At 62.0% G+C, this 53,135-nt stretch carries 43 protein-coding genes, 1 tRNA gene and 1 pseudogene; 22 read left to right on the top strand and 23 right to left on the bottom strand.

Annotated features, from left to right (window positions below; genetic code table 11):
• On the top strand, positions 1-288 hold a 288-nt coding region (locus N3C12_10270; GenBank protein MCX8072821.1), incomplete at its 5' end, for an NAD-dependent malic enzyme.
• 129 nt (positions 289-417) lie between these two features.
• Complete coding sequence (locus tag N3C12_10265; GenBank protein ID MCX8072820.1) at positions 418-1,056, top strand: hypothetical protein; 639 nt, start codon at positions 418-420, stop codon at positions 1,054-1,056.
• Here the strand turns inward: N3C12_10265 and sixA are convergent.
• From sixA to N3C12_10240, 5 genes are all read right to left on the bottom strand, one after another.
• Positions 1,006-1,512 carry a phosphohistidine phosphatase SixA gene (gene sixA, locus N3C12_10260; GenBank protein ID MCX8072819.1) on the bottom strand — a complete coding sequence of 169 codons (507 nt, stop codon included), beginning with the start codon at positions 1,510-1,512 and terminating at the stop codon, positions 1,006-1,008. The two genes, N3C12_10265 and sixA, sit on opposite strands and share 51 nt — an antisense overlap.
• A gap of 12 nt (positions 1,513-1,524) precedes the next feature.
• The gene (locus N3C12_10255) at positions 1,525-2,583 is read right to left on the bottom strand and encodes a CYTH domain-containing protein (GenBank protein MCX8072818.1); all 1,059 of its coding nucleotides are present in this window, start codon (positions 2,581-2,583) and stop codon (positions 1,525-1,527) included.
• A gap of 28 nt (positions 2,584-2,611) precedes the next feature.
• Complete coding sequence (locus tag N3C12_10250) at positions 2,612-3,490, bottom strand: hypothetical protein (GenBank protein ID MCX8072817.1); 879 nt, start codon at positions 3,488-3,490, stop codon at positions 2,612-2,614.
• 107 nt (positions 3,491-3,597) lie between these two features.
• Positions 3,598-4,473: a c-type cytochrome gene (locus tag N3C12_10245; GenBank protein MCX8072816.1), complete on the bottom strand. Its 876-nt coding sequence runs from the start codon at positions 4,471-4,473 to the stop codon at positions 3,598-3,600.
• Positions 4,474-4,644: 171 nt separating this feature from the next.
• On the bottom strand, positions 4,645-5,283 hold the full coding sequence (locus N3C12_10240) for a class I SAM-dependent methyltransferase (GenBank protein MCX8072815.1): 639 nt from the start codon (positions 5,281-5,283) through the stop codon (positions 4,645-4,647).
• A gap of 673 nt (positions 5,284-5,956) precedes the next feature.
• Here N3C12_10240 and N3C12_10235 point away from each other — a divergent pair.
• The 8 genes from N3C12_10235 (at position 5,957) to N3C12_10200 (ending at position 15,499) form a co-directional block, all read left to right on the top strand.
• Complete coding sequence (locus N3C12_10235) at positions 5,957-6,985, top strand: MerR family transcriptional regulator (GenBank protein MCX8072814.1); 1,029 nt, start codon at positions 5,957-5,959, stop codon at positions 6,983-6,985.
• 21 nt (positions 6,986-7,006) lie between these two features.
• On the top strand, positions 7,007-7,384 hold the full coding sequence (locus N3C12_10230) for a hypothetical protein (protein ID MCX8072813.1): 378 nt from the start codon (positions 7,007-7,009) through the stop codon (positions 7,382-7,384).
• A gap of 20 nt (positions 7,385-7,404) precedes the next feature.
• The gene (locus N3C12_10225; protein MCX8072812.1) at positions 7,405-8,667 is read left to right on the top strand and encodes an FAD-dependent oxidoreductase; all 1,263 of its coding nucleotides are present in this window, start codon (positions 7,405-7,407) and stop codon (positions 8,665-8,667) included.
• On the top strand, positions 8,664-9,509 hold the full coding sequence (locus N3C12_10220; protein MCX8072811.1) for a DUF1365 domain-containing protein: 846 nt from the start codon (positions 8,664-8,666) through the stop codon (positions 9,507-9,509). The genes N3C12_10225 and N3C12_10220 overlap by 4 nt, the downstream gene beginning before the upstream one ends.
• Complete coding sequence (locus N3C12_10215; protein ID MCX8072810.1) at positions 9,506-10,747, top strand: cyclopropane-fatty-acyl-phospholipid synthase family protein; 1,242 nt, start codon at positions 9,506-9,508, stop codon at positions 10,745-10,747. Before N3C12_10220 ends, N3C12_10215 begins: the two co-directional genes overlap by 4 nt.
• Positions 10,748-10,838: 91 nt before the next feature.
• The gene (locus tag N3C12_10210; GenBank protein MCX8072809.1) at positions 10,839-12,008 is read left to right on the top strand and encodes a beta-lactamase family protein; all 1,170 of its coding nucleotides are present in this window, start codon (positions 10,839-10,841) and stop codon (positions 12,006-12,008) included.
• A 157-nt stretch (positions 12,009-12,165) separates the two neighbouring features.
• Positions 12,166-13,875: an amidohydrolase family protein gene (locus N3C12_10205; GenBank protein MCX8072808.1), complete on the top strand. Its 1,710-nt coding sequence runs from the start codon at positions 12,166-12,168 to the stop codon at positions 13,873-13,875.
• Positions 13,859-15,499 (top strand): acyl--CoA ligase, encoded by a 1,641-nt coding sequence (locus N3C12_10200; protein ID MCX8072807.1) that lies wholly within the window; start codon positions 13,859-13,861, stop codon positions 15,497-15,499. The genes N3C12_10205 and N3C12_10200 overlap by 17 nt, the downstream gene beginning before the upstream one ends.
• A gap of 65 nt (positions 15,500-15,564) precedes the next feature.
• Here the strand turns inward: N3C12_10200 and N3C12_10195 are convergent, their stop codons facing one another.
• The 3 genes from N3C12_10195 to N3C12_10185 all read right to left on the bottom strand — a co-directional run bounded on the left by N3C12_10195 (position 15,565) and on the right by N3C12_10185 (position 18,160).
• Positions 15,565-16,455 carry an alpha/beta hydrolase gene (locus N3C12_10195; GenBank protein ID MCX8072806.1) on the bottom strand — a complete coding sequence of 297 codons (891 nt, stop codon included), beginning with the start codon at positions 16,453-16,455 and terminating at the stop codon, positions 15,565-15,567.
• Positions 16,456-16,613: 158 nt separating this feature from the next.
• Entirely contained in the window at positions 16,614-17,114 is a 501-nt protein-coding gene (locus N3C12_10190; protein ID MCX8072805.1) for a thermonuclease family protein, read from the bottom strand.
• 2 nt (positions 17,115-17,116) lie between these two features.
• Complete coding sequence (locus N3C12_10185) at positions 17,117-18,160, bottom strand: rod shape-determining protein (GenBank protein ID MCX8072804.1); 1,044 nt, start codon at positions 18,158-18,160, stop codon at positions 17,117-17,119.
• Positions 18,161-18,333: 173 nt separating this feature from the next.
• Between N3C12_10185 and N3C12_10180 the strand changes: the two genes are divergently transcribed.
• From N3C12_10180 to N3C12_10165, 4 genes are read left to right on the top strand one after another with little or no spacing between them, the layout of a single operon-like run.
• Positions 18,334-20,376 (top strand): VCBS repeat-containing protein, encoded by a 2,043-nt coding sequence (locus N3C12_10180; GenBank protein MCX8072803.1) that lies wholly within the window; start codon positions 18,334-18,336, stop codon positions 20,374-20,376.
• Positions 20,377-20,427: 51 nt separating this feature from the next.
• Positions 20,428-20,904, top strand: a complete 477-nt coding sequence (locus N3C12_10175) for an SRPBCC family protein (protein ID MCX8072802.1) — start codon at positions 20,428-20,430, stop codon at positions 20,902-20,904.
• The gene (locus tag N3C12_10170) at positions 20,901-21,740 is read left to right on the top strand and encodes an enoyl-CoA hydratase-related protein (GenBank protein ID MCX8072801.1); all 840 of its coding nucleotides are present in this window, start codon (positions 20,901-20,903) and stop codon (positions 21,738-21,740) included. Before N3C12_10175 ends, N3C12_10170 begins: the two co-directional genes overlap by 4 nt.
• 38 nt (positions 21,741-21,778) lie before the next feature.
• Positions 21,779-23,050, top strand: a complete 1,272-nt coding sequence (locus tag N3C12_10165; GenBank protein MCX8072800.1) for a metallophosphoesterase — start codon at positions 21,779-21,781, stop codon at positions 23,048-23,050.
• A gap of 277 nt (positions 23,051-23,327) precedes the next feature.
• On the opposite strand, the gene N3C12_10160 is transcribed toward N3C12_10165, so the two are convergent.
• The gene (locus tag N3C12_10160; GenBank protein MCX8072799.1) at positions 23,328-23,978 is read right to left on the bottom strand and encodes a hypothetical protein; all 651 of its coding nucleotides are present in this window, start codon (positions 23,976-23,978) and stop codon (positions 23,328-23,330) included.
• Between the two features lie 47 nt (positions 23,979-24,025).
• Between N3C12_10160 and N3C12_10155 the strand changes: the two genes are divergently transcribed.
• Together N3C12_10155 and N3C12_10150 are read left to right on the top strand one after the other, a co-directional pair.
• Positions 24,026-24,301 carry a hypothetical protein gene (locus tag N3C12_10155; GenBank protein ID MCX8072798.1) on the top strand — a complete coding sequence of 92 codons (276 nt, stop codon included), beginning with the start codon at positions 24,026-24,028 and terminating at the stop codon, positions 24,299-24,301.
• Positions 24,298-24,828: a hypothetical protein gene (locus N3C12_10150; GenBank protein MCX8072797.1), complete on the top strand. Its 531-nt coding sequence runs from the start codon at positions 24,298-24,300 to the stop codon at positions 24,826-24,828. Before N3C12_10155 ends, N3C12_10150 begins: the two co-directional genes overlap by 4 nt.
• On the opposite strand, the gene N3C12_10145 is transcribed toward N3C12_10150, so the two are convergent.
• Complete coding sequence (locus tag N3C12_10145) at positions 24,825-25,499, bottom strand: phosphoribosylanthranilate isomerase (protein ID MCX8072796.1); 675 nt, start codon at positions 25,497-25,499, stop codon at positions 24,825-24,827. The two genes, N3C12_10150 and N3C12_10145, sit on opposite strands and share 4 nt — an antisense overlap.
• 356 nt (positions 25,500-25,855) lie before the next feature.
• Between N3C12_10145 and N3C12_10140 the strand changes: the two genes are divergently transcribed.
• Together N3C12_10140 and N3C12_10135 are read left to right on the top strand one after the other, a co-directional pair.
• On the top strand, positions 25,856-26,476 hold the full coding sequence (locus N3C12_10140; GenBank protein MCX8072795.1) for a hypothetical protein: 621 nt from the start codon (positions 25,856-25,858) through the stop codon (positions 26,474-26,476).
• Positions 26,477-26,852: 376 nt separating this feature from the next.
• Positions 26,853-28,382 carry an HAD-IC family P-type ATPase gene (locus N3C12_10135; protein ID MCX8072794.1) on the top strand — a complete coding sequence of 510 codons (1,530 nt, stop codon included), beginning with the start codon at positions 26,853-26,855 and terminating at the stop codon, positions 28,380-28,382.
• Positions 28,383-28,643: 261 nt separating this feature from the next.
• Here N3C12_10135 and N3C12_10130 read toward each other — a convergent pair whose 3' ends face one another.
• The 3 genes from N3C12_10130 to N3C12_10120 form a co-directional block, all read right to left on the bottom strand.
• On the bottom strand, positions 28,644-30,797 hold the full coding sequence (locus N3C12_10130) for a UvrD-helicase domain-containing protein (GenBank protein ID MCX8072793.1): 2,154 nt from the start codon (positions 30,795-30,797) through the stop codon (positions 28,644-28,646).
• A 71-nt stretch (positions 30,798-30,868) separates the two neighbouring features.
• Positions 30,869-31,882: an RNA 3'-terminal phosphate cyclase gene (gene rtcA, locus N3C12_10125; protein MCX8072792.1), complete on the bottom strand. Its 1,014-nt coding sequence runs from the start codon at positions 31,880-31,882 to the stop codon at positions 30,869-30,871.
• Positions 31,883-31,984: 102 nt separating this feature from the next.
• Positions 31,985-32,497, bottom strand: a complete 513-nt coding sequence (locus N3C12_10120; GenBank protein MCX8072791.1) for a hypothetical protein — start codon at positions 32,495-32,497, stop codon at positions 31,985-31,987.
• 1,269 nt (positions 32,498-33,766) lie between these two features.
• Between N3C12_10120 and N3C12_10115 the strand changes: the two are divergent.
• Positions 33,767-34,240 (top strand): annotated as a pseudogene (locus tag N3C12_10115) (hypothetical protein).
• A 797-nt stretch (positions 34,241-35,037) separates the two neighbouring features.
• On the opposite strand, the gene N3C12_10110 reads toward N3C12_10115, so the two are convergent.
• A complete protein-coding gene (locus tag N3C12_10110; protein ID MCX8072790.1) occupies positions 35,038-35,982 on the bottom strand; it encodes a sulfotransferase domain-containing protein in 945 nt (314 codons plus the stop codon).
• 444 nt (positions 35,983-36,426) lie between these two features.
• Between N3C12_10110 and N3C12_10105 the strand changes: the two genes are divergently transcribed.
• On the top strand, positions 36,427-38,628 hold the full coding sequence (locus N3C12_10105; protein ID MCX8072789.1) for a right-handed parallel beta-helix repeat-containing protein: 2,202 nt from the start codon (positions 36,427-36,429) through the stop codon (positions 38,626-38,628).
• Positions 38,629-38,959: 331 nt separating this feature from the next.
• On the opposite strand, the gene N3C12_10100 is transcribed toward N3C12_10105, so the two are convergent.
• From N3C12_10100 to N3C12_10085, 4 genes are all read right to left on the bottom strand, one after another.
• Positions 38,960-39,637 (bottom strand): SCO family protein, encoded by a 678-nt coding sequence (locus N3C12_10100; GenBank protein MCX8072788.1) that lies wholly within the window; start codon positions 39,635-39,637, stop codon positions 38,960-38,962.
• Positions 39,638-39,702: 65 nt separating this feature from the next.
• Positions 39,703-41,388 (bottom strand): cbb3-type cytochrome c oxidase subunit I, encoded by a 1,686-nt coding sequence (locus N3C12_10095; GenBank protein MCX8072787.1) that lies wholly within the window; start codon positions 41,386-41,388, stop codon positions 39,703-39,705.
• Between the two features lie 46 nt (positions 41,389-41,434).
• Complete coding sequence (locus tag N3C12_10090; protein ID MCX8072786.1) at positions 41,435-41,911, bottom strand: cytochrome C oxidase subunit II; 477 nt, start codon at positions 41,909-41,911, stop codon at positions 41,435-41,437.
• A 26-nt stretch (positions 41,912-41,937) separates the two neighbouring features.
• The gene (locus N3C12_10085) at positions 41,938-42,078 is read right to left on the bottom strand and encodes a hypothetical protein (GenBank protein MCX8072785.1); all 141 of its coding nucleotides are present in this window, start codon (positions 42,076-42,078) and stop codon (positions 41,938-41,940) included.
• A 311-nt stretch (positions 42,079-42,389) separates the two neighbouring features.
• Here N3C12_10085 and N3C12_10080 point away from each other — a divergent pair, with 311 nt between their 5' ends.
• Complete coding sequence (locus N3C12_10080) at positions 42,390-43,475, top strand: hypothetical protein (GenBank protein MCX8072784.1); 1,086 nt, start codon at positions 42,390-42,392, stop codon at positions 43,473-43,475.
• A gap of 207 nt (positions 43,476-43,682) precedes the next feature.
• Here the strand turns inward: N3C12_10080 and N3C12_10075 are convergent, their stop codons facing one another.
• The 3 genes from N3C12_10075 to N3C12_10065 form a co-directional block, all read right to left on the bottom strand.
• Positions 43,683-45,047 (bottom strand): hypothetical protein, encoded by a 1,365-nt coding sequence (locus N3C12_10075; protein MCX8072783.1) that lies wholly within the window; start codon positions 45,045-45,047, stop codon positions 43,683-43,685.
• 528 nt (positions 45,048-45,575) lie between these two features.
• Positions 45,576-47,783 (bottom strand): hypothetical protein, encoded by a 2,208-nt coding sequence (locus N3C12_10070; GenBank protein ID MCX8072782.1) that lies wholly within the window; start codon positions 47,781-47,783, stop codon positions 45,576-45,578.
• 329 nt (positions 47,784-48,112) lie between these two features.
• The gene (locus N3C12_10065) at positions 48,113-48,889 is read right to left on the bottom strand and encodes a hypothetical protein (protein MCX8072781.1); all 777 of its coding nucleotides are present in this window, start codon (positions 48,887-48,889) and stop codon (positions 48,113-48,115) included.
• Here N3C12_10065 and N3C12_10060 point away from each other — a divergent pair.
• Positions 48,888-49,199, top strand: coding sequence for a hypothetical protein (locus tag N3C12_10060; GenBank protein MCX8072780.1), 312 nt, complete (start codon positions 48,888-48,890; stop codon positions 49,197-49,199). The genes N3C12_10065 and N3C12_10060 overlap by 2 nt on opposite strands.
• Before the next feature lie 892 nt (positions 49,200-50,091).
• On the opposite strand, the gene N3C12_10055 is transcribed toward N3C12_10060, so the two are convergent.
• On the bottom strand, positions 50,092-51,954 hold the full coding sequence (locus N3C12_10055; GenBank protein MCX8072779.1) for an acyl-CoA dehydrogenase: 1,863 nt from the start codon (positions 51,952-51,954) through the stop codon (positions 50,092-50,094).
• Positions 51,955-52,180: 226 nt separating this feature from the next.
• A tRNA-Lys gene (locus N3C12_10050) sits at positions 52,181-52,241 on the bottom strand.
• Between the last annotated feature and the right edge of the window lie 894 nt (positions 52,242-53,135).

Below are 53,135 nucleotides of genomic sequence, written 5' to 3'. Positions count from 1 at the left end.
GACCTTGCCCGCGCCGCTGGCGCCGTGGTCGTGGGGACAGGACGCAGCGACTTCCCCAACCAAATCAATAACGTGCTCGCTTTTCCTGGAGTCTTTCGCGGCGCGCTCGACGCCAAAGCCAAAGTCATCAACGAGGAAATGAAGGTCGCCGCCGCCCAGGCCCTAGCCGAAACCGTCTTGGAGCCAACTCCAGAGCGCATCTTGCCGAACCCGCTTGATAAATCGGTTGCTTACCGGGTGGGCGAGGCTGTGGCAGAGGCAGCCCGCCGCACTGGCGTGTGCCGCTGATAACAGCGCGCTTTGTCTTGACATCGCGAGTCTGAACAACAGAGCAGTACGGCTAGGTGCGCTGGTCGTCGCCCCATACTGGCTTCCCCGCTTGCCGCGCCCACCCCACCAGGGTAGGGTGTTGGGCCGATGCGTCGTACGATTGCCTGGGCAACAGTCGCAGTTCTGGCACTCGCAAGCAACGGATCCAAAGCACCGGCGCAAGTAGGCAGTGTAGGGAGCGTACGCGAAACCGGCGGGCCCCTACGAGAGCGAAGCCGGACAATCGCGGAATCCGCAGGTTCCGTACGCGAATCCACTGAACTCCCCATCTTCGACGCCGGGAGGCCTCTCAGCGGGTTACCGGTGAGTGCAGGTCGTCAGGGTGTGTACGGGAGCGGATCCGTCCGCGACGGCAGCGCCGGGTGCGTGTCGGACATGAAGTTCGTGCCCGCGTCAGGGCCGCTATTCTTCGAGGCCCCGCCGCTCGCAAGTCCACAGGAAACGCTAACCAGTCTGGAACTAAGCGTGCGGCGGCTCCAGCCCAGCGAGTCTGATGGGGATGCCGTAGCCGGGCAGGACCCCGAAGTGGACAGTCCCTCAGGAGCACCGGATGGCGCGGAGTACCAACAGGACGACACCAGCACCACCGTGCAGCCAGAATTTGCGGAACAAGAGCAAGGTTCCCAGCACGACTGGACCGAGAAGCATTCTGGACAAGCGCTGGAATCACAACAGTTAGGAGCCGATGAAGCTGAGCTGCTGCTGAGTGGCGAACCAACGGAGTAGTCCGGGACAACGGGGCGGAATCGCGCCGACTTCCACGGCTGCGACCTGCCCTGGTTTGAACGGCATTTCGATCCTCAGTGGATCGCCCACCAACAGCACCGAGGCTAACCGACCCATGTCAGGCTCGTGACCAACAAGTGCAAGCGAGGCCGCATTGCTGAATTCCGCAAGGGATAGTAGCAGCTCATCCGGCGGTGACCCGGGAGCTAACGCATCGTGCCTGACGACATCCACCTGAAGTCCTAAAGCCAACAAACGGGCAGTTTCCTGCGCCCGGCGTAGCGGACTTGTCAGCACCACATCTAATTTCACGCCCAACCGCTTGAGACCGCGCGCCGCGAGTACCGTATCTTCCCGTCCTTCTCTTGTCAGCGTGCGATCGGCATCCCCCACGCCTGCCCGAGCCCGTTCGGCTTGCGCATGGCGGATTAGGTAAAGCAGTTTTCGACCTTCCATTGCGCCTGTCCTTCACACATCGTGCTTCGGCAGCGGTATCCGATCGCCAAACGCCAGCACCTCCAGTCGCACCAGAAAATCAAAGTAATCCCGGCTTGCCAACACTTTGGAAATCAGGTTAGCCGCCGCCATCGCAAGCTTCTCCTGGAGCCTGCCTCCCGAGGCGGAGAGCCTGCCTTGCTCGATAAATTCGAGCAGTCCCTCAGCCTTCGCGAGCCGCCTCTGCAGGCCCATGACGACAGACAACACCTTAGTTTGCTCCCGTGCGCTCAACGCCAGCAATGCACTTTCGAGCGAGCGAATGTGAGAGGCGACGTTTTCCCTGCTCACCTTCGACCGCAACGCTCGATCGCGAGCGCGCAAAAGTTCGAGGGCGCTTGCCACGATTTCGTACTTCTTGCGAGGCCGAGCCGGCACTCCAAATTTGGGCACCCGAGTGTATGCCGCGCGCAACCCACGCTCGAATTTCGAAAAGCGATGCCGGCGCAAACCAAACCGCCTTTCCAGGTCCTGAGCGAGGCGCACGAGATCTTTTTTCGCACCGGATCTCAGCTCCAATTCCACCTCACGATACTGAAGTTTCAGCGCACGCGGGTCGGATCCGACAGAAACCCAATCGAGCGCGAGTTCCGCCAATTCCCGTGTGGATCGGGCACTACGGGACAAAATGCGGAAGGTCGTTCGGTCGACCTCGGTCACCAACACAGGAACGAGTGGTCGGCCTGCAACAACCGGGACTAACAGCGGTACAAGCTCGGGTGGCAGTTCGCGCAGTGGCAACCTCGGCCGCCGCGGGAGTTCAGTCGTATATTCGGACCTGCGGTGGATTCCCGCAGCAACAGCACCTGCCCATTTCGCCGTGAGTTCGCAGCCAGGCGCTCCCTCGTGCGCACGGATGCGGAGCGCGATTCCCGTTAGGAGAAGTGACCATTGAGGCGTATCCAAATAAATGGACCTGAGCCGCTCTCGCCTCTTGAGGCGCACTGCGCACCCGGCAAGCTCTCCGCCCTTTGCGAACATTTCCCACAGCTCGTCGCTTTGAGCGATGAACTTGGCCTCAACTTCTACCATGCTCGTAGGTTTGCGCGGGCGCATTCCATCATCGAGGCATTGCCGGGCGTGCACCCAAAGAGCCAGCGCTTCGATGACCAGAACGATGGAGCACCCACGCCACCATCCCCGCGTTAGGAGCGCCGCTGGCAAGGGAGGCGCCGTCGCTGCGTCGTGGTCGTTCGAACAAAGAAGCCGGTAAACCTAAGTTGAATTGGACATGCTCGATCAACTGCTCTGCAGCCAATCCGGCCACAGGGAAGCCAGCGGAATCGGCCGGATAAAACGATCGCAGCCGTTCCTGCCGGATACCGCCGAGCTGGCGATACTCCCGCCAACGGCCCAGCCAAATCGGATGTTGAAGAAACGGGGCGTCGACCTGAGCGTACACGCGATCGAGCAACCCGCTCTTCTCGCTAAAGTAGAGCACCGCCCAACGGATCGGCGAACGCAATTCCTCCGCATAGCGGACCCGCAGCTTCTCCCAGCGGTCATCTTCGTCGCCTTCTTGTCCGGCGTATTCCACGGTGATTCCCTTTGTTTCTGCCAAAACGAAGGGCAGACCAAAGGACAACGCAGAACTGATTCCATGAAACTCTGTGAACATCCGTTCCCGCGGTTCTTCCACCCATTTCCCGCCGCGCAACATCCAGGAAGAACGTCCATCGTATCCGAAGAGAATTTCGTCGCGCAAACCGATCGACTCCATGCGCAGGATCGGGCCGCGATGCAACGGCTGTTTATGCAAGAAGATCGTTTCCGAAGTTGCATCGCCCCGGGCATCAAAAATTGTGAGCGTCGACACAAAGGTTACATCCTTGAGTGCGGACCAAGCAGTCCAGCCTCCTGCAGCGGCAATGGCTCTTTCGAGAACCCTCCCAGCCTCACCGTCTGGCAAGCGCGGCTGTTGGATTGCTGCTGGGGACACCGCTCGCTCGCGTTCTGAATCCGCTCGGCACCCGGCCCAGAGCCACAGGGAGGCAAACACCGCAACCGCCGCACGTTGCCGAGAAATTTGTGCCCAGCCTCGGCATCTCACGGCAGTCCTCGCAGATACTCGACGATTGCACGGATGGTGTCGCGGTCCAGTACGGTAGCGAAGTGCGGCATCGCCGGTTCATGCTCCTGCACCATGTGCAACACGGCGGCCCGAAGTTGCGCTTGCGAGCGCGAGGCAAAATACCCGCGGTCGAAACGCACCTGTGGAAGCTTCACCACTTCGCCGCTCGTCGCCTTTACCCCACGGCCGTCGTCGCCGTGACAAACTGCGCACACCCTTTGGTATCGCTCGAACCCTGGCGACAACAAGCGCACGAATGTAAGCAGGGCGCGCGCTTCGTCGGCGCTGATTTGCGGCACGAGGGCCGGCATCCCAGCGCGACCGTGCCGGACCACAGCCAGCAGCGCGGCGTCGCTCGCGGCTTCCTGCCAAGCGCGATCCGACAAATGGCGCGGGCGCTTGACACCCTGGGGAAGGAACTCGGGAGGATTCCCGTACGGGCCATGGCAGGTGGAACAACGCACCGTATACAGCGCCCACCCGCGCTCCACCTGCGGCCAGTGAGCGCGCGAGAGGCGCCGCAAGTGCTCGATGATTTGGTCCGCCTCTGCGGTCAAGTCGGCCAGTCTTGTCGGATCCATCTGCAATGCCAGATGACGGCCGGAAAACACGCGATCGACCAACTCGTCTCCGCTATATGCGCGCAGCACGCCTTCGCGCAAATTGCGTGGCGGCCGCACGAAGCGGGAGGCGTCCGGACCATCGCCTCTTCCTTCTCCGCCATGGCAATTTGCACAGTAGCGGAGATAGGCGGCCTTCCCACCGTCAACCGTCCCACCGGCCCGGCCAACGACGAGCACCGTCGCCCACACTGCCACAACCCACTGCAATTTCGTCAGGGCACGCCGCATGGCTCTCCTCTCTAGCCCGTGCCCGCTCAGCGCTCCACGCTTGTCGAGGCGCAGATCCCGGACGCACCACCGCGGCCGGTACTGACGCCCGCTGCGCGGCCCGACCTGGCCCGCGGCCCAGCCGCTGCCTCGACGTTTGGTTTGCCACGAACACCTCGCCGCACACCGCATTTACGAGGCCGGTTTGACAGCACGGTAGAGCGCTATGGTGCCGAACACTGTGCTGAAGGTCCGCACCGTGCCCACTTGCACGAATTGAGCCTGCTCAAAAATCGACGCCAGTTTCCCACGCACGTGATCGCGAGTGTTCGCGAACCCGTCCAAAAGTTGAATCGAGAGAAACAACGCCCGCATCAAAGCGTTGGTGGGGCCACCCCAGTCTGCCACGTAGAGCTCACCGCCTTGTTTCAGCACCCGAAATGCCTCCCGTGCCGCATCCAATTTTGCCTGCCATGAGAGGTGATGAAAAAACAAGCTCGATACGACCCGATCAAACACTGCATCACGATACGGGAGGCGTTCGGCGAAGGCTTGATCGAATCGCACCGAAACGGAAGCTTGGTCGGCCTTGCGCAAAGCAAGGCGCAACACGTCACGGTCTGCATACGTGCCCGTCACCTCGGCCTCGGGACGCTGTTGCTTGACCCAAATGGCCAGCGTACCGGTGCCACACCCCAGATCCTGCACCCTTTGCTGCGGTCGATTATGAGCCTGTTCGATTCGGGCATGCTTGAACGTGCGTTCCTTCGTCGAGGCTCGCACAACCGTGTCGTATAAAGGAGTGAGCCAACGAAAACCAAGCGCCGGCACATACCCCGAACCTGCTGTTCTCTGCGTGCCGAATCTCCCACTCCCGGACCGCGGCCAGACGCGGCATTCCTCGGACCGTGTACCCGTTCGTGTCACTCCTGTTCGACCTTCACCCGTCATTGCCGACCTATTCCGGCGGTGAAGGCGACCTCGCAGCTACTCTTTCTGCGAAACGCACTCCGTCCCACGAACTCGCGATCTACACCCGCTACCCGAGCTGGCAAAGAACACCGGTTGCGCGCGCGAAGGGCGACACAAGCTGCATCCGGCTTCCACACTGATCGGCAGCAACCAATCGCAATCGCCGCAATTCTGCGGAGTGCTCGCCAATGTCCCATCTTCGCATCCCCTGGATTCGCACGGTACTACCAGGCGAACTCCACGCCAATATTGCTCAGTCCTAATGCGCGAATCGCCTGCGGGACTCGCAAAACCATAGGACCCACAGATTCACTTCCGTCATCACCGGTCGCAAAACTTGCCCCGCCTTGCTCGCGGTCGCCGTTTTCCGAAACACCCCAACGGGGCAGAGGCGTGCGCGTGCACGAGAGTCTCCTCTTCCGCCTTCACTTGCGCCTCCCTCAGCATGCCCTCCGCACTGTTGTCCGAATGTGTCTGGACATATATTGACACGCCGGTGGGCTTCGTTACACTGCGTGCAGAGGTTAGGTCCATGAGCCCAGCACATACGAGTCGGTCACGTGCTCCGGAACCCGGCCACGCGCGGTTCAACCTCGTCAACGTCGCGCGGCTGACGGGGCTGACTCCCGATCTCATTCGTGCTTGGGAGCGCCGCTACGGCGCGGTGCATCCGGTGCGCGGGCCACGCGGCGCCCGCTTATACTCTGCCGCAGATGTCGAGCGACTCCAGCTTCTCGCCGCGGTTGTCGGCTCTGGTCGCGCTATCGGCGATGTCGCTCGGCTACCTAACGAAGAGCTCGCCACGATCCTGCAGGTCGACGCCTCGCCGATCAAACCACCTGTACCCGCGGCGCTGCCTCTCGGCTCACCGCTGTCCAGCTCACCCGAGCAATCCGCCGTGCGACTAAAGCTTGCGAACGAAGTGCTCGAAGCCGTGCGCCGCTTCGACCGCGAGGCGATTGAACGTCTCCTCGGCGATGCGTTGCTCGCCTTTGGGGCATCGCCTCTCGCGGAAGAGATCCTTACTCCCCTCCTGCATGAGGTCGGGGAGCGGTGGATGCGCGGTGCCCTCACGGTCGCTCACGAGCATTTTCTCTCCGCCATTTTGCGCGACTTGCTCGCCGGAATTCTGTGGAATCGCCGTCACGCCGCGAGTGAGCCACGTATCTTGCTCGCTACCCCAGAGGGCGAACTCCACGAGTTCGGGCTGTTGCTAGCCGCGCTCGTCCTTGCCGATTCGGGTTTCAACGTGTGTTACCTCGGCGCAAGCGTACCCGCCGCAGACCTGTGTTCTGCTGCGGAGCAAGCTTCCGTGCGTGCGGTCGGGCTTAGCGTAGTGAACGCAGCGAATCGTGCCCGAGCGGTTCAAGCCATCGAAGCTTTGGCAAACCTCCGCAAGGACGCGGCAAAAATCCCGCTATGGATCGGAGGCCAGGACGGTGCCGCCACTGTTCGCAGTACCGACGATGCCGAGCACGTGGTGCTGATCCCAGATCTCCGCACATTAACCCAACGTGTCGCACAACTTCGCGCCGGGCGAAGTAAGGCGCGACGCGCGTAACGTTTCTAGAGGAGTGGTACGATGTCGGTTTTCCCCTTCGAAGCTGAATCGCAAAGCTTGAGCGTCATCGAGCACATGCTTGCCAGCGGCGAGATCCTACCCACGCAGTTGCCGAGTCGCTCGTCGTGGAGCCCCGAGAAAAAGTTGGCGGCAGCAGTGTTCGTCAGCGGCTTGGTGGAAATCCGCAACTACGCGCATGTACCCAGCCGCCGCAAGTCCGTGGAACAAGAACTCCAGTGGGTGTTTTCCGATGACGATTCCTGGCCCTACTCCTTCCTTCGCCTGTGCGAGCTTCTTCACCTCGACCCGCAGTACGTCCGGAACATGGTCAAGGGCTGGCTGGCGCGGCCCGCGTCCGAGCGCCGCCGGATCTGTTCCGCTCATCGCCACGCAGCCTAATCCTCTCCTGGTGCCTCGCTATGCGCATCGCCATCATCGGAGCCGGCGTTTCGGGGTTGGTCGCTGCCTACCACCTGCAGCGGGAACATGAGCTATTCGTCTTCGAGCGCGAGGACTGGGCGGGTGGCCACGCGTGCACCGTGGATGTAACCGACGGATCGGGCAAACCGCTGGCACTCGACGTGGGCTTCCTCGTGTACAACGAGCGCACCTACCCGAATTTCAGCCGGCTCCTCCGTGAAATCGGCGTACCCACCCAAGCTGCACCAATGTCCTTTAGCATGCGCTGCGAGCGCTGCGCGCGCGAGTATTCGAGTCATGGCTTGCGGACACTCCTCGGGCCCACGGTGCGGCACTGGCTCAACGTGCGCCACCTGCGCATGGTCCGGGAAATTTTGCGCTTTCACCAGCTTGGCCAACGTTGGCTCCGCCAGCCTTCGCCCAACGCGACGCTCGGCGCCTTCCTCACCGAGCATGCATTCTCCGAGGATCTGCGCCGACACTACGTTTTTCCCATGACAGCAGCAATTTGGTCGGCTCCCCCGCACAGCGTGCAACTATTCCCACTTGGGACCTACCTCCGCTTTATGGAGAATCACGGGCTGCTGTCGGTCTCCAACCAACCGCAGTGGCGAACAATTTCAGGTGGCAGCCGCGAGTATGTCCGGAGGCTCACCGCCGGCTTCGCGGAGCGCATTTTTTTACGCACGTCCGTGCGCCAAATCCGCCGCCATGCTCGCGGCATCGATGTGCAGCTCGACCACGAGACGGTGCATGTCGATGCCGTCGTTATCGCCACCCACTCCGACCAAGCACTGCGACTTCTCGCCGATCCGACACCCCAAGAGGCCGCTGCACTTAGTGCCATCCGCTATCAGCGAAACGAAGTGGTTCTGCATACGTACGCGGGGCTCCTTCCTCGCAAGCGACAACTATGGGCCTCGTGGAACTACCATGTAGCCGACTGCCGTCAGGAAAACGGCGCCCTCACAATGACTTACTTCATCAATCACTTGCAAAGCCTGCCGACAACGACCACCTTTTGTGTCTCCCTCAATTCCACCGCCAACATCCCTTCCGAGCATGTTCTCCGCCGCTGGTGGTTCGAGCACCCACAGTTCGATCCGAAAGTGCCGCCCGCTCAAGCCACCTTGGCTCAATGGAATGGCCATCGCGGAACGTATTTCGCTGGCGCTTACCTCGGCTACGGGTTCCACGAAGACGGTGTGCGCGCAGCGTTAGACGTTGTCGCAGCAATCGAAAATCGGAGAGCAGCGGCATGAATTCCGCATTGTACGTCGGCTTCGTCCAACACCTCCGCCACGTCCCGCAGCGGCACCTGTTCCGTTACCGAACAACGTACTGGTACCTGGATCTGGAAGAGGTACCGGTTCTCGCCGAAACACTCTTTCTCCTCGGAATTAACCGGCGTCGCTTGTTTTCCTTCAACGAACAAGACCACCTCGACGGCCACGGCCCCCTCCGTGACCGGCTGTTCGCGTTTCTCGAGCGCAACGGAATCGACCCGGCTGCGATTCCCCACTGGCGCCTCCTGACCCACGTGCGCCAGTGGAACTACGTCTTCAACCCAGTATCCTTCTTCTACGGCTTCACCGCCGGTGAGGACCTGGTGTGCGTGCTCGCGGAGGTAAACAACACGTTTGGTGAACGCTTTCATTACGTACTCCCCGTCAGCCACCCTCACACAAACGGGGGCACATCGATCGTCCACGCGCCGAAGCACATGCACGTATCCCCGTTTACCGAGCGTGACGCAGGCAGTTACGAGTTCCGCCTGCGCCCTCCAGGCGAGCGGTTGCAGATCGCCATCCGGCTTCGCGAGCGTGGGAAGGCCACGATCGACGCTGCAGTGTGGGCTTGGCGACGGCCGCTCACCGACGCCCAGTTGCTCCGCCTAGCCGTTCGGCACCCATGGCTCACCGCGAAGGTGACTGCGGCAATCCACTATGAGGCCCTTAAGCTGTACCTCAAACACTTGCGCGTCTTTCACCAACCTTCACCTAGCAGGGCTCAACAACAACAAGCCGCCTTATGGGCCGAGTTCAGCCCGCGTAGTCTCAAAACGCCGGCAGCGGGCCCAATCATGGAAAGGAAGACAGCATGAGTGACCATGCCCTCGAAATGTTCGGTCGAACCAGAACCAGCGATGGTGCCCCCTCGTGGCTAACGCGGCGCCTCGTGGACAAAGTCCTCTCCGGTTTAGCCAGTCTCGAGTCCGGCACCCTCAAGCTTCATCTACCGGATGGCACCCAGCACACCCTGGGCCGCGGAACCCCCATGCTCCAAGTGCAAATCCATCGTTGGGAAACATTTCGCCGCATCCTATGGGAGCAAGACATCGGCGCTGGCGAGAGTTACGCAGAAGGCTGGTGGGACACCAACGACCTCGCCCAGCTCTGCCGGCTGTTCGTTCGCGCTGACAGCGCGTTGTGGAACCAACGGTCGGTGGTCAAAAGCCTCTTGCGTCTCCCCCGAGCGGTCAGTTGGGCCTTGCAGCGAAACACTCGCTCGGGAAGCCGCCGCAACATCGCCCACCATTACGACCTCAGTAACGACTTCTACCGCCTGTTTCTCGACTCCAGCCTCACCTACAGCTGCGCTCTCTTTGACCCACCGTCCCTCTCTCTCGAACAAGCGCAACATGCCAAGTTGGAATTCGTGTGCCGCCAGCTCGGCATTCAACCTGGAGAGCGAGTTTTAGAAATCGGTTGTGGTTGGGGCTCATTCGCCTTACACGCGGCCAAGCACTTCGGGGCCTTTGTCCACGGCATCTCACTCTCCCAAAAGCAGTTGGAACTGGCCCGCGAGCGTTGTTCCGCAGCAGGCATAAGCGATCAGGTTCGCCTCGACTTCTTGGACTACCGCGACCTCACCGGCACTTACGACCACGTCGTTTCCATCGAAATGTTCGAAGCAGTCGGTCACGAGTACTACCCCGCGTTCTTCACGGCAGTTGACCGTTGCTTGCGACCTGGAGGCAAGTTTTTCTTGCAAACCATCACGATCCCGGACCAACGGTACGACGCGTACCGGCGCGAGTTCGACTTCATCAAAAAGCACATTTTCCCGGGAGGCTTGCTTGCCTCCCTGCACCGCATCCTGTGGGCGACCAAGCACTACACGCAACTTCGGCTGCTCTTTTTCCGCGACATCGGCCCCCACTATGCCCGCACTCTGCGCACGTGGCGGGAGCAGTTTCTGCAACACCTGCCGCAAGTGCAGGCGCTCGGCTTCGACCGCTATTTTACGCGCTTGTGGGAATTTTATTTGGCGAGTTGCGAAGCCGCCTTCGCCGCGGCTCACATCGGCGATGCACAACTGATCTTCGAACGCCGCGCTTAAACGCCCCGGCAGGGCGGCCCGAAAGGCTGCTAATCGAGTTTGCCCGCGTCCTGCCCTTGAACCGTCACCACCACTGCGATTTGTACGAAGCGTGGAGATTTACGGACATTGCGACGCCCGCTTCGCCCTCGTACGCGACACGTTCCGTCAGAATTTTGCAGCACGCGGAGAGTTAGGTGCGGCCGTGCACGTGATCGTCGAAGGCAAGGTCGTGGTCGATCTTTGGGGAGGGGTCGCCGACCATCACACCGGCGCACCGTGGCGCGAGGATACCCTGGTTCTCGTCTTTTCATCGACAAAAGGCGCCACAGCCGCCTGCGCCCATCTGCTGCACACGCGCGGGGTGCTGGACTTCGATGCCCCGGTGGCCCACTACTGGCCGGAATTCGCGCAACGCGGCAAGGCGTCGATTCCCGTTTCGTTCTTGCTCACCCATCAAGCCGGCCTTGCCGCCATCGACGAACCCCTTCCGCCCGAGGCGCTCTTCGACTGGGAACGAATGGCCCGCGCCCTCGCCTCCCAAGCACCCTTGTGGCCACCGGGAGAAGGGCATGGCTACCACGCCGTCACCTTTGGCTTCCTCGTGGGCGAGGTTGTGCGCCGGGTTACGGGCCGCAGCCTAGGAGGCTTCTTTCGCGACGAGATCGCCGAGCCGCTCGGCCTCGAATTTTGGATCGGGCTGCCGGAGGCTTACGAGCCCCGGGTGGCGCGCATCCGCATGCCCCCGTTGCGAAATCGCCCCACCCCCTTCTTTCGCGCCGTCATGCAGCGGGGCAGCCTCACCTGGAAAGCCTTTATGAACCCACCAAGCATCACCAGCGGCTCCGCCGCCAACACCCGCACTGTGCATGCCGCTGAAATCCCCGCCAGCAACGGCATCACCAATGCCCGCGGGCTTGCGGGTTTGTACGCCGGCCTGGTCGGCGCTCACGCGCAGCAACGCACTCCCTTGCTGGATTCCAGCACCCGTGCACTCGCTGAAAGGGTTGCCGTTGATGGGCCCGATCGCGTATTGCTCGCGCGCACCCGGTTTAGCCACGGATTCATGAAAAGCATTGCCGAGGACCCCGAGGACCGCGTGATTTTCGGACCCAATGCAGCCGCATTCGGACACGTGGGCGCCGGCGGCTCTTTCGGCATGGCCGACCCCGAAGCGCGCGTGGCCATCGGCTACGTGATGAACCAACTCGGCCATGGCCTCTTTCTCAACAAACGCGGACAGAGCTTGATCGACGCCGTTTACGCTTGCCTCGAACGCTAGTCGCTTTGTGCGCCGTCACTCGACACTCGAGCTGCACTCAAGCCGGTCCCGCCTAGCCCCTTAGGCCAAGTTGCCCTATCCTGCTGCCCTCTCGAAACTCGACGCTCGCATTTCCTCCCTCTTGGCCCGAGACCGCGCAGTGTTGTAGTACAGCGCCATGCTCGACCTTGTGATTCGCAACGCGGAAGTTTGCGACGGCACCGGCGCGCCACGCTTCCACGGCGACATTGCCGTTCAAGGGGACACCATCGTTGGCATTGGCAGCGTGGCCGAGCCCGCCCGGACAACAATCGACGCTGCCGGGCTGATGGCCGCCCCCGGCTTTATCGACGTGCACACACACTACGACTGCCAAGTGTCCTGGGATCCATTCCTCACACCCTCGGGGTGGCATGGCGTGACCACAGTCGTGATCGGCAATTGCGGGTTCACCATTGCCCCGTGCCATGCAAGCGACCGCGAACTCCTCATGCGCATGCTTCTTTATGTGGAGGGCATGCCCACCGAAGCCCTAGCGGCAGGAATTCGCTGGGAGTGGGAGACCTTTCCGCAATACCTCGACGCGCTGGCACGCTGGCAACCCGCCCTCAACGTCGCCGCCTTCGTTGGCCACTCGGCGATTCGTTACTTCGTGATGCGAGAGGCTGCCACCGAGCGAGCCGCCACCGACGAGGAACTTTCCAACATGTGCCGGCTGCTGGAAGATGCGGTTCGGGCGGGAGCCTGGGGCTTTTCGAGCTCGGAATCACCCACTCACTTTTTCGGCGACGGCACCCCGGTGCCGAGCCGCATTGCCCCGCGCGAGGAACTCTTAGCCTTCGCTCGTACGCTGCGGCCGCTCGAGCGCGGGGTGATGGAAATCGCGCCCCGCAATTTGCTCGGTACGGCCGACGATAAAATTCAGGACCAACACTTTTATGCCATGCTTGCCGAGGCCAGCGGCAAACTGGTCAGTTGGGCACCACTTCTTCACAATCCGTTCGAGCCGGAAGGGGCGCTGCGCGTTATCGAGGACGCGGCCCACTTGCAAGCACGTGGACTCCGCGTCGTTCCTCAGGTCGGGTGCCGCCCACTTGAGGTTCGCATTACTTTTGGAAGCAGCTCGATTGCTACGGAGAACAACCCGTTTTGGCGTCCGATTCTAGCCAAACCGAAAGAAGAACGCGCGGAACTGCTGCGCAGCGCAGCCTTCCGCAACGAACTTCGCTCAATGTCGCAAGGCGGTGGTTGGGTAGCGGCCCTCGGACCCTCTTGGCAAGCAATTTTTCTCCGCTGGTCCCCCAGCGAACAACACACCGGATGGATGGATCGCTCCGTTGCAGAAATCGCTGCCGCGCGGGGTGCGGATGAAGTCGACACCCTGCTCGATCTCTCGTTGGAAACCGATTTGGCCTGCCAGTGGGGTATTCCCATCATGAACAACGATGAGCGTATCGTGGGCCAGCTCCTGCGCCACCCAGCGGGCCTACTCGCCCTCTCGGATGCGGGAGCGCATGTCGACACGCTTGCCGATCACAGCTTCACCACCCACCTGCTCGGCCATTGGGTGCGCGAGTTGCAAGCTCTCTCCTGGGAGGAAGGGGTGCGACTGCTGACCTCTGTCCCCGCGCGCCTTTACGGCATCCACAATCGTGGCCAACTCCGTGTTGGTTCCGCCGCCGACATTGTGCTCTTCGATCCGGCAAGCGTCAGTCCGGCACGCACGGAGTTGCGCAGAGACCTTCCCGGTGGGGCCTACCGATTGGTGCAGCCCGCGCGCGGGGTGGAGTACGTGTTCGTCAACGGCCGTGCCATCGTCGCTGCTGGACGGCCAACGGAGGAGCGGCCTGGGTTGGTGCTCGGTCGCAGCAATGGCCGAAGTAATTGAACTGAGGCCCATCCCGATTTTACCCTCGTCCGCGCCGGGCACCCTAGCGACAACCTTGCCCGGTGGCCGAACCGACCCCGCCCTGCTCACTGCAACAGCGATCTACAGCTTCGCCGAACTCGAGAGCCAAAGCCGCCGCGCGGCAATTGCGCTTGCGCGCTGGGGTGTTCGCAAAGGCACCCATGTGGGCCTGCTGCTCCCCAATGGACCCGATTGGCTCGTACTGGCCTGGGCCGTGTGGCGCCTCGGCGCCGTGCTCGTACCGCTGAACACATTTTGGACCGGCAAGGAACTCGTGTACGCCTTGCAGCTTGCGGACGTGCGCATCTTGGTCGCCACGCCTCGCTTCCTCAAAAACGATTACGCCGCGGCACTCGCGGCCGCCAGTATTGCTCTCGATCGTAAGGATGCATGCGCCACGTTGCTTCCATGCTTAGCCACGATTGTTTGGTTTCCGAGTGCGCCCACTTCGACCGGCCTCAGTTGGCAGGGCTGCCAACGAGAGCCCTCGGAGCGCGAGCAAATGTGGTTGCGAGCTCTCGCCGAAAACACCTCCGCTAGCGAGCCCGCCGCTATCTTTTTCACCTCAGGCAGCGAGGCTGCTCCCAAGGCCGTCGTGCACAGCCACGCCAGCATGCTCGCTGCCGCTGCCGGCATCGCAGAACGGCTAGGGCTGGAACGAACCGACCGGGTATGGGCATACCTTCCCTGGTTTTTCGCTGGAGGGCTCGTTGCTGGAGTGCTGGCACCATGGCTTGCCGGCGCGGCGGTGATTAGCCAGCCGGTGTTCGAGCCAGGTGAAGCCATTGCTCTCATGGAACGCTACGAGGCGACGACCTTCTTCGCTTGGCCGCACCAGGCGCATGCGATTCTCAAGCACCCGAGCTTTTGCCGGGCGCGCCTTCGGTTGCGCAAAGGGCCTGGAGCCCAAGCAGACTGGGCAGATGCCCTCTACGGCAACGACCACCACGCGGTGAGCACCTGGGGGATGACAGAAACCGGCCCAATGGCGGCCACAACCGCGTGGTCGGATCCCATCCACAAACGCAAGAGCACTCATGGCCGGCCGCTACCCGGGGTGGAAATGAAGGTCTTGGATCCAAACACTGGAGTCGAACTCCCCCCAGGACAAGAAGGGGAGTTAGCCGTTCGCGGAGCCACTCTGATGCTGGGCTACTACAAACGGCGGCCACGCGAATGCTTCGATTCGGAAGGGTTCTTCCACACGGGCGACCGAGCCTGGATCGACGACGAGGGCTACCTGCATTTCACCGGCCGCATCCGTGACGTCGTCAAAGTCGCCGGCGCCAGCGTATCTCCAGCCGAGGTGGAGTTCGTGCTTGCTGCTTACCCGGGGGTGCGGACTGCCGTAGTGGTGGGCGCCGCCGACCCAGAGCGTGGCCAACGCCTAGTGGCTTTTGTTGTGCCGGAAGGGGACCAGCACCCGAGCGAGCCAGAGGTCATCGCCTGGTGCCGAGAACGTCTGGCAACATACAAAGTTCCCGAACGTGTGTTTTTCCTGACCGAGCACGAGCTTCCCGTTCTCGGCAGCGGGAAAATTCATCGCCAGGCATTGGCGCACAAAGCGGAGCAGCTGGTGAGAAGAACAGACTCTTCGCCTTGAGGCGACGGCCACGGCGGCAAGTCTCTGCTGAGACACCTCTCCGCGCGCCCGCAACGACTCGAGAGCTACCGCAGTCGTTGGCGAAGGAACTCACCAATGCGGTCAATCGCTTGCTGGCCCTCGGGTAACATGGAGGCAAACGCCTGCCAAACGTGAATCATGTCTTCCCACGGCTCGAGGGTTACATCGACACCGGCGGCTCGTGCCCGCTCGGCCAAGCGCATCGAATCGTCCAACAGCGTCTCAGCCGTTCCCACTTGAATCAAAAGTGGCGGCAAGCCCTTCAAGTCTGCGTAAAGCGGCGCAGCCAAGGGCGTGCGGGGATCTTTACCACCGAGATACATGGCAGCCATGCGCAATAACGGCTCACGCTGCACCATGGGGTCGACGTCGGCCTTGGTGGTCATGGACTCGCCAAGCCCTTCCAAGTCCACCCACGGCGACAAGCACACCGCCGCCGCCGGCAACGGATCTCCCGCATCGCGCAGTGCAACCAAGGTCGCGACTGTGAGTCCGCCACCGGCGGAATCGCCGGCGACCGCCATCGCTGCCGGCTCGAATCCCTGGCGCAACAACCAGCGGTAAGCTTGTGTAGAGTCCTCCACCGCTGCCGGATGAGGATGCTCCGGGGCCAGCCGATAATCGATCAGCAGCACCCGCGCTCGTGCGGCACGGGCAATGCGCTGTGCCAAATCGCGATGGGTACGGATGGAACCGATCACGTAGCCGCCCCCATGCAGGTACAACACTACGCGATGGGCTTCGCTTTCGGGTACAACGACCCAAGCCGCCGGCACCCCTTCGGCCTCCACCGAGCTCATCTCGACGTCGGCCGGCAACACCGACATTTGCGCCATTGCCTCCAGCCCAGCCCGCATTTCTTGCACGGTCGGCTCGTGCAACGGACGCTGGCTCCGCAACATATTCACGATCATGTTCAACGCTTCGCTTGCCATCGTTCCTCCTATTTCTGCTTGGCCCCGAACTTCACCGCAGCTCTCGTTTGAACAAAGCCCGACCCGCCAAAGCCAACTCGGCTGCGCTCAGGCAGAAGAAGCTTCTTGGCCAAATGCAACCCCGAGTCAACGCTCCGACCCACTGGCGGCGGGCCGACCTACTGAAACACCGGAGCGCGCCGATACAGCCACGGCGGCACCGGGTCCGGGTCGGCCCACAGGCCCCGCCTCTGACTTTTCGCCTCCGCTTCCAAGCTGGCCAGCCGCTGGTCGCGAGCATAATGCCGGTACCACCAAGCCAACCCGTTGCGCAGGAGTTCTTCGGCTAAGTCCTTGCCATCAGGTGTGAGGACGCGAGCAACGATGCGGTCGTAACTATCAACCGTTCGAGGCTCGATGCGCACCACCTTGTCCAACACCAGCCCGGCCGTGAACGCTCGCGCTTGACGCCCGTAGGGTTGCTTCAGCTCTGGGGCATCCACCCCAGCCACGCGCACGCGCAAGTTCCGCCCACCGTAACGCACCACGAACGTGTCGCCGTCGCTTACCGCAATCACTGGCGCTTCGAACGCCTGTGGCCACTGCCGCCGAGCCTCTACCGGACCGGCGACAAGTGCCACGACAACAAGCGCGACCCACGGAACCAGACGCCGCCGCATGCTCACCGCCGTTCATCCTCCAACGAAGGCCGGACCCGTGAGTTGACGATCAGTTCCTCGTAGGCATCGCGGTTCTTCAGGATTTCGATCAGCCCCCGCATGACACACATGAGGGGGTCGTCGGCAATCCGCACCTTGAGTCCCATCGCCTCCCGCAGCCGCTCTGGCCAGCCGCGCAACAACGCGCCGCCACCAACCAGCGCCGCACCGTCTGTGTACACATCGGCCGCGAGCTCCGGAGCCAAACGCTCCACACACCGGCGCACGGCATCGGTAATGTTGCGCGCCACTCCTTCGAGCGCCTCGCGGATCTCAGACACCCGCACACAAAGCCGCTCGGGCTTGCCAGTACGGGCGTTGAGCCCCTTCACCTCGAAGGTGGCGTCGCCTGCCGCACCGTTCGCGTACACGGCTCCATAACGAATCTTGATTTGCTCTGCGGTGTTCTCGCCAATGGCAAAGTTGTAACGATTGCGAAAAAACGACTGCACCGCTTGATCCATGGCATTTCCCGCCATGCGCAACGACTCGCAGTGCACGATGTCATTCAGTGAGAGTGTGGTCACCTCAGTGGTGCCCCCGCCAATGTCGATCACCAAATTGCCCCGCGGCTCGCTAATCGGTAATCCCGCACCCAGGGCGGCCGCGAACGGCTCGCGCACAAGATCCACGCGATGACTCCCTGCCGCCTCCGCTTCGCGAATGAGAGCCTCCATCTCTACCGCCGTCGCGCCATACGGCACGCACACAATCACGTGTTTGCGTTGAAACCAACGCCCGCGCGAGGCCTCCCGAATGTAATGGGCGAGCAAGGCTCGCGCCGCACCAAAGTCCGCGATCACTCCGTCCCGCAACGGACGCACCACTTCGATAAAATCCGGTGCCCGTCCGAGCATCGTGCGTGCACGCTCTCCAAAGGCCACCGCTTCGCCCGTCGACTTCTTTAACGCCACCGCTGAGGGCTCGCGCAGCACAATGCCCTTGTCCTGGGTGTACACAAGGGAATACGTGGTCCCTAAGTCGATGGCAATGCGATGCCAAAACATGGCGCCCTCCCTATCGCACTGGCCGACGGGGCGAGCAACTCACATCGAGGCACGGCAACCTTTCCGGCAAACAGCCGCCCTGAAATCTTCCAAGAGGCCACGACCAGTGCTGCCAACCCGTGCAAGACGCGCGCTTGACCACCGCGACGCAACACGGTTAACGTTTGCCTCGCATGAGGCCCGGTTTGTGGCTTGCTCCCACACTGCTTGCCGTCGCCTTCGCCGCGCCTGCACTGGAATTTGCTGCGCGCGAAGACGTTCCACTCGGTGTCGCCAGCCGCGGTCTCGTCGCCGTACGACTCAACGAGGACACGCTGACCGACTACGTCGTGGCAACCGATGCTGGTTTGGCTCTGCTGCTCGGTGCGCGCGAGGCCAAGTTTTCGAGCCCGACACTAAGCCGTACCACCAGTGCGCCAGCCAGCCTGACTGCCGGTGACTTCGATGGCGACGGCTGGACGGATGTAGCGTTTGCGAACAGAACCGAGCCGATCGTGCGCATTCGCTACGGAAGCGGGGACGGTAGCTTGGGAGAAGCAGCCGAGCTTTCGAGCAACAGTCGGATTCTCTTTCTTCACGCAGTAGACCTGGATCGCGACGGCAAGAGCGACCTCCTCGTAGGCGATCGCAACGGCATCAGCGTGTATCGCTCGCAGAGGCGCGGACAGTTTGCCTTCCCCCAGGTCGTCGACACCGAAGGCGTCGAAGGGCGCTGGTTTACAACAGCGGATCTCGATCGAGACGGTCATCTCGAACTGCTGGTGCTCGAATCCGGTGGCGAGGCCGTGGGCGTGTTCGAAACCGACGGGCAGGGCTCCTTCCGGCCGCGCCAGGCATCGTTTGTCGGCAACGATCCCCGTGCTGCGGCCGTCGCCGACATTGACGGCGATGCGAAGTTAGACCTCGTGGTAGTGGATGCTTCCGGGCTTGTCTGGGTTCGCGGCGACGGCCGCGGAGTGTTTAGCGGTCCGGTTCGTCTCCTGCGCAGCGATGACATTGTTACGGCTGCCGCTGTCGACGTGAACGCAGACGGTGCAATCGATCTCTTTGCTGCCGATAGCCGCCGCGGAGTCGTGCATGTCCTCCTCAACACCGGATCGGGAAAGTTCGAACGCCGGTTCTCTTATCTGGTCGGACCCAATCCCGAAGCAGTCTTGGTCACCGATGCCACGGGCGATGGCGTGCCCGATTTGCTCGTAACCAGCCGGGGGTCCTCGGCGCTCACACTGTGCCGTGGCCGCGGCGATGGCACCTTCCGCGGGCCTTCCGCCTTCGACCTTGGCCCCGACCCATTCGCCGCCATGGCCTACGATGCCAATGGTGACGGCCACCTTGACCTTGCGATCGCCCACCGTGACGCCGCCCTCGTTACCCTGAGCCTCGGCGACGGCCACGGAAGTTTCCGCCTGCAAACCTCTATGCCAGTTGGCACCGATCCTCGTTCCTTGGCGCTTGGCGATTTCAACTCCGATGGAGCTGCTGACTTGGTCGTTGCCAACTTTGGCTCGGACGATGTCGCGGTCCTCGCTGGCACTGCACGCGGAGAGTTGGTGGCGCCGCTTTTTTTAGCAACCGGCCTCGGCCCTGCTGCGCTAGCGGTGGCTGACTTCGATGGCGACGGTCATGACGACATTGCGGTCGCCAACACGCTCTCCAACAGCGTGTCGCTGCTTTTTAGCGACGGCACGGGGCGCTTCCCGCGCACCACCAACTACGCGGTGCTACCCAAACCTGACTTCCTCCTTGCAGGCGACCTCGGTGGCACCGGCACCCTCGATTTGGTGGTCGGTAACTCGCGGAGCGAACGGGTCTCGATCCTCAGAGGAAACGGCAAGGGGCTCAAGGATCCGGTGGAGGACACCTTCAGCAACCGCGTGCGCCCCGTAATCAGCGCCGACTTTGACGGCAACGGCACACCGGACGTCGTGCGCGTGGAAGAACACGAGGACAAAGTGGCCATTTTGCGCGGTTCTAAAGAAAGCGGATTGAGCCTACCCGAAAAATTCCCCACCGGACGGCAGCCAACGGCCGCGGTGCCGGGCGATTTTGATGAAGATGGGAAGGTCGATCTGATCATCCTTCACCGGCGTACCCGCACGGTTGCTTTCCTCCGGAACCTGACTGCCAAAGTATCTTCCGCCGTCGCGCTACCCGCGGCCACACCCACTGCTCCGGAAGCAAATGATCCATGGGTACGAGCACTGGGATCGTGGTGACGCGGAAAAGCTTTTGCCTTTGCGTCCATCGTTTGGCATGATGCGCCGACCATGAGCGTGAAGGGCGAGCAGGAATTTTCCACCACGATCGATGCGCCTGTCGACGTCTGCTTCGAGGTCATCACTTCTTTCGAACGCTATCCGCAATGGTTTTCCGGGATCAACAGCGCCACTGTCGTCGAGCGCTACGACAACGGGCTCGGAAAAATCGTGGAATTTGGCATGGACATGATGTTCAAACGCATTCGCTATGTGCTGGAGTACACCTACAAACCACCCACCCGGCTCGACTGGCATTCGGTCGACGGCGATATCGAATCCATCGTTGGTCATTACGACCTCGATCCGATTTCCAAAGCGAAAACGCAAGCAACCTGCCGGCAGGCAATCTCCGTAGGTTTTTGGGTGCCGGGATCCTTGAAACGCATGCTGGAACAAACGGCACTGCGGCAATCGGTGCTCGAGTTCAAGGCAGCGGCTGAGGCCGTGTTTGCCGCGAAGCCGAGTCGCAAAACGAAGCGCGCGTGACGTACGAGCAAATTCTCCTTTCCATCGAGGACGCGGTTGCCACCATCACGCTCAACCGCCCCGAGCGACTGAACGCGTATACCCCGCAAATGCGGCGCGAGCTAACGCACGCCTTTGCCACTTTGGATGCTGACGACCGCGTGCGTGCGATTGTGGTTACCGGTGCTGGCCGGGCATTTTGCGCGGGAGCTGACGTTGGAAGCGGCGAACGCGCCTTCGACCGCAGCGACGACCCGGATTACCTCACAAACCTGGCTGCGGAGCGAGCGGCGGCCGTGCGGCCGTGGGAGATGACCAAGCCGATCATTGCAGCGATCAACGGCACGGCTGTAGGAGCCGGGATCACGATTACGTTGCAATGGGACATCCGGCTCGCTGCGGAGACTGCACGGATCGGGTTTATCTTCGTGCGCCGCGGCCTTTGCCCGGAAGCGCTGAGCACTTGGCTGCTCCCGCGCCTTGTGGGCTTGAGCCGCGCCAGCGAGCTCCTGCTGAGCGGACGCATGCTCTCCGCAGCAGAAGCTCTAGAGTACGGAATCGTGAGTCGCGTGCTTCCCGATCACGAGCTTCTCCCCGCAGCTCAAGCGCTGGCGCGCGACATCGCCCAAAACACGGCACCGGTCGCCGTGGCAGTAACCAAGCGCTTGCTTTGGCAGCAGCTTACCGAAACCGATTGGCAGCGGGCCGAGCAACGCGAGCAGCAAACCTTCACTTGGTGCGGGGCACAGCCCGATGCTCGCGAAGGGGTCAAAGCATTTCTCGAGAAACGGCCGCCCCGCTGGTCGATGCGCCCGAGCACGGACATGCCTCCATTCCTGCCCGCTCGTGAACGCTGACATGCAGCGAGCAGGCCTTCCCGCTAAGAGCTGGCGCCATGCGGTTCGAAATCAGTAGTCCGCTGTGGGCACGGGCAGAGGCGTGGTTCTTCCATCACTTTTTCCTCTTCCTGCTCTTTTGGGTTAGCGTGGCGCAGGCAGGTGTGGTCTGGTGGATCGCCCGACAGTGGACACCGCTCTCCGGCCTGCACTTCTTTGCTGTGGCGACCCTGCTGGGTGGGTTTAACTTCTGGCTGGTGCGGCGCCGCCGTAACACGCAACGGCAGTTGATGGACCGCCTTCCGCAACTCTACCACGCCGCTGCCTTCACTTGTCTCTTTGTCGCCGGCTTTCTCGTGTTGAACCACTTGATCTGGCAAGGTGGTAACTTCCTCCATGCAATGCTGACCAGCGAAGCGCGCGGCATGGGTACCACCAAGCGGCCCCTGCGTGCTGGCCCGCTGGACGAACGAGCAACGGGGTGGCTTGGCCTCATGGGGATCGTTGGTTTGTTTGGCTACGGCTACACGCTCGGCCAACGGCGCCTGCAAGTGGCACGAATCAGTGTTCCCTGCGCGCGCTGGCCCGCAACCACACCGCCCCTTCGCCTGGTGCAACTGAGCGACATTCATGTGGGCACGAACATGCGCGTGGACGAACTGCAAGGCTTCGTTGCGCGGGTCAACGCCCTCGAGCCGGACCTCATTTGCATCACCGGAGATATCGCCGACAATGCGCGCTCCGATCTTGACAAGTACTTTCCCGTCCTCGCCTCGTTGCGGGCTCGTTATGGAGTGGTGGCGATTCTCGGCAATCACGACCACTACGCCGGCGCTGAACGCGTTGCTACGGCGTTGCGACGCCATACGGACTTCACCGTACTGCGCGACGAAGTGTTTCCACTCCACCTCGCCGGTGGTCGCCTGCATGTCATCGGCTTGGACGACCGCGGCCTCGATTGGGCACGAGGCGTCCCCCACGTGCCCCAACTCGAAACTTTGTGCCGAGCATTGCCGGAAGAGGACCCCAAACTCCTGTTGTGCCATCGGCCCGACGTCTTTCCCCAGGCGGCCGCCCTAGGGATCGACCTGGTGCTGAGCGGCCATACCCACGGAGGGCAAATTGCCCTACCGTGGTTTAGCGGCCGGCGGATGAGTTTGGCGCAACTGATCACCCGCTTCGATCGCGGCCTGTTCCGCCGGGGCGATTCGCTGCTTTACGTAAACTGCGGCCTCGGGGTCACCGGCCAGCGCATTCGCTTGTGGACGCCAAGAGAAATCACCATGATCGAACTTCGCGCGGCTGCGACCCGGGAGAGTTTCAGCTCCTGAACCTTGGTTATGAGCGAGTCAGGTATCGACGCGGGTTTGTGCAACTCCTGCCAGCACTGCCACCGCATCCGCACGCAGCGTGGTTCGGTTTTTTACCGCTGTCTGCGTTCCGAGAGCGACGGCCGCTTTCCCCGCTATCCGCGTTTGCCAGTGCTTTCGTGCCCAGGTTACGAGCGCGTGCTGGAGGGCAAGGAATCGTAGGCAACCGAGAGCTGCTCGCACCAAGCCAGAGTCACCACCACCCCGGTTCGCAGAGCAGCACCAAGGAGCGTCACCACTACCCGATCTGCAGCTTTGCGGCGTTGCGTTGCAGCACCTCGTTCGGGCACAAGTGCACGAACAGCCGCCCCGCTCCAGCCGCGACAAAGCCATCGTCAATCACACTCGCCCAACTCCAATCTTCGCCTAAAAGGTCCACCGGCGACAACCAGTAGGCCCACGCTAAGAGCAGCACCACGCGGGGCGCGAGCGGCAGCGCACGGTCCCTGGCTGACTTCCAAAACACCTGCGTGCCGCGCCAAGCCAGCCGCATGCTTCTCACCCACTGCGTACGCAATCCGCGGACGAGTTCCTGATCGACTGCGCCGACCACGCCCGCAATGCCAGCAAACAACGCCGTAGAAGTCGCCAACCAGGCGAGGACCCACACAATTCCCATGGCTGCATCTAGAACCCTGAGGGTCAATCGCTCGGTGCGCGTGACCCAGCGGCGCATTTGCCTCTCCACCGACGTGCTCACTTTGGCCGGCTCAAGGCGCCGCTGCGCCTCGGGGCGAAACTGCAGAACCGTCGGCGCGAAACTGCCGCTCGGCACCGCGCTCCCCAAGGCGAAAAGACCAAGGAGCCACGCGATTACGAGATTGGCACGCAGGCCGTCACGATGTACCCCTGGGTACACTGCGTTCTCTCCCAGCGGGCGATTTACCACCTTGCTCTCCGCTTGCAAATGACCGAACGAAAGCCCATCCTCAGCGCGTGCCGCCGTTCTCCGTTCCGTTTTTGATCTTCATCGGCTGGTGCTCGCTTGCCTCCGCGCAAGTGCAAGTCGACGTCAACCGCCCGCGCTCGCCACTCGATTGTTCTCTGCCGATTGGCCGACAATGGTACGGATCGCGCGAGCGCTGCCTCGCCTACCTTTGCGCCGGACAAAACGTGTACAACGAGTACGTGTTCGACGCACACAATCGCCGCCGGAAAAACCCCTGCTTCGGCCAAAGTCCTACCGAGCTACGCGAACCGGACGACCAATGACCATGCGACCTGCGCGCCGCAACCTCAAGTGGCTAAAGCTTCAGGAGAAAAGCAACCGCATTGGTGGCATTCGCTTACAGGTTTCTCCCCGCTTGCGGGATGCAGTCACGCAGTTGGCCCCCGCACTGGCCACAGCCAGCCCCGCCGCGGTGGAGCCCGTGGTGCAAACGATTGCCGACGAGATCTGTCGGGCCTTGGCTGTGCCACCGGTCGGAATCACCGTGGAACTCGCCCGACCCCGCAACCACTTCAGTGAATTGCACGGTTTGTACACCTTGAGTCGGCGCTCTGGGGCACAAATCCGCTTGTGGATGCTTACGGCGAAACGGAAGCAAGTGGCCGCCTTCAAAACCTTCCTCCGGACCCTGCTTCACGAACTTTGCCATCACCTCGATTACACGCTGCTCCGGCTCGGTGGTTCGGTGCATTGCGAGGGGTTCTACAAGCGCGAGTCGAGCTTGTTCCATCAGCTCACCGCACACCTGGGCGCGGTTCCTCCCATGAACAACGCGCGGCCGAGCCGCTAACCCTCGGACCGTCGTACCGCGGCGACAAACTCTTCCATCCGGCGGAAATCGCGTCGCCCGAACGCATCCTCAACGCCGGTGTGCGTATCCACTGCCCACGGCTGCACTTGGCGGATTGCGGCACCCACGTTCTCCGCCGTAAGGCCCCCGGCCAAGATCACCGGCAAACGCACGCTGCGCACAATTTCTGCGCTAACGTTCCAGTCATGCGTCTTCCCGGTGGCCCCGCGGCGCCCCGTGGCAGGGTCGTAGGTGTCCAAGATTAGAGCATCCACCCGTCGCTCCCACGAACGAGCAACGGTAATCGCTTCGGGCCCGGTTACCGAAACCGCACGAATGATTTTCAGATGCGGCAGGGCCACGCGCACCATCTCGAGTTCGGGAGCCGGAAAGTCCCCATGCAGCTGCAATGCCGTCACCCCGAGGTAGCGCGCCAATTCGATTGCGCTCCGTCCATCCCTGACGTAGGTGATGGCGACGGTGGCAACGAACGGAGGCAAGGCTTGCACAATGGAACGAGCCTTGGCTTCGGTTAAGTCGTCGTGGATGCCCTCAGGCAGCCGTACCGTAAACCCGAGAGCATCGACACCGAGGCGCTCCAAAAAGAGCGCCTCCTCCAGGCTCGACACACCCGCCACTTGAATGCGCACTCGCCGCGGCTCTCGGACCATTGGTCGTCCGTAGCAAAAGCACCGGAAGTCCAAAACACGCCAACGTTTGGCGACGAGCCAACCACGCTAGAGCAGTCCGCCGCTGCTCTTAGACAACCGCCCACCTCGCTGGGCGTCCCGGATTTCGGTAAAGCGCGCACCGGGCCGACCTGTGACGTTGCGTACAAACTACTCTTTATCTCACAGCGAACTGCCGCGCTGGAGCCGTGCACAGCCCTACGAGGCGTTGCAAGCGCCCGGTAGCAGCCGTTTTGGTCTCTCTGCCGCCGAGGCCGCGCGCCGCCTCTAGCGATTTGGGCTCAATGTGACTCCTCGCGTACCGCACCCCGTGGTACGTTCACCTCGCAAACAATTTCGTGCACTTCTTTGCCGTCATGCTGTGGGTCGCCGCCGTTCTCGCTTGGCTGGCGGCCACGCCCGAACTTGCCGCGGCTGTTGTCGCCGTCGTTGTCGTCAACGGCTTGTTCAGCTTTTGGCAGGAGTACCCAGCGGAGCGTGCGGCCGACGCACTGGAAAAACTCTTGCCGGAGCAAGCGATTGTGCGCCGCGATGGCCGGGAGTTTGTCGTTTCGGCCGCGGAGATCGTGCCTGGCGACCTTCTAATCTTGCGCCCCGGGGAAGCGGTGGCGGCGGATGCGCGCCTGATTTGTTGCCAAGACCTTAAGGTCGATCTCTCCCACTCGAGCGGGGAATCGCGCCCCGTGGCGCGCACTGCGGAGGCGATCGGGAGCGAGGCACTTCCCTGGCTTGCCGCACCGAACTTGTTGTTTGCCGGATCGTACGTGATGAGTGGCACAGGCGAGGCGGTAGTCTTTGCCACCGATGGCGCTACGCGGTTCGGCCAACTAGCGCGCTTAGCGCAACAGCAACCTCAACGACCCAGTCCTCTCGAAGGGGAGCTGCAGCACGTTGTGCGGGTCGTGGCCACCGTTGCGGTGTCGCTCGGCGTTGCCTGCTTTTGGGCCGCCGAGGCCTAGGGTGGTTTGGGTGTCGCCCAGGCCTTTGCCCTTGGAATGCTCGTCGCCAACGTGCCCGAAGGGCTCCTTCCGACGCTCACCCTTGCGCTTGCCGCTGCAGCACGCACGCTGGCTGCGCGTAAAACGCTGGTGAAGCGGCTCTCGACCATCGAGGTACTCGGCACCACCACTGTGATTCTCACCGACAAAACCGGGACGCTCACAAAAAACGAAATGACGGTCTGTGAAGTGTGGTTCGCTGACGGCGGTTTTCGCTTCGCTTCTTCTCCGCAGCGGAGCGAGCACGGCTTCCAGCCGCTGTCGCCGGGCGTCGCCGGTCCGGAGGGAACAAACCGTTTGTTCGGGCTCTTACGTTGTGCCACGTTGTGCTGCAGTCTTGACTTCTCGCCAACCAGCAGCCCAAACGGCCCGCCCTTGCCCGGTTGGCGATCCGACCGAGGTCGCACTGCTCCTAGCTGCCGAACAAGTCGGCCTCGATCCCGAGCGCCTGGCGTTGTGGCCGCGCGTGGCCGAGTTGGCATTCGACTCCGTGCGCAAACGCATGACCACGATTCATCAGCTCGAGGACCGGGTAGTCGCTTGCACCAAGGGTGCCTGGAGCGAGGTGAGCCGCTGCTGCGCCTTCGCCGAGACCTTGCAAGGCCTGGTGGCCGTGACCACAGAACTCCGCCCCCACCTCAATGACCGGCACGACGCCCTGGCGCGCACTGGCTACCGCGTCCTGGCAGTGGCCCGGCGCGACTTCCCCGCAGACATCGCGCCACCGTATCGCGCCGAGGCCGTGGAACGCGACCTGGTCTTCCTCGGCTTCGTAGCTTTGGAAGACCAGCCGCGCCCCGAGGTGCCGCCGGCGGTTGCGGCGTGCAGGCGTGCCGGCATTCGCGTGTGCATGGTCACCGGCGACGACCCGCTGACCGCTACGGCCATTGCTCGCCAGATTGGCTTGCATGACGTCGAGCCCCTGGTAGTAACCGGCAACGAATTGGATCACTACCGCGCCGCTGCTCTGGAGCATCTGCTCGTTGCACATCGCGACGTGCTGTTCGCTCGTACCGCACCGCAGCACAAATCGCGCTTGGTCGAAGCATTCCAACACCTCGGTGAAGTCGTCGCCGTGACCGGTGACGGCGTCAACGACGCCCCGGCGCTACGCGGGGCGGAAATTGGCTTAGCGATGGGCGCCACGGGCACCGACGTTGCTCGCGAAGCGGCCGACATGATTCTGACCGACGACAACTTCGCCGCCATCGTGAGCGCCATCGAATACGGCCGCGCGGTGTTCGACAACGTGCGCAAATTCGTCACGTACATCTCTGCCAGCAACATCCCCGAGATCGTGCCGTTCTTGCTGTTCGTCCCCGGCGGCCTCCCCCTGCCGCTCCCTGTGGCACAGATCCTAGCTGTGGACTTGGGCACCGACCTGTTTCCCGCCCTCGCCCTCGGCCGCGAACCCGCCGCCAGGCGTGATGGAGCGCCCGCCCCGCTCGCGCGCGGAGCGGATTTTGTCTTGGCCAATCTTGCTCCGCGCCTACGGTTGGCTCGGTCCGATTCAAGCTGCCCTCAGCATGCTGGCCTATTTTTACGCCTACTGGTTGGCCGGCTGGCGGCCAGGGTTGGACCTGAACGACTTTGCGAAGACGTACACTGTGGCAACGACGATGACCTTCGTCGGAATCGTGGCGTGCCAGGTGGGCAACGTGTTCGCCTGCCGCAGCGCCACCGCCACGGTGTGGCCGCTAGGCTGGACCAGCAATCGCATTCTTTGGGGCGCCATCGCAGCGGAAATTCTTTGCTGCATGGCGTTCGTGTATGTCCTCCCGGTGGCCCGCATGTTCGGCTTTGCGCCTTTGACGTGGCAACATTGGCAGTTCGTTGCGTGGTTCCCCTTTGCCATGCTCGCGCTTGAAGAGCTCCGCAAGCTGGGCTTCCAGTGGCTGCGCGCTCACAACCGCGCAAATGCCCCGTAGGCCACCGTGGGACGCGGCTTTCGCCTCCCAGAGCGGTGGCAAACCCACTCGACAGCGTGCATCGCCCACCGCGATGTTTGGGCGCGTGCCTCAATGTGTGCTGCCGGTGGCCGCTTGTTCCTCCGTATGAAGCTCGGATCCTCGCGAGCTGCCTGTGGCCTCGGTGTGCTTTCCGCAGTTCAAGCAGGTTTTTGCTGCTCTTAGGCGGGTTCCATGCCCGCCAAGCGCACGACTAGCTTCTTTCTTCCCGCGCGTTGGAACAAAACGACCACCTTTTGGTCATCTCCCCAGCCTTCGACTTGCAGCACGGTGCCGATGCCGAAGGTCGGGTGCCGAACCCGCTGGCCCTTGCGCAGGCCTTCATCGTACACCACCTCCGGTTCGGTCGATACTTGCGCTCGATCATCCCGCGCCGCCGCACGCCGTGCCCAATTCCACGCCACGTGTTTCGCACCGGTGAAGTCCACGACTTCCAAGGGCACTTCGCGGAGAAAGCGGCTCGGCTCGTTCTCCTGTACGCTGCCGAAGAGGCGCCGCTGCATGGCGTACGTGAGATACAGCTTTTCGCGGGCGCGGGTCATCCCCACGTAACAAAGCCGCCGTTCTTCTTCGATGTCCTCCTCGTCGTCGTTACGGCGGGTCAGCGGAAACAACCCCTCTTCCATGCCCACCAGGAACACCACGGGAAACTCCAGCCCCTTGGCCGCGTGGAGGGTCATGAGGGTCAAGCGATCGGCCGCGTTCGTATACGTATCGACATCGGCAACGAGTGCCGCCTGCTCCAAAAACTCGGCGAGGGATTGGCTCTCCGCCGCATGCTCCTCCAGGGAACGCAAAAGCTCTTCCACGTTCCGCAACCGCTCTTCCGCTTCCGCGCTTTGCTGCTGTTCGAGCCACTGCCGGTAACCGCTCTCTTCCAGCACCTGTGCCGCTAAGGAGGCGTAAGGCAGCGATGCCATCTGCTCGCGCCAGCGTTCCACGCACTCGACAAAGCGCTGCACGCGCTCGGCGGCTTGATGTTTCAGCACACCGCGCACAAGCGCCAAGCGGCACGCGCTCAGAAAACTACCAGCCTCGGTTTCCAAAGCGGCAACCCGCCTTATCGTCGTCTCGCCAATCCCACGCGGCGGCGTGTTGATAATGCGCTTGGCCGCCACGCTGTCCTGCGGGTTGACAATGAGCCGCAGGTAGGCGAGCACGTCCTTGACCTCCGCGCGGGCAAAGAAGCGCATGCCGCCGACGATGGTGTACGGCAGCCGCGCGCGCACGAAAGCCTCCTCGAACACGCGCGACTGCGCGTTCGTTCGGTACAGCACCACGACGTCGCCGAGCTTTCGCCCCTGATGGAGCAACCTTTGGATTTCCTTCGTGACCCAATCGGCCTCTTCGAGGTCGTTGTCGCAAGCGATCACCGCGACTTTGTCTCCGCGCGGGTTTTCGGTCCACAACGTTTTTCCTTTCCGGAGCACGTTGTGCGCCACCACCGCCGACGCAGCCCGCAGGATCGCTGCGGTCGAACGGTAGTTTTGTTCGAGGAAAATGGTGCGGGCATCGGGGTAGTCGCGTTCGAAATCCAAAATGTTGCGAATTTCCGCGCCGCGCCAGCGGTAGATCGATTGATCCTCGTCCCCAACCACGCACAAATTGCGGTGCGGCTCCGCGAGGCACCGCACGAGGCGGTACTGTACAGCGTTCGTATCCTGGTACTCATCGACCAAAATATGGTCGAACTGATTTTGCCAGCGCTCGCGCACGCTCGGGAACTCTTCGAAGAGCTGCAACACGAGCAGAAGGAGGTCGCCAAAATCCATGGCGCCGCTGGCCAACAAACGCCGTTGGTAGAGACGGTACACTTCCAGCATCTGCTCTTCCCGCGGTGTTGAGGGCACGAACTCTGCCGGGCTCAGCCCCCGGTTTTTGCACTGATCGATCATGGTAGCGACGATCTGGGGTGGCAAACGATCGGCTGGGATTTTGAGCTCGGTTAAACAATCACGCAGTAAGCGCTGTTGGTCCTGCTCGTCGTAAATCACGAAGTCGCGCGGGTATCCGAGGTGCGGCGCCTCGAATCGCAGCAGCCGGGCGCAAGTGGAATGAAATGTCGCTACCCAAGCACGATGATCGCCGACCAATTGCTGCACGCGGGCGCGCATTTCTGCTGCTGCCTTGTTCGTGAAGGTCACCGCCAAAATGCGCTCCGAGCGCACCCCGCGAGCGGCGATCAAGTGCGCAATTCGGCAGGTGAGGGTGCGGGTCTTCCCCGAACCCGCCCCTGCCAACACCAGCAGCGGTCCCCCCGGATGCAGCACGGCCTCGCGCTGCATCTCATTCAGGCGTTCTAACCAAGACTCCATGTTTGCCGACTTCCTCCGTTCGAACGCGCACCCATTCGCTTCCGTGGCCGCCTTCGTGCCCGCAGGAGAACTCACCCGACCGACACCAACACATCGTCAGTGCCGCGTTGCTCAAAGCGGATCGAGCAGTCGAGAAACTGCTCAATGACCAAGCGATTCGTCTCCGTGTGGCTCGACGGAGCAAGGGTACGAAAGCGGCCCTTAGCCAACGCGAGCGGGAGCAAGAGCTGGTCCGCCAAATGCACGCCGACGGGAACCCCAGCCGACAGATAGCGGTGCGCTGCTGCACACGCTTCGCGGGCCACTTCTTCGGCACGCACGCCCTTTTGGCCGAAGCCCACGGCCATTTCCACCAAGTGTTCACCTTCCATACTGAGAAGCAGGACGTTACCAGGACCCTGCCCTGGGGGCAGGACCTCCGTCACCAACTCTTGCTGGCGCCAGCCCAGCATCTCGCGCACCACTTGCAGTTCCCGGTGAGCGATATGGGGTGGCAAGTCGGCAACGAGCGCACGCGCCAACACAGCCTGCAAGGCACCACGCTCGGTCAGCTCCAATGGCAACCAGCGCTGGAGGGGCTCGATCTCCACGGTGAAGCGCCCGCCACCGCGCGGGTAAAACCCGTAACGCTGAAGGGTTGCCGTCACGTTTGCGCCCATGCGCCGCAGCACAGGCAAGTACACGCTGGCAACGAAATCGTAGGGCGGAGCCGCGGGGTTGTGAGTTCCCCCTTTGCAAACCACGTGCGACGGTTCCGAGGCGCACAGCAACGGGATCATCACGGTTTGCAACACTAGGGTCGCACTCCCCGCAGAACCGACGTCGAACTCGAACGAGCCGCCACGGATCCGTTGAGGGCGAAAGACAAGTTCTTGCGACCCGAGAACATCGCCGTCGGTTTCGGCCCCGCTAATCGCTGCGGCAGCCCGCACTGCAGCAAGGTGTTGGCGCAACAAACCCGGACGCGAACGCCGTGCCCGAATGTTGAACATGCGGAAGTGGCGGCCGGTGAGCACCGATAACGTCAGTGCCGTCCGCAAAATTTGCCCGCCACCTTCACCAAGCGCACCATCCAGCACGACCATAGCTTTCGCTTCTCCCCTGCCCCGCCTTGAGTCCGTGCAGCCGTGCTCCTCGCTTTCGGTTTGCCATCATCACGCTCGGGCTTGGAGCGGCAACCTGGACGTTCAGGGCAAGCGCACGTAGCGAAAAGTTTGGCCAGTTTCGCGATCGCGCAGCACGAGTTTTTTCCCTTCGAAGCGCACCTCGCGCACGACCCGCAGAGTTTGTGGTGTGGGCTTCGCCCCTCCCTCTCCAGCAGCGGGAGTCTGCGCCTTGCGCGGGACGGGAAGGCCGAGGTCGATAATCAATTGTCCATCGCGGGACACTTCGTACCTTGCCGTCATCTCCACCGCGTGGCTCTTTCCCAGAAAGGAGCCGTCGGCGCGGAACTCAAGCTCGTCTTCGCCGTCTTCGATTTTCCAGCGACCCACCAACGCTTTAAGGATGCGCTGCTGCTTCGCGTTCAACTTGGGGGTCGCCTGCGCTGGTGTGCCACCCCGCTCCTGCTTCGGTGGCTTCACGCCAGGGGTTGACTCTGCGAAACCACTTTGCACCCCGCCTCCGACAAGCAGGATCGCCAGGGCCAATAAACTCGCAGCAGTTCGATGCGGGATGCGCTGGGCTACTAGAATAGCCATTGTCCTCCGCTCCTCTCTGAGAAAGTCGCCACGTTGGTCGCCCTCTTTTATCCACTTAAGTGCGTGGGCGCTACGTCTCCCTGCTCGCGCCTCGCTAAAGCTCGGTTGACGAGTATTGAGCAACGACGGAAAACAAGTTTGTAGGGTTGACCAGAGTTGTTGATGCAGGTAGGAAAGGGCGTCACCGGGGGAGCACGCGTGATGGTAGCGACACGACACTACGGGAAAGCTTTTGCGCGAATTTTGGGAGCGCTCGCTCTATCGGTCACATCCGCCTCTGCCGCATGGGGTGGTCAGGTTAGTTCCACCGCTTACAGTATTGGTCCGAACACCGGGCCCCTCGGCATCACCGTCGGGCCGGACGGGAATTTGTGGTTCACCTTGCGGACGGCGCACCAAGTGTGGCGGGCAACGCCCGCTGGGGCGTTGAGTAGCTTTGGAATCCCCACGGCCAATGCAGGTCCGGCGGCAATCACAGTGGGGCCCGATGGCGCGCTTTGGTTCCTCGAGCAGGCAGCCAACAAAATTGCGCGCATGACTACCGCAGGCGTGGTCACGGACGAGATTTCCGTCCCCACTGCCAGCGCGGGTTTGATGGACATCACTTCGGACGGCGCCACCCGCGTGTGGTTCACCGAGTTTTCCAAGAACAAGATCGGCTATATCGTGACAACGGCACCATATTCCGCGGTGGAGATTGCTGTCCCCACGGACCCAACGCGAGGCGAACCGCGCCCGCACTCCATTACGCTCGGACCCGACGCCAAGCTCTGGTTCACCCAGTACGGGGACAGTCGCATTGGCCGTATTGACCCGGACACCCTCACGATCGAGCAGTTTCCGCTGCCCGCTTTCTTTAGTTTCCCGCGCGGCATCACCACCGGCCCGGATGGCTTCTTGTGGGTCCTCGAGTCTGGCGTGAGCCCGCGTGTAGCGCGCATCGATCCCACGAATCCGGCAAGTATTGTTGAGGTTGCCATCACTCCCAACAGTGGCCCGCTAAACATCACCATCGGCCCAGACGGCAACCTGTGGTTTACGCTCCAAAGCGCCAATGCCCTTGGCCGCGTGCGCCCGCTGCCCACGCCGATTTTCGAGCAATTCACCTTCGCGCCGTTGCCCACTCCGCCGCAGCAACCTGTCGGACTGGCCACCGGGCCGGATGACAATCTCTGGGTCACCGCGCAGTCCTCCAACCAGCTTCTCCGAATTCAATTTCCGGTAGAAACGCCGACGCCCACGGCTACCCCTTCGAGCACCGCCACGGCAACCGCCACGCCAACGCCCACGCCCACTCCATCGGCGACCGCAACACCCACCGCGACGAGCACCGCCACCGACACGCCCACGGCCACTCCGACTGCAACTGCAACCCCCACGAGAACGGATACCCCGACAGCAACGCCGACGCCGAGCCCCAGCGCAACAGCGACGGACACTCCCAGCCCCACACCGACCGACACAGCAACGGCTACGGCTACGGCCACGGCCACGCCCACGCCCACGGCAACCCCAAGCCCCACTGAAACAGCAACTCCGACCGCGACGGACACCAGCACGCCCACAGAAACCGCCACGGCCACGGCAACACCAACTGGGACGGCTTCACCAACCGCCACGCCAACCGAACCTCCCACGGCAACGCCTTCACCCACAGACACAGCAACTCCGTCGCCAACCGAAACCGCCACCCCGACGGAAACGGCCACTCCTACCGAAACACCCACCCCATCCCCGAGCGAAACGCCATCGCCTACCTTCTCTTCCACTCCTTCTCCGACTGAAACTGCAACACTAGGACCCTCGGAAACACCCACCGAGACCCCCACGCCCTCGGTAACACCCTCGCCCACAGAGACCGAGACACCGACCCCGACGCCTACATCCACGGAAACGGAAACACCGACCGCAACGGCTACCGAAACCCCGACAGCGACAGAAAGCCCCACGGCGACGGAGACGCCAACCAACTCGCCCACGGCCGCGGAAAGCCCCACGGCTACGCCCAGCGAGACAGCGACGGAGAGCCCCGCACCGATTCCAACAGAGACCCCGACTCAGACCCCGGTCTTGACGCCGACAGAAACACCCACGGAAACTGCTACCGCGGCGCCAACACCCACAGCCACGGACACCGAAACACCCACACCGGTGCCGACAGAGACTCACACGCCGACAATGACGGCCACTGAGGCTGCCAATCCAACCGCCACCGAAACCGCTACCAAAACGCCGACGGCCACCGAGTCGCCGACAGCCACACCGACGGAAACCGAGCCACCCACCGCTACCCCGTCAGCGACGCCCTCGCTCACGGGAACACCGACGGCGCGGCCCACTCCGACACCCAACCCCTGCCCGGGAGATTGCGACGGCAGGGGTCAGGTCACCATCGATGAACTCATCCGCATGGTGAACATTGCGCTCGGGCGTTTACCGGTGACGCAATGTGCGGCCGGCGACCTATGCGCCAACGGGGCCATTGAGGTCGACGAGATTGTCATTGCGGTTAACGCCGCACTCAGTGGCTGCCCGGCAACTTACACAGCACCCACATGTGAGTGAGAAGCCGCGGGAGGCTCGCGCTTCGGATCTTGCGGAAATACGAAACTCTTCGCGCCGCTTTCCGGTCGCATGGGCCAGGACCAGCCGAAACGGTCGCGCAGGGCGGCGATTTCTTCGGCCAGCAGCGCTTCCAAGATCTTTCGAAAGCGCGGCGGCACTTCGCTGCCGCCGCTGGGATTCACCGGCGCGCGCACATCAGCACGAATGTACTGTTTGCTCGCTCTCACGCCCAAGAATGCCATCACATCGAGAAGGAGCTCCTCAGGCCGCCAAGCAATGTCCTCGAACAGGCCGACAAACAAGTTTCCCCTTCGTAGGTACCGAGCCCATCGCTCCACGTTCTGCACGTACTGGGCGCACCGGCGTTGGTAGGGTTCGTTGAAAAATGCAACGAACTCCTCGTCGGAAACTTCTCCCAGCGACCGCCCGCGGTTGCGCACTAAATCCTTCTTTGCGTGTGACCACGCCCGCTCCACCGGATCGCGAACCATGGTGATGACCTTGATCTCCGGGTTCAAACACACAATTTCCGCAATGATGTCCTCCTCGAGCGCCGCGTAACTCGCCGTCGCCTCCCCGCGCACCAGAGGACGATAACGCTCGCGATAATGCCACAGGCAAAACCAGCTTTTGTACACGTACCAGGGCCAAGGGTCGCGAAACCGCTCCAGGTACCAAGCCAAGGACGACGAGCGAAACCTCGGGTCCTCAGGATGCTTCAAGCGGCTAAAGAAAAACAGCTCCTTCGGCTCGGAAAGCAACACCTGCGGGTGGAAGCGCAAATGCGCGTGCAGCCAGGTGGTACCGGTGCGTTGCGGGCCAATGATCAGAAAATCCGGGAACCGCTCGAGGGAAGGCAGTCGTGCGGGGACCTGCACGTAGCGAAGGCGGGCACGCTGCTGTTCGGTGAGCTGCTTCAATTCGGCCTTCCTCCTTATCAGGCCATGCGTTTACCAAGGCTGCCCGCCGTGTGCGAGGCCAACCTCGGCCGGTATCCCGGTCGATGGCGCACTCCCAAATGACGAAGCGACGTGCGGCCGCGGTCCAGCAGCTGCAGCCACGTATGGAAACCGCGCTCTTCCTCCGATATGAGCGGATGGCGAATTCTCTACGTCTTTGCCACGAGCGCCAAAGCCAGTGGCGTGCAGTTCGAGCCTTGCGCATCCGCACGGAATTTACCCTTGCCTCCAGACCGCCGATGACCTTAATCGGTGGCCTCGATGGAGAGAATGAGTTCCCCGTGCCACGTATCCCGACAGTCTGACAACGGTTTCCTTGCAAACCTCTGTGCTCGGTTTCCCGAGCACGGCTGGTCTCGACGCCCTCAATTGCGCGGTTGTCTCGACAGTGGGTTTGTTGCGATCGTGGCCCTCTTGCTCGGCACCCTGTTTCTCTTTGCTGCACCCCCGATGCTGGCGGCAACGATCCAAGTCCCTGCCGACTACCCCACCGTGCAAGCTGGCCTCAACGCAGCAGCGCCAGGGGATACCGTTTTGGTCGCGGGCGGGGTTTACTACGAGAAAATTTCGTTTCCCGCCTCTGGGGCACCGGGAGCACCCATTGTGTTGCGCGCCGCAACCGATCCGCGTGGGCCCAACCCCGCGGTACTCGACGGCACAGGTCTGCCAGGACAAAACGTGGTCCTCATCGCATCCAAGAGCCACGTCCGCATCGAAGGCTTTGTCATCCGCAACAACTGGAGCAACCTTGAAGCTTCGGGCATCCGCGTGGTCGGCGCTGGCCAGGGCATCGAGATTGTCGGCAACATTATTCACGAAATCCGCGGCACGAATGCGATGGGCATTACCGTGTACGGCACGGAAAGCTCGCCCATCGAAGAGTTACGCATCGAGGGCAACGAAATCTTCGATTGCGACCCGCGTCCGAGCGAGGCGCTGACGCTCAACGGTAACGTGACCGATTTCATCGTGCGCGGTAACTACGTGCACGATGTGAACAACATCGGGATCGACTTGATTGGTGGCGAAACCGACATCCAGCCCGATCCTCAGCTTGTTGCTCGCAATGGGCTCGTACAGGGCAATCGCGTCGAGCGCGCGCGGGAGGGAGGACCGGCAGGGAACGGGTTTGCTGCTTGTATTTACATCGACGGCGGCCGCGACGTCGTGGTCGAGCGTAACGTGGCCCGTGGCTGCGACCTTGGAATCGAGGTCGGGGCTGAAAACCGTGGCATCGTAGCCTCCGGCAATATCGTGCGGAATAACTTTATTTCTGGAAACCGCCTCGCCTGCATTGCCTTTGGGGGCTACGCGGCTTCGGTCGGGCGTGCAAACGGCAACCTGATTCGCAACAACACGTGCTACGGCAACAACACTGCGGGCTCGGGCTTCGGCGAGCTCTGGATCCAGTACGCAGAGGGTAACACTGTGAAGAACAACATCTTCGCTGGCACACAGAGCCTGCTCCTCGCTTCCTGGGCGGGGAACTTCAACAACTTGCTGAATTACAACCTCTGGTACGCACCGGGGGGAAGCAGCGCGGCGGAGTTCGTGTGGAACGGTACTCGGTACGTTGGATTCGCCGCGTATCGCAGCGCGACAGCCGAGGACGTTACCTCGTTGTTCGCTGATCCGTTCTTGCAAGATCCAGTGAACGGCGACCTCCACTTAACTGCAGGCTCCCCGGCATTGAACGCCGGTGAGTTCCCCTTCAATCCGGCAGCCGGAGAGACGGACATCGACGGAGAGCCACGGCTAAACGCCGTGCGCGTCGACGTCGGCGCCGATGAAGCGGCAAGCTGCGGCAACGGCGTGGTGGAAAGTGCTTTTGGCGAGGAGTGTGACGACGGAAACACGAGCGAGTGCGATGGCTGCGACACCAACTGCACACTCTCTACCCGCTGCGGCAATGGCGTGCTCTGTACTGCCAACGGTGAAGCGTGCGACGATGGCAACAACCTCGCTGGAGACTGCTGCGATCCCTCTTGCCAGTTCGAGCCTGCCGGCGCCTCGTGCGACGACGGCAAGGCATGCACGACCGGCATCTGCGACGGACAAGGTGCATGTACGAGCGCTGCTCTACCAGCCACGAGCTGCAAACGTACGGTGCTGCCCGGGCGCGCCCAACTCGTCGTCCACGATGCCCCGAATGATGCTCGTGACCGAATTGTGTTTCGCTGGACCCTCGGCGAACAAACGTTGGCCGCTGAGCTTGGCAACCCCGCAACCGGCTCCACGAGTTACGAACTCTGTTTATACGATGCCCATACTGCCAGCCTTCTGCTTGCCGCACGCGCTCCCGCGGCAGGACACTGCAAGGGCAAACCGTGCTGGAAAGTGCTGGCTGACGGCGGTTACTCCTACCAAGACGGCGAACGGACACCCGATGGCCTCGAGCTCTTACTGTTGCGCCCAGGGCCCGATGGGAAGTCGAGGCTCATCAGCCGAGGTAAAGGGGCCTTTCTCAACCTCCCCTCGCTGCCCTTTCCGTCGAACTATTCTGTCGTCGCCCAAGTGCACAACAGCGCCGGCACTTGCTGGGAGGCGACTTTCACCAGCCCAGCGCGACGAAACACCACGAACAGCTTCGTAGACACAGGCAACTGACGCTCCGCTCACCCCTTTGCCAAATTGGAGAGCCCCACGAAAATGACTGTTCCTTGTGGGCACCGCCGTTCCTCTGCCACGGCAGCTTGGGTATCAAACCACGCGTTCGAGCTTGCGCTTCCCTCAGGCAAGCTCAGGCCGACAGGTCTCCGCGTGCGTTTCGGGTTCTCTGCTTGCGTTGAGTTTCGCTCCGAAGGAGTACAACAGCCTCGTTAAGATGCTGCCGCACTGAAGCGCGGAACATCGCTCGCCTGCCAGCGGCTGGCTGCAGGCCGTCGCCGGAGGCCCTGGTCGGCCACGGTTGCATCTCTCGAGTGTCTCGCTTCCCGCTTCACTCAAAGGTGGCCGTCCTGCACACGCCACCCGCCGGCGCACGCACACGCCCCCGGCGCTGGAGCCAGGCAACGGCGAAAACCCATGCACTGGCCGCGAAGCCAATTGCCGCCAGGGCAAAAACCGGAAGACGCCACCACGGAGCACCGCCGCTCCGCGCAGAATTGACCGCTGACACCAGTTCGCTTGCCGTTAGCGAGAGTCCCGGCAGCGCGGCGGTGACCACACCGGTGGGTGACAACACGTACACCACGTTGGGGTGGTCGAACTGCCCGTCGGCCCGCTCCACCGCCACGAACCTGAGCTCCTGCAGCAACTTGCGAAGCTCGCTGCCGTCGCGGGCTCTTACAAGCAACCAGTCCGCCGGCAATCCCAGACGTTGACGGAACCGCCGCAGGTTTTCGGGCGTTTCCCTCGGGTCGATCGACAAACTCGCCACGCGATACTTTCCCAATCGGCCGCCGGCCTCCTGAATGGCCCGCAGCAAGTTTGCAGTCAACGGCGAGCACGTGTGCGGGCAACGCGCATAAATTGGCGCCAAGAGCAGGGGACCGGCCTCCGGCGGTTGTGGAGCCAAGGTAATCGCCCGCCCGGTTTCGTCGACAACCGTGTCGATCCGCACGCTCTCTCCGACGAGCGGCGCGAGCCCTTGTCCCAGCCCCTGAGCCGATGCCATCGCACCCCCCACCAGCAAGGCGGCTGAAAAGACCAGCGTGATCGTTTTGCAGCCAGTCGCAACCATTACCGTGTCACTGGAACGGGACTGAACGGCTCGAACGGAGGCGACGGAACCGTGGAGCCGCGCAAGACTTCGAGCAGAGGCGGCGCATACGCTATGATCAAAAAAATCACCGCCACGATCACCCACGGCGTAAAATTCCGTGTGGCTCCCAAACTCTCAGGACGAAGCGGCTCGGCGGTGGGGAAGCGGATCTCCCCCACGACCCGCACTGGTGCAAACAAGGTGGAGAAAAACACCGCGAAGTACACGACCATCGCGAGCGTCATCAAAATACCGCCCACGGCGCCGAGCTGGGTCCAGAGTTCCCATCGCGCTTGAAACAGTGGCGAGTCAGGGTTCGAGTAACTCAAGGCCATGTTCGTCCGGCGCGGCTCTCCCATAACCCCGGCCACCGACAAACCAATCGAGAACAGCGCGACCCCTGCGGTCCACACATACGGAACCATGAGATTCCAACGCGGCAACCGCAGCTCTTTGCCCCACAGTTCCGTGAGCATCCACACGGAAAGCCCGAGGAATGCCAGAAACACCGGCCCTCCCAACGTGGTATGGAAGTGGCCCGGAATCCACGCCGTGTTGTGGACCACGTTGTTCATCGTCACCGAGGCATTCACGATGCCGGTGATGCCGCCAAACAAGAACAACACAAGGCCCATAAATCCGTAGGCGAACAGGTACCGTTGCTGATCAAAGTACGGAAGCTTTGCCCACCAGCCAAACAACCCCTGCCCGCCGTTGCGCCGTGCGCCGTGCTCGAAGGTCGCAGCCACCGTAAACGCGGTAATGAAGCTCGGAATCGCCACGCAAAACGTGAAGATGCCGTGAAGCCACTTGTAGCTGCTGCTGACACCGGGATCGGCGTACTGGTGATGGAGGCCGACGGGAGCCGAGAAAACGATGAACAACAGAAACGCCAACCGCGCCGCCTTGTCCGAAAACAACTTTCCTCCGACAAGCGGCGGCAACATCACGTAATACATCACGTACGCCGGCAGGAGCCAGAAGTAGACGAGCGGGTGCCCAAAGAACCAAAACAACGTGCGAGCGAGGACGACGTCGACCGATTTGGTCCAACCCAGCGACCACGGCAGCAGCAACACGAGTACCTCCACCGCGAGCGGGATGGTGGCGATCAACCACACGGTGAAGGTTGCCAGCATTCCGACCACAGCAAGCGGTGCGGCCTTGTCGGGATGCAACCGCCGCCACTGCAAGTAAGCGGCAATCCACTGAAAGAACGGAACCCAGGAACCAACGACTAACAAGGACGCGCCGAGGTAAAACCACGGGCTAGCCTTCAGCGGTGGATAAAACGTGTACAGTACAGAAGCCTTGCCGGCCAATATCGGGATGGCTGCCATCAGTGTGCCCACCAACATCAAACCCACGGCAAGTCCGGTCACGCCCGCGTTTAGCGGCACACGCAAGAAGTGGCCGACCACCACGTAGCCGAAGGCGACCTCGAAAAAGGTGGTGTACACGATCGCATTCACGACTCCGTGCAGGGTCAGGCCCTGATAGTAGTCCAACCCTAGAAACGAAGCGGCCCGCAACCATCCCGCTCGGTAGAGCACCTGCAGCAAACCGTGGTAGATGCCGAGCACCAAGAGGCTGGTGCCCACCACAACCAAAAGCAACGCGGCGACTCGATGTGTCCGATCGACACCATTCGTACCCTGCTGCATCACCCGTCCTCCTGTAAAGCGTGCCTCGGCTCGGTTCTCAGCTGCCCTAAAGGGCTACGTCGGTCCCCGGATTCACCGCCGCGGAGCGTGTTACGACAATTTTCCCCGCCATGTTTTGGTGCCCCAGGCCACAGTACTCGTGACAGAACACCCGGTACTCGCCCTCGCGGTCGAGCCGAAAGCGAGCGAAGTTCACGCTTCCGGGCACTGCCATCAAGTTCACGTTCGTGCTCTCCACGTACACACCGTGGGTGACATCGAGCGCACTCACGTACAGGTTGATGTCCGCGCCCGGGGGAACACGAATCTCGCCGGGATCGAAGAACCACATGCGCGAAACGAGATAAATGTCGTACGCACCTGGTCCCTTTTGCTCTACCTTGCCCTGCCCAAAGGGCCGAACATCGCTGACGCAAGTCGGGACAGTGACGCCTAAGCCTAAACCGGAATACACCAGCAACAGCAGAAACACGCCCATCAGCGTGCCGGAGACCACCAAGACCACCTTCTCATTGCGCTCCATTCTCACGCCTCCTCTGTATCTGCGCCTTAGGCGCGTGCGGCCATAATCCAATACAAGGTGAGCCACACCAGAGCGTAAAAGCCCACCATGGCAAAGAAGAAGGCGATGGCACCTCGCGGTACAAACCCTTCGTCTACCCGACTCTCGCCCGACTGCCCGTAGCCCATAAAAAACCTCCTTCCTTTTCCTCGCGGGGTCTACCAGTGTCTCGCGGCTACACCGACCGCAACCGTCTACCGATCGGAAACTTGCGCCGGTGTACAAACTTGTACTCCGACGCCGCCAAAACCACGAACGGAGTGGAGGCAAAGCGAACAATGTGCCATGCCGCCCCACCTGCGACTTTTTGGCACAGCGTTCGCTGTGCTTCCCAAACATGCACCGAGTTCATGGTTCGGGCCCACCGTCCATTGCCAACGCACCGGCAACAAGCGGCCACTTCCCACTCTCCAGGGGCACAGGCTTCGGCAAGGGGAGAGTGCTCTTCGTAACCGGAGAGGACGCCGATCCGCTCTGGGAGAGCTTCTCCCGCTGCCTCGCTCACAGGCTCAGGGAGGCACACGCGCTCGACTGCTACTGGGTGCGGCTTGGAACTCGTGCCGCGGACACCACGGAGCCGACAGACGACCTTACCCTGAGCGACCACGCGTCCGCCCGCGAGCTCGCGCACCTCATTCGCCGCCTGCGCGTGCAGGTCGTCCATGCCCTCGGCGAGCGGGCCGTACACGCTTGCCAGCGAGCTCGCTGGCTCGTCTATCCTGCTCCAGCGCTCCTCAGCTTCCCGAGTCCATTGGCAGCGCAGTCGCGAAGCTGGCAGCGCTGGCTAGATCGTGCCCTCCGCACCAGTGGCCAGCGCTACATTGCCGCGGACTTCGAGGCTCGCCAGGCACTGTTAGAGTCCGGCATTGCACCAAAGCTGACCACCGTCATCCCGTTGTCCACCCACAGCCGCAGCCCGACCACCCGCAACGCGGCGCGGGAAGCCCTCCGAGTCGAGCCTCTGGGCTTCGTGATGATGGCCAGTTTCGAGGAGGCAGACGACGCAGATTCTCAGTGGATCGTACTCGAAATTCTTGCGGAGATGATTCATCGCGGTGTGCCCACCCTTCTCGTCGCGGGAACGGAGTCCCCGACAGTGTCCTTACAAGTGTTGCAGCGCGCCGAGGTGCTCGACGTGGCTTCCGCCGTCCATTGCACTTCTCTCTTCCCCGGTACACACGCTGCGGTTGCGGGGGCCGACGTCGTCTTACTCGCAAAGCAACAGCGAGTCAGTGCTTGGCTTGCGCTCACTGCCCTCGAGGCGGGTGTGGCCGTGGTTAAGTCTCCCACCGTGCGCTTGCCCGCTCTTGTGGCCCAATCGCCATCGGCAACGGAGCTTCTCCACCCCCTGGCACGCGACGATTTGCACTCTTGGATCGACACGATGGAAGACTTTCGTCCCCGGCCTACGCGTAGGACCATGCACCACCCAGCGGCATCGCCCTGGCTGCCCCCGCTCGAAGACGTGGCTCGGGAATACGTGCAGTTGTACCGGCAGTTGTACCGTCAGCCGCGCCGCCGCTGACGGCGCAGAACAACGCTTGCCGTCGCCTGCCCACTAATCGGGAGGCGATCCGTACACTGCACGCGGCTTGTGCAAGTGTGCCCAAGGGCCAAACCTGCGTAGCCCCGGTCCATTCCTCCTCCCGCAGGAGGCCGCCCTCACGCTCGACCGGGAGGGCGCTGGCCGCTGGGTTCACCGCCCTAGCCGGCCACTGGCTCGCTGCCGCGGCTAGAACTCATCGTCCACTGGTGGCGGCTCAACCGCAGTCGTGCGCGCTGCACGCTGGCGCGCGCGGGGCGTGGGAGTGGGCGGTGAAGTCGGGAATGCTTGGCCACCGGTTCCCACAGGCCAAGCCACGCATTGCTCGGTGTTCGGGCCAACCCAGCAGCACAACCGGCCGTCTCGCACTGCGCAGTTGAGTGCTGCGGGGCTGCGGCCACTCCCACCTCCTTCGGGCGGCTCTACAGCGGCGAGAGATTTCCTCGCTCTCACTGCAGACAGAGCGATCAGCGCCCCGCGCGATTCCGGACGTAACCGGCTTGCTTGAGCGAGGATCCTCTCAGCTTTGTCCCACTCTTCTTGTGCGAGAGCGACCTCGGCTTCGCCGAGAAGCCGCTGGTACTCGAATTCCTTTTCCTCCGTCCCCCGGGCCACGGAGCGCTCCGTCTCCTTCATTGGCGTCGGCGCGCTCACGCTTTGCGCGCGATACCAGCCAAGCCCAGCAGCAACCACGGCAAGAACGAAGACCAAGCCCAAACCAACGGCGAAAAACAACCGCCGCCCGTGGTCCAGCGACGCTAGGTGATCCACCGTGTGCTGCATCTCCTCCAGCCGTCTCTCCCAGGAATGGACACGGCGCTGCTCCTCCTCCCGCAGCTCACTGAGCTGATGCTCTAAAGATGCAGCGATCCCCCGCAATTCCGCGCACAGCCGGCCCAACGCGCCCTGGCTAGGTTCTTCCTGAGCCGTTCCCGAAGTTGCACCAGTCGCTTGCACTCCAAGCGTCGCTACATGCTCTCCTTCGCTGTTCGCCACGGGCACCGGTGCCCGTGGCGGAGGTGCTCCACGCTCCAGAAGCGTCCGCAAGAGCTCCACGTGCATGCGGACAATTTCGAGCATCGGTTCGCCCGACGAGCGAAAGCCACGGACGCCGCCGGCCGCAGCGGCCGAGTGCTCCGCTCCTGCGGCGGGTTCATCGGGCAAGCTACCGAGACGCTCAAGCAAGCGCTCCACATCCGCACGCAGGTTCCGCAGTTCTTCGCCAACCGCTTGGAGGCTCGCGGCTTGCGTCGCGTCCAAGACCGACAGGCGTTCGAGCGCCGCATGGGCAGCACGAGCCGCTTCCTCAATAGACTCCAGTTCAGCCGGAAGCGTTCCCCCACGGTTGTGCAAGCTTTGGACTACTTGGCGAAGCTGACCAAGGTCCTCCCGCAACGTCTCGAGCTTATTTTCGAACCCGTATAGCGTGGTTTGCTGCAACCGCTCCACGGTTCCGCAAGCCCGCTCCACCGCAACGCGGGCTGCCTGCAACTGCTCCCGCCATTCCACCAAAAGCGCCGTTAAATCTACTGGAGCCTGCTCGCCCTGACTCATGTCACGGAAATCCGCACCTCATTGCGCAAAAGCAGCCGCACACACGGTGCGCCTCCTCTGCGCTTCTCGCTTCGCCTTCGACCTGTCTTGCACCTCACAACTCCACAAGCTGCAGTGAACTGTGTTTTCTTCCAGCAAAATTCATGCATCAACTGGCCTCTGGTAGGCAAACCCCTTCGTTTGGTTGCTCACCCCTGGCACGTTGCCCCCATGGCACGCTGAACAAAATCGTACAACCCTCGCGTGCCGCCCAACCGCGACCGGCGCGGGCAAAAAGCGCGCCCCTTGGCGCTTGCAGACAGCGTCTGCAAACACCAGCACCTTCAAGCAACAGGCCCACTCGGAGTTACCCAGTTAGGCCGCCTGCACAGTGGTCTCTCCCACCCTGCTCGCAAGGAAGACGGAAACCCTCGCACCTAAACAAGGCGTGGCCGCGACGAGTCCCCTCCACACGCGTGGAATCATTTGGAAGGGGGGCTGCACGGGCAGCTTTGCCTCTGCCCGTGCAGCCAACACCGCTCGTTTACACTATTGGCACTGCAGCTCGACGGTGGCGACCGTGTCGCCGGCGGTGGAGTCGAGGTCGAGAACGCCGATGGCAGTAACCATCCTTGCGCCGCTCAACGACAACGCCGGATTCCCGCAGAACGCGGAGAGGCCTGCCCCGGTCACCTGAGTGACGCACGCGCCACCCCGGCAAGACGCACCTTGATCGATCTTTCGATTTTCGTTGTTGGAGTCGAAGATCGTACCTCGTGCTGTGCCCGTGGTGAGGAATGCGTTCACCTCCGTGCTTGCTCCGTAGGTGTCGCCCACGCCGTCGCACGGGTTGCCAGTCGAAGAGCTCACGGTCTTCAACCGCAAGGGCACCCGCACCGTCATACCGCCGGCGGCAAAGCTGTTCGGATAGGTGGTTTGGTACGGGCTGTTGCATATGCCCGGATGCAAGTTGTTCGCGTTACAAGTACCGCCGCTTTGCTCCAAGCAGGCATTGGAGACGCCCCCCGTCAGCGGGTCCGTATACGTTGCGGTGCAACTCGGATCGGCAGGGAAACCGCCGTTGGTTTGCGGTGGGCCGTTGGTGTTGTGGTCCACCTGGGTGAGGAAGCCGTAGTTCGGCTCGCCGCCGTCACAGTCGAGAATCCCCGAGCCATCGACGCCCGTGCTTTCGACGCAAATCGTTACCGTGGTGACACCCGCCACGTTGCATGTGACCTGGTTAAAGGAGACGCTGCTTGCGGGGATCGTCACCGGTCGCACGCCACTGGGATCCTGTGGGCCAAAAACGATCTGGGTGCTGCCGGTCACCGGGCAGATCGTGCGGCCGAGGCTGATGAACAGGATCGTCTTATCCCATTGTAGACCGAGCCGGCTGTTGCTCCCGCCAATCGAGCAAGTTTTCACAATCGGTGTTGGGGTGAACGTTGGGGTGAACGTCGCGGTGGGCAGCGGTGTATTCGTCGGCGTAAACGTAGCCGTCGGCGTCGGAGTTTGGGTTGGTGTGTTGGTCGGCGTGCTCGTGGGCGTGGCTGTGTCGGTTGGCGTAAAGGTGAAGGTGGGTGTGTGCGTAGGTGTAAAGGTACGCGTAGGAGTCCGCGTTGGCGTATTGGTGATCGTCGGTGTGTTCGTCGGCGTGTAAGTCGGAACACCCGGTGGCAGTGTGTTCGAGGGCGTCGGTGTCGCCGTTTCTGTGGGGGTATTGGTCGGCGTGTCGGTAGGCGTTTCCGTCGGCGTTTCCGTCGGCGTGTAGGTCTCCGTCGGCGTGCGCGTCGGCGTGTACGTGCGAGTGGAAGTGAAGGTACGCGTCGGCGTAAAGGTTCCGGTGCTTGTCGGTGTCGGCGTCGCCGTCGGGGTACCGGTCGGCGTCGGGGTGGGTGTTCCTGTGACCGTCGGTGTCTCCGTAGGCGTCGGCGTTGGCGTCAGCGCGGGAGGATTGTAGATTTGATCAAACAAGAAATCCCCTAGGCTTTGCCCCGTGCCCAGCGAACATGCCACGGCGCCGTTTTGGTTTGTCGAGCAAGACGTGAGGAGGCTTAATAAACCATCGCTGCACTTCTTGCGTACAAACGCATCGAGCGCAGCGGCTTTCTTCGCGATGCTGCCGTTGAGATCCGCTGTGAGACAGTTTGTGGGCAGGATTTTTCCCGTATTTACTTTGTATTGGCAGGCTAGCTGCTGCTGAAGACGCTTCGCGAACAAATCCCGCGCCGCCTTGCCCAACGCCTTTTGGCAGGCCAACGCCGCTGGGTTGGCAACCAACAGCGGGGGATTTGGGAAGTCCCCGTATAGGGACTTTGTCACGCTGAACGCCTGACTTTGGATCAAGCAGCTCAAACATGTCGACAGGCTTACGTAGCTCGACGTCAGCCCCACCGACTCACAGGGCGCCACGCACGCAAGGTAACCCAAAGCGGACGGCAACGATGCTCCTGCCGCGTCGCAACGCTGGATTGCCGCTCTTTCAAGTGCGAGCTGAGCCTTCATGATCCCGTTCAAAGAAGCTGTCGGCAGCTGACTTAAGTCGTTGCAGTTTAACGTGGCCGGGTAGCCCGGTTTCCCCGCCATGCGTCTCTCGTGGCAACTAGCTTGCGCCGCCAGAATTTTCATTTGCAGCCGCCGCGCCGCCTTCCCTAAAGCGTCTTGACACCTCACATCCGGCGACACTTGTCCCAAAGCTGGCATACACAGAACCATCCCCACGGCGCCTGCAACCAACCGGTGTAAAATCGTCTCCATTTGCCCTCTCGCTCCCTCGCTTACTATCTCTCCCACCCCATTTGGGATCGACGCAGCGTCCCTTGTACGCAGGAGCGCATGCCTGTGTCAACACAATAACGCGCCCTGTCGGCCTAGTACCGGACAGTTATACTGCGCGGCAATTCCGATTGCGCGAAGCCAGCCCGCGTACCACCGCGATCTTGGTGCCCTCAAGTGTACCAAGTACGAGATGCCGAGACCCTCGCCGCGATGACAGCTGGCCGACGACCACCTCCAAGCCCCTTCAGCCAAAACCGTTACAAGCCTCACAACAACTTCCGGACCTTCCATTCTGTCCAGGCTACGGCTTACTGGCACTCGAGTTCGACAGTAGCAGCAGCGTCTCCAGCAAAGCTGTGGAGGTCGACTACAGTGAGGACGGACACGAGCTTGGTCCCGACAAGTGACGCTGTCGGATCGCCGCAAAATGCCGCTGGCGGGGAGCCACTCACCTCCGTCACACACGAACCACCGTAACAAGGCGCTCCTTGGTCGATTTTCCGGTTCTGGTTATTTGCGTCGTAAATTGTGCCGCGGGCGGTGCCGGTCGTAAGAAAGGCACCGAACTCGGTGGTGACATTGTACGTGTCCCCAACTCCGTCGCACGGATTCCCCGTGGCCCCTGCCACGTTCTTCAGGCGCAACGGAAGCCGGATGGTCATGCCGGCGGCAGGAAACGCACCCGAGTAGGTGGGGCGATAGGGGCTGTTGCACACTCCTGGATGCAGGTTGTTCAAGTTACAAGTGCCTCCGCTCTGTTCCAAACACGCCGACCACGCCTGGCCAGTGACCGCGTCCGTGAACGTGGCGCTACACGATGCGTCTTGGGGAAATCCTCCGTTCGATTGTGGTGGCTGGTTCGTGTTGTGGTCCACCTCGAGACGGAAATTGTAGTTCGCTACGCCTCCGTCACAATCGAGCTGCCCAAAGCCATCGACGCCCGGGCTTTCAACACAAATCGTGGTCTGCAGCCCGGCCACGTTGCACACCACCGGACCAAACGACAGCGAGCTTGCAGGAATACTGACTGTGCGGATGCCGTTTGCATCTGCCCCACCAAAAGCCAACTGGAAGCTCCCGGACATGGGGCAAATCGTACGGCCCAACGGCAGGGTAAAAATCATCTTGTCCCACTGGAGGCCCAATCGGGTCCCGCTACCTCCGAACGTGCACGTTTTCAGGATCGGCGTGGCCGTGGGGGTGAATAGCGGCGTCTCCGTCGGAGTCGGGGTGGGCACACCGGGAGGCCACGTTTCCGTCGGTGTTGGCGTGGACGTTGATGTTGCAGTCGGCGGTGGCGTGTCTGTAGCGCTGGGTGTGGAAGTGGCAGTAGGCGGAGGGGTCAACGTAGCCGTGGGGGATTCCGTAGGGGTGGTAGCTGCGCTCGGCGCGTAAACACGATCGAACCACTCATCTGCCAGCGAACCTGCCGTCTGGGAGCTACACACGGTCACCAACCCTTGCGTGCCTCCGCAGGTCGTCAAGTTGGCTAACACAAGATCCGGACAGCGTCGTTGAATGGCCGAAGCGACCGCTGCAGCTTTGCGTGCAATCCGGCCACGCAAATCCGCGCTGCGGCAATCGGTCGTGGGCGCAACTCGGCCCTGAACCTTGCCAACCTGACAGGCAACTTGTTCTCCTAAGCGTACCGCAAACAGCTGGCGTGTTATCCGTCCCAACGTGTTTTGGCATACACGTTCTGCCGTAGCGTTGGGGAATGTGGGAGGGTCAGGAAAAGTGCCGTAAACCGTGCTTGTTGCCACTTCACCACGGTTGCGCGCAAGGCAAGAAAAACACGAAAGCAAGCTGCCAAAGCTGCTGTTCAATACCACCGAGTCGCAGGGCGCGGGGCAAATCAGGTAACCGAGGTCAGCCGGGCTTCCTGCACCAGCACAACTCGACTGGATCTGCCGTTGCCAACGCATTTCTGCCCTCGCCACCAACCCGGATAACCTCGCGGGTAATGCAGTTGTGGAATTACAATCCATGGTGGGGGGGTAGCCATCCCGTCCCCCCATGCGACGCGCGTGGCATAATGCCAGCGCTTGCAGCACTTTGCTCTCGTACTGCTTTGCACCCAAAGCCAGCGCTCGCTTGCAACGCTCCGCCGGCGAAAGTGCCGCCGAGACCTGCCCCGCACACAGCAAGCTGACAGCGACAACCAAACCATAAATTGCCACAGTCATGGTGCCCCTCCGGTCAAGTTAGGGGAACCTGATTACTAAGTCACGCTGACCTCTGTCAACAGAAGAAAGTGCGTGCGGAACAAGGAGCAGGACACCGCTGGTCAGAACTCCGTGGAGAAACCTGCATCGGGAATATCGAGCGCACTCCGGTCAGCACTGAGCAACATTTCCAAGCGGGCGCGCGTCAGGGGCAAGAAGCGCTGCGCAAAGAATTTCGCCGCCATGATCCGGCCCTGGTAGAAGTCGACGTCGACGGACGTCGGCTCGCCGTCGCTGTCAGCCACCTGCATTTGCCGCTCTTCAGCAACGCGCGCAGCGTCGAGCAACAAATGCGCGAGCGCCACCTCCGCCATGCTTTCCAAGAACCAGTTGGCCACCAGGGTTACCTGATCAAGCTTGCCCCCGAGGAAAAACTCCATAAGGCCGAGCGCTGCCTCTTCGAGCCGCTGTGTCGCTTCGTGCAGCAACCGAACCTCGCTGCCTAGCCCGCGCAAGCCCGCATAGCGCCCGGAAAACTCTTTGATCTCGTTCAAAAAGTTACGAAAGTTCTCTCCGCCGTGTTGGTGCAGTTTACGGGCGACCAAATCCAGCGCCTGGATGTGATTCGTACCCTCGTAAATGGAAAAGATCTTGGCATCGCGGCAGTACTGCTCCACCGGGTTGTCCTGCACGTAACCGGCGCCGCCGTAGGTTTGGATGGCCAGCTCCGTAATGCGGAAAGCCTGATCGGAGCAATACGCCTTAATGATGGGCGTGAGTAAATCCACTTGCCCGAGATGATAGGCAGCACGGCCCGGATCGGTCTTCTCGAGCGCCAAGGCCATGTCCATGTGCCATGCGAGCTTGACCGCAAGCGTGCGCATCCCCTCGACTTTGGCTTTCATCTCCAGGAGCATGCGGCGCACGTCGGAGTGCTCGATAATCGGCACGCGCGGGGCATCCGGATCCTTGAAGTGCCGCACCGAAGAGCCCTGCAACCTTTGCCGGGCATAGGCCAGCGCGTTCAAGTACGCCGTCGAGGCAATCGCGAGTCCCTGTACACCCACGGCAATCCGCGCCCCGTTCATCATCCGGAACATTTGCTTGATACCGACGTTGGGCTCGCCGCCAACCAAAATGCCCCGGCAGCCGCCGTTCTCCCCGAAGTTCAAAACTGCGGTCGCCGACGCCCGAATCCCCATCTTATGCTCGATCGACGCCGTCACCACGTCGTTCGGCTCGCCGAGCGAGCCGTCGGGGTTCACCCAAATCTTGGGCACGATAAACAGCGACAACCCCTTGGTGCCGGGAGGAGCGCCGTCGATCCGCGCGAGTACGAGGTGAACGATGTTCTCCGCCAAATCGTGGTCACCGGAGGAAATCCAGCACTTGGTACCTTGAATCCGGTAAATGTTCCCCTCCAACGGGGTGGCACGGGTTTTCGCCATGCCGACATCGGAGCCAGCGTGCGGCTCCGAAAGGCACATCGTGCCACTGAAGCGTCCTTGCAACATCGGCGGCAAGAACATCCGCCGGTGTTCCGGGAGGGCGAAATGGGCGATGAGATCGGCCGCCCCGCGCGTGAGCTCCGGATACATCGTGAAGGCAGTGTTCGCGCCGCTTTGCAGCTCTTGCAAAATCACGCCGATGGCATGCGGCCCACCGAGGCCGTCGACTTCCAACTGCATGGTAAACGTTGGCAAACCGAGCTCGAACAGCTTTGCCCAGGCTTCGCGAAAGCCCGGCGGAGTGCGCACCACGCCATTCTCCAACCGGCAGCCAATTCGATCGCCGAGGGAATTCAGCGGACCAATCACTTCGCACACGAAGCGGTAACACTGGTCGATCACCGAATCGCATTCTTCGCGGTTGAGGTGCGCGTAGCGATCGAGCTCGAAGAGCCGGTCGACCCCGAGGTGCTCGTACAAGGTAAAGCGGATCGAGCGCAAATCAGCCTTGTAAAAGTTGATCGTGGCAGTGCTCACGGCCGGATCTTCCTCCTGTCTTCAAATCTTGCTCGGAACGCCGAACCCTCGCTCTTGGCGCAGCGCGTCAGTGCCCGAGGCCGGTACCATAGAGGACTGCTGTTGTGCAATGGCAGCAGCGCAAAGACCACCCCTGCGCTGCGCAAGCCCAATCCGACAGGCTTCGCGAAGGGAAGCCGAGCGCGCACTCCGGCAAGCACGCTTGCAGCCTCCGCCCAGGCTGAGGTGGGCCGTCAGGGACTCGAACCCCGGACCCGCTGATTAAGAGTCAGCCGAACCACTGTCCGTAGCGTACTACGCTGTCAAAAAGCCACGTATTTTCAGCCTCTTGGACGTCCACTGCTTCCACAGGATCCACGGCTTTCTTTCCCATTGGCTGTCAAATGGCTGTCAGCCACGCCGCGATCCAGAGATCTCTTTTTGGACAGCGCCCCTTGCACTGATACTCTGACGCGCCGCAGCACCCCGTTTCCAACGAACGAACGAGACAATGGGACTACCCCCCGAAAGACCGGGAGAGCTGAATCAAGACCTCCAGCAACCCGTAATCACTGCCTCAAGTGTCCTGGGCAGCCGTGAGTTACGCCGTCCAGCGAACATCCAGAAATGCACACCCTGCGCGGCCCAACATGTTAACGGCATCCATCGCGCGCGAAACCAGGACAGTGCTGAACCCGTCTCCTGTTCTCGCTTTACGCTTCTTGGGTTGAAAGCTTACTGACGTGCGTCGCCGCCATCCCCGTCGCTTGCGTTCGCAAGTATCCGGCATGACCGCGCCCAATCTTAGTCCGAAGGCGGCTGAATGCCGCTGAACGCCCGAGCCAATTTTCGAATGTTCAAGTTTGTCTGCGTGAGCTGACTAGAAACAGGCCGAAAAATCAACGAAATTTGGCCAACGACTGCGCACGCGAACAACTGTCATGCGCACTCCTCTGAGGCAGCTTCGTGGGATCTGCCTGCACCTCTTCGAGGGGTATGCCGTGATGGCGATCCCACGTTCAACCAACCATCTTCAGCGCCGCTCCCGGGTCCACGGAATATGGCACCTCCGCACACAGCCCTTTTGCCTCTAGGCGGTGACGAGCGCATTTCCTTAACGACACGTAATTGCGTGCCGCCTAGAGCCAGGGTCGAAGGGTTAGCGCACACCCCAGGCCAGCAGCTGTCTCTTATACACATCT

Source organism: Candidatus Binatia bacterium, assembly GCA_026415395.1.
Lineage (GTDB): Bacteria > Desulfobacterota > Binatia > HRBIN30 > HRBIN30 > HRBIN30.
This window is presented reverse-complemented; position numbering and strand designations above follow the sequence as displayed.

What these genes read in the sequence shown, in the direction of transcription:
- N3C12_10265 (MCX8072820.1), top strand. Translation starts at nt 418, where the DNA reads ATGCGTCGTACGATTGCCTGGGCAACAGTCGCAGTTCTGGCACTCGCA.
- sixA (MCX8072819.1), bottom strand. Translation starts at nt 1,512, where the DNA reads ATGGAAGGTCGAAAACTGCTTTACCTAATCCGCCATGCGCAAGCCGAA.
- N3C12_10255 (MCX8072818.1), bottom strand. Translation starts at nt 2,583, where the DNA reads ATGGTAGAAGTTGAGGCCAAGTTCATCGCTCAAAGCGACGAGCTGTGG.
- N3C12_10245 (MCX8072816.1), bottom strand. Translation starts at nt 4,473, where the DNA reads ATGCGGCGTGCCCTGACGAAATTGCAGTGGGTTGTGGCAGTGTGGGCG.
- N3C12_10235 (MCX8072814.1), top strand. Translation starts at nt 5,957, where the DNA reads ATGAGCCCAGCACATACGAGTCGGTCACGTGCTCCGGAACCCGGCCAC.
- N3C12_10230 (MCX8072813.1), top strand. Translation starts at nt 7,007, where the DNA reads ATGTCGGTTTTCCCCTTCGAAGCTGAATCGCAAAGCTTGAGCGTCATC.
- N3C12_10225 (MCX8072812.1), top strand. Translation starts at nt 7,405, where the DNA reads ATGCGCATCGCCATCATCGGAGCCGGCGTTTCGGGGTTGGTCGCTGCC.
- N3C12_10220 (MCX8072811.1), top strand. Translation starts at nt 8,664, where the DNA reads ATGAATTCCGCATTGTACGTCGGCTTCGTCCAACACCTCCGCCACGTC.
- N3C12_10215 (MCX8072810.1), top strand. Translation starts at nt 9,506, where the DNA reads ATGAGTGACCATGCCCTCGAAATGTTCGGTCGAACCAGAACCAGCGAT.
- N3C12_10205 (MCX8072808.1), top strand. Translation starts at nt 12,166, where the DNA reads ATGCTCGACCTTGTGATTCGCAACGCGGAAGTTTGCGACGGCACCGGC.
- N3C12_10200 (MCX8072807.1), top strand. Translation starts at nt 13,859, where the DNA reads ATGGCCGAAGTAATTGAACTGAGGCCCATCCCGATTTTACCCTCGTCC.
- N3C12_10195 (MCX8072806.1), bottom strand. Translation starts at nt 16,455, where the DNA reads ATGGCAAGCGAAGCGTTGAACATGATCGTGAATATGTTGCGGAGCCAG.
- N3C12_10190 (MCX8072805.1), bottom strand. Translation starts at nt 17,114, where the DNA reads ATGCGGCGGCGTCTGGTTCCGTGGGTCGCGCTTGTTGTCGTGGCACTT.
- N3C12_10185 (MCX8072804.1), bottom strand. Translation starts at nt 18,160, where the DNA reads ATGTTTTGGCATCGCATTGCCATCGACTTAGGGACCACGTATTCCCTT.
- N3C12_10180 (MCX8072803.1), top strand. Translation starts at nt 18,334, where the DNA reads ATGAGGCCCGGTTTGTGGCTTGCTCCCACACTGCTTGCCGTCGCCTTC.
- N3C12_10175 (MCX8072802.1), top strand. Translation starts at nt 20,428, where the DNA reads ATGAGCGTGAAGGGCGAGCAGGAATTTTCCACCACGATCGATGCGCCT.
- N3C12_10165 (MCX8072800.1), top strand. Translation starts at nt 21,779, where the DNA reads ATGCGGTTCGAAATCAGTAGTCCGCTGTGGGCACGGGCAGAGGCGTGG.
- N3C12_10150 (MCX8072797.1), top strand. Translation starts at nt 24,298, where the DNA reads ATGACCATGCGACCTGCGCGCCGCAACCTCAAGTGGCTAAAGCTTCAG.
- N3C12_10145 (MCX8072796.1), bottom strand. Translation starts at nt 25,499, where the DNA reads ATGGTCCGAGAGCCGCGGCGAGTGCGCATTCAAGTGGCGGGTGTGTCG.
- N3C12_10130 (MCX8072793.1), bottom strand. Translation starts at nt 30,797, where the DNA reads ATGGAGTCTTGGTTAGAACGCCTGAATGAGATGCAGCGCGAGGCCGTG.
- rtcA (MCX8072792.1), bottom strand. Translation starts at nt 31,882, where the DNA reads ATGGTCGTGCTGGATGGTGCGCTTGGTGAAGGTGGCGGGCAAATTTTG.
- N3C12_10120 (MCX8072791.1), bottom strand. Translation starts at nt 32,497, where the DNA reads ATGGCTATTCTAGTAGCCCAGCGCATCCCGCATCGAACTGCTGCGAGT.
- N3C12_10100 (MCX8072788.1), bottom strand. Translation starts at nt 39,637, where the DNA reads ATGGCATCGGCTCAGGGGCTGGGACAAGGGCTCGCGCCGCTCGTCGGA.
- N3C12_10095 (MCX8072787.1), bottom strand. Translation starts at nt 41,388, where the DNA reads ATGCAGCAGGGTACGAATGGTGTCGATCGGACACATCGAGTCGCCGCG.
- N3C12_10090 (MCX8072786.1), bottom strand. Translation starts at nt 41,911, where the DNA reads ATGGAGCGCAATGAGAAGGTGGTCTTGGTGGTCTCCGGCACGCTGATG.
- N3C12_10085 (MCX8072785.1), bottom strand. Translation starts at nt 42,078, where the DNA reads ATGGGCTACGGGCAGTCGGGCGAGAGTCGGGTAGACGAAGGGTTTGTA.
- N3C12_10075 (MCX8072783.1), bottom strand. Translation starts at nt 45,047, where the DNA reads ATGAGTCAGGGCGAGCAGGCTCCAGTAGATTTAACGGCGCTTTTGGTG.
- N3C12_10070 (MCX8072782.1), bottom strand. Translation starts at nt 47,783, where the DNA reads ATGGAGACGATTTTACACCGGTTGGTTGCAGGCGCCGTGGGGATGGTT.
- N3C12_10060 (MCX8072780.1), top strand. Translation starts at nt 48,888, where the DNA reads ATGGGGCAAATCGTACGGCCCAACGGCAGGGTAAAAATCATCTTGTCC.
- N3C12_10065 (MCX8072781.1), bottom strand. Translation starts at nt 48,889, where the DNA reads ATGTCCGGGAGCTTCCAGTTGGCTTTTGGTGGGGCAGATGCAAACGGC.